Raw genomic sequence first — 47,148 nt, 5'->3', positions numbered from 1 at the left:
GGCAGCGCAGCCCCTGCCGGCGCGTCCTGAATCGCCATATCCTCCGGGACGGCTCCCGCCGGGGTGACCGGCGGGGCGAGGTCGGTGGCCGATTCCTGCGCCGTCCCGTCAACCGGCTGGGGGCCGGCGTCTACCGTCGAGCGGCCGATCTCCTCGATGGAAAGACCGAGATCTTCGATGGAGAGCCCCACGTTTTCGATTGCCAGCCCCATATCCTCGCCGTCTGCGTTTTCCCGCTGATCGTCCATGGTTGTCTTTCTGACCGTCCCCTCAAGTTTAAGGTGCACATTTGTTTCATTCGGGATAGCGGCAAAAACATGCCACGGGGCCCGTGCGGGACTTTCACCGAGGCCTTCCGCAAACCGGTCGGCGCGTCCAACGCCGCCCATGGTCACCGAGGATCGGCTGGCCGCCGCATCATTTCGGGCCGCGCTTCCTGACCCCGAATAGCGCAATCACAGGGCTTCTTATCGGTTTTGGCTCGGGTCAACTTTAAGACCGAGGAAACAAAATTATACAGGTCCACACCTGCGGCCGAACCAGCGGCGGCACGCCCCGGCAGCGATGGCGGCCGCCAGCTTCAATGTCTGCCGCAAACCCCGAAAATGCCACCGACAAAGGCCCGCGCCTTATTATCGGCGAGGATTTTATGTTCGACCGCGGTCAGAATGCGTGTCACGTCCTGCTGCAGGCGCTGCACTTCGGAAACGGGGTGGTCGGCAACATCAGCGGCCTGCAGCCGTTGGCGGATATCGGCCATCAGGGCCCGGGTGGGGGATGCGCCCACGATGCGGGGCATTTCGCCAAGGGTATTGAGCACAAACTCGTTCAAGCTGCTGGTCAGAAAATCGTGGCCGGCCTCGAAGGTCTGAAAGCGCTTGAGGGTTTCCTTGACGGCCTGGATGTTGATCCCGGCCGGCTGATCGGGGTGGAAATTGCGAATCAGGCTCTTTTGCAGGGGCTGAAAACCGCGCTTCAAGTTTTCCATCACGGCCGCGACCCACTGCAGCCGCTCGGACCGATAGCGGTCCTGAACGCGACGCCAGTCCGGGTGCACCAGATGCCCGTTGAACTGCTCCAGCGCAGTGAACAGCCAGCGGCCGTGGGCCCCAAGCAGGCAGCGCTGAAAGCCGCCAAGGATGTCATTGTAGACCGCGATGACCCTTTCCTGGGCTGCCTCGCGGCGGGCGGCGCCTTCCGGCGCGCCTCCCGAGGAGAGGTCTTTTTCGATGACACCCGATGCCAGCAGCGAGTTGAGCACCTGGTAGACCACGAATTCCTCATAGCCGCTGACCGCCACCAGTTCCCGCACCGTTCGGCTGCCGTCCACCAGAGTCATGAAGCGCCATTCCAGGGTGTTGAAGGTGATCTGCCTCTGGTTGGGCGTCTTCTGGGAGATCCGGAAGACAATTCGGTCATTGGGGATCTGCTTTTTCAGGATCGACATTTCATCAATCCGCCGGGTGGCCTCCAGGATGATGGACATGATGTCCAGCGGCGTGACCATCAGCCCGTTGAGATTCAGCCGGGCATCGGTGTATTCGAAGCTGCCCTGGTCCCAGAAGAAGAGATTGAAGATGATGAACTCGGCCTGTTTGCGAATGACGGTTTTCAGCTGCTCCGATGAGATGAAGCCACGGCCCACCAGGATTTTACCCATGGCCAGTTTTTGGCTGCGCGCCTCGGACAGGCACTGTTGAAGCTGCTCGGCGGTTATCATTCCCTTGCTGATCAGAAGGTGCCCCAGGCGCTCCTCCTTCTGGGAACCCATGGCATAAATAATGGCCCCATCCTGGATGAAGATCCGGACCTCATTGTCATCGCTGACGACCCGCAGCACGCCGGTTTTCTTTTCATTGCTCAGCAGTTGAAGAATGCTGGCCAGGGACGAGGGATCGAAATCGCCTTTCAGATTCATGCAGACACAGACCTTGTTCGGTGTGGGGGGCCCTCGGCCGACGGCCGGAAGAACGGCAGGCCCCCAGCAGCGTCAACCCGGCCCGACTGGCTGCAGGCAGCCGTGCCGGAAGGCATCGATGAGATGGGCAGGTGGCGCCGGAAGGCTTTTTAAGCCACTGTAAACGCGGTACTTAAATCGACAGGGGGTGGGGATTTCTGAAGCGCTTTGCACGACTCACGGGGGGCCGCCCCTGAAAAGCCCCGGCCGCATCGCCTGCCTGCCGACTGAGGGGCCGGAACATAAAACGGGCCCGGAGGAATGATCCCTCCGGGCCCGCCGGGTTGGTACGTCGTTTGCCGCGGACAGTTAGAACAGCCCGCTGACCTTGCCGGTCGCCGGATCCACATCGACGCGGCGGAAGGCCGGGTTGGAGCCCGTGCCGGGCATCAGGCTGATGGTCCCGGCGCAGGGGCAGAGGAACTTGGCACCGGAGTAGATCAGCACGTCGCGGATAGGCAGCCTCCAGCCCTTGGGCACGCCCTTGACCACCGGGTCATGGGAGAGGCTCAGGTGGGTCTTGACCATCATGGTAGCGAAGTCCGCGTATTTGGGGTCGTTTTCGAGCATCTTGGCCTTGGCCTCGGCTTCGGGCGACCAGTCGACGCCGTCGGCGCCGTAGACTTCTTTGGCGATGGTCGCCACGCGGTCGCGCAGCTTCATCTCCAGGGGATAGAGGAAATCGAAGTTGTTGCCTTCCTCACAGGCATCGACGACCGCATCGGCAAATTCCAGCGCCCCTTCGCCGCCCTTTTCCCAGTGCTTGGACTCGGCGCAGCGGGCGCCGGCAGCCTCGGCGGCCTTGCGCACGATGGCGCATTCGGCATCCGTATCGGTGTAAAAGCGGTTGATGCAGACCACGGGGTTGATGCCGGCCTTGCGGATCACGCCGATCATGTGCACCATGTTCTCGACACCCTTTTCCACCAGCTCCAAATTTTCCTTGGTGTATTCTTCGGGCATGGCCTTGCCCGGGACGACCTTGGGCCCGCCGCCGTGCATCTTGAGGGCCCGGATGGTGCTGGTCAGAACCGAAACGTGCGGTTTGAGACCGGAGAAGCGGCACTTAACGTTCCAGAACTTCTCGAAGCCGATGTCGGCGGCAAAGCCGGACTCGGTCACGTGGTAGTCGAAGAGCTTCAGGCCGACGCGGTCGGCAATGATCGAGGACTGCCCGACGGCGATGTTGGCGAACGGGCCGGCGTGCACGAAGCAGGGCTGGTACTCGGCGGTGCACATCAGGGTGGGGTTGATGGTGTTGCGCATGAAGGCGGCCATGGCGTTGCCGACTTCCAGGTCGCCGGTGGTAACCGGTTTGCCGCTCTTGTCGAAGGCCACGGTGATGTTGTTGAGGCGCTCTTTGAGGTCGGCCAGATCCTTGGCGACGGCCAGAATGGCCATACACTCGGAGCCCACGGCGATGCCGAACTTGGACTGCATGGTGTATCCGTCGAACCGGCCGCCGAGGCCGATGACGATATTTCTCAGGGCCTGGGCGCAGAAGTCGATGATCCAGCCCATCTCCACCCGGGTGGGGTCGATGTCCAGGCGGCGCATGCCGGTCAGCCGGGCCAGCTGCTCGTCGTTGTAGTTGCGCTCGTGCTGCATGCGGGAGGTCAGGGCCACCATCGCCAGGTTGTGGGCGTTCATGATGTCGTTGATGTCGCCGGTGAGCCCCAGGGAAAACTCGGTCATGGGGATCAGCAGTGAGTTGCCGCCGCCGGCGGCCGTGCCCTTGACGTTCATCGTGGGACCGCCGGAGGGCTGACGCAGGGCACCGCCGACATTTTTGCCGCGCATGCCGAGGCCTTCCATCAGGCCGACGGAGGTGGTGCTCTTGCCTTCACCCAGCGGGGTCGGGGTAATGGCGGTGACCTCGATGTACTTGCCATCCGGTTTGGCTTTGAGGCGCTCGATGACCTTCAAAAAGTCGATTTTCGCCAGCCGTCCCATGGGCAGCATCTCGCTTTTGTCGAGACCGAGCTTTTCCTGCCAATCTTCCGGCGTCGGCATATTTTGTTCCGCTGCCTCAGAAATCTGCCAGTCAGCCATTTCTACCGCGTTATAAGCCATTGATCCATTCCTCCTTATGGTGAGTTAGGTGAGTCCGACGCCCCAAAGGGCACACGCCACTGGGCTTGCCCAAAGCCCAAAAACCGCGATTGTCACCGGGCGGGCGGCCTGCCGGCAAAAGCCGCCGGCTTACTGCCGGTATATGGGTTGGGCCGTGAAAACCGGCGTTAAAAAGAATCATCAGCAGGGTTCGGAAATTCCCGGATGGCTCAATGAACGGTTTGGGAATAATTAACCAAAGGCTCATATCATTAGCGGTGAGTTTTGGCAAGTCCTGAATTGAGGGGCCAACACTTGACTAGGCGGGTCCGCCAGCCCCGGCCATCCGCAGCCACGAGCCCTTCAGCCGAGGGCGCTTTCGGCCTGATTGAGCTGGAAGTAAAAGCCGGCCCGTCCCATAAGCTCCCGGTGGCTGCCGGACTCGATGATCCGGCCGTCCCGCAGAACGAGGATCCGGTCGGCGCTGCGGGCCGTGGTCAGCCGGTGGGCCACGACAATGGCGGTGCGGTTTTGCATCAGGTTGGCGAGAGCGCTCTGGATCTTCTCTTCGGTCTCGGAGTCCACGTACGAGGTGGCCTCATCCAGGATGATCAGCGACGGGTCGCGGGCCAAGGCTCTGGCGATGGAAATCAGCTGGCGCTGGCCGCTTGAAAGCGAGGCGCCGCCCTCAGAAAGGACGGTGTCAAGCCCCTGGGGCAGCCGCGCGACGATGCTGTCGCAGTGGGCCGCGGCGAGCACCGCGCGCACCTCTGCGGGGTTCAGGTCGCGGCGGTCCTGGAAAATATTGTAGCCCACGCTTTCGGAAAAAAGAAACGGGTCCTGCATGACCAGCGCCATGGCAGCCCGCAGCGACCCCGGCGGCAGATCGCGCACATCCGCGCCGTTGACCAGAATTCTGCCGGCAGTCGGGGTGTAGAAGCGCACGATCAGGTTGATCAGGGTGGTTTTGCCCGAACCGGTGGGCCCCACCACCGCCAGGGTTTGACCGGCCTCGAGGGCAAAAGAAATCTCCCGCAGAACCGGTTCGTTGGGTACGTAGCCGAAACTGACCCCCTCCATGGCCAGGGACCGGATCTGCAGCCGCGATGCCCGCGCCTTGGCCGGAGGGTCGGATCCGGCCGGGGCCTTAGCCGGGGGCACCTCGCCCTCGGGGTTGTCCAGAATCAGGAAGATGCGCTCCGCCGAGGCCATGGCATTTTGCAGGATGTTGAACTTGTCGGCGATATCGCGCATCGGCCGGAAAAACATCCGCAGGTAGTAAATGAAGGCCACCAGCGCCCCCAGGCTGACCTGCCCGCCCAGCACCCCCCTGCCCCCGTAGTAGATGACGGTCGCCACGGTCACCACCCCCAGAAACTCCACCAGCGGCAAAAAGACCGCCAAAACCTGGATCTGGCGCATGCCGGCGAGGTAATTTTCGTGGTTGAGGCGGGCGAAGCGTTCGAAATTGCGCCCCTGCTGGCCATAGAGCTGCACCACCTTGACGCCGCCGATGGTCTCGGCGAAGCGGGTGTTGATCTCCGCCACCTGGATTCGCAGGGTGCGAAAAACTTCCCGCGCCTGGCGCGCAAAGCGCCCGCCGGCGACCACCACCACGGGCAGGACCGCGAAGGTTGCCAGGGCCAGCTGCCAGTCGGTGGCCACCAGAACCGCCGCAATGCCCAGCAGCAGAAAGAGGTCTTTGAAGAAGAAGGCAACCACCGATGTGAAGAGCTCGTGCATGTTCTGCACGTCGTTGGTCACCCGGGTCACCAGACGCCCCACCGGGTTGCGGTTGAAAAATGCCACCGGCAGCCGCTGGATGTGGCGGAAAAGGCGCACCCGCAGACCGTGCATGGTCATCTGACCGGTATACTCCATGATGGTCTGCTGGAGAAAATCCAAGGCGAAGTTGAGGAGCACGATGGTCAGGAAAACCAGGCTCATCCAGCCCACCCCGCGCAGGTCGCCACGGCGCAGCGCCAGGCGCTCGGCCTGGTCCAGACGGGGCAGATCGCTGTAAGCGATCAGCACCGTGGGGCCTTCGGTCCTGAAAAAATCCGGATGGCGGGCCACCACGGCCGCCGCAGCAGCCTCCCGGGTGTCAACCGGCAGGTAACGTCCCATCATCCCGTCGGCCCCGGCAACTTCGACCGTGGGCACGATGTAGCGGTCGATGGTCATCTTGGTGATGTAGGGCAGGGACAACTCCATCAGGGTGATCAGGATTACCAGCCCGATCACGCCCGAGAGAAACAGCCGGTAGGGGCGGACAAAGGGGTAGAGCCGCCGCAGCAGCCGCAGGTCGTAGACCTTGTCGAGGCGGTCTTCCTCGAAATGGCCGAATTCGGATGGCATCTGCACCTCGCTTGCGTGTGGGCTGTGGGACTCAGGAACGGATCGGGTTGCCGGCGGCCCAGGCGTCCGGCGGGGCCTCTTTCGCCTGCGCCGGGGCGTATTCCTGCAGGCGGTAGGTGCGCGCATAGTACCCGCCCTGGTGCACCAGGGCGGCATGGCTGCCGCGGGCGGCAATGCGGCCGTCGGCCATGACGATGATCTGGTCGGCAAAACGCACCGCCGTCAGCCGGTGGGAAACCACCACCAGCGTGCGGCCACCGGCCAGCTGGCGCAGGGTATCCACGATCATTGCCCCGGTTTGCATGTCCACCTGGCTGATGGGGTCGTCCAGGATCATCACCGGCGCGGGCTTGAGCAGCGCCCGGGCCAGCGCGATGCGCTGTTTCTGACCCCCGGAGAGGATCACCCCGCGCTCCCCGACGCGGGTCTCCAGCCCGTTGGGCAGCCCGGCCACCGTTTCCGTCAGGGCGGCCGCCGCGAGCACCTGCTTAAGGCGCCGGTCGTCCACCGACGGATCGCCGAAGGTGATGTTCTCCCGCACGCTGCCGGCAAAAATGAAGGGTTCCTGGGCCATGAAGGAGACGTGGGCACGCAGCTCGGAAAGGCGCAGGTCGCGCACGTCGCGGCCATCCAGCCGCACTTGGCCGCTGCCGGCGTCATAGATCCGCGGGATCAGGCTGACCAGACTGGTCTTGCCGCTGCCCTGGGGCCCCACCACGCCCAGCACCTGGCCGGGGCGGATCCGCAGACCGATCTCCGTCAGAACCCGCTCCCCGGTTGGGCCATAGCCGAAGCCCACCTTTTCAAAGACGATCTCCCCCCGCACTTTGGGAAGCGGGCGGGGGTGCGGGTGCTCCCGGATGTCGGGGCGGGTTTCCAGGATCCTGGCGATTCGACCCAGAGAGGCGGCGCCGCGCTGGATCAGGTTGGTGACCCAGCCCATGGCCATCATCGGCCAGGTGAGCAGCCAGAGATAGCTGATGAAGGCCACGAAATCCCCAGGGGTGATGGTGCCGAGAATGGTCTGGCGCCCGCCCAGCACCAGCACGATCGCCAGACTGAGGTTGGTGAAAAGCGCCATCATGGGGAAAAAGGCACCGGTGATCCTCACCAGACGGATATTTTTGCGAATGTAGTCGCTGGAAATGGCCTCCAGCCGCAGCGCCTCGCTCTCCTCGCGGTTGCCGGCCTTGATGACCCGGATTCCAGCCAGGCGCTCGCGCACCGCCTCGGTCAGCTCGGAGAAGGCGGCCTGAACGGCCTGATAGCGGCGGTGCATCTTGCGGCTGAAGATGCGGGTGCCGAAAACGATGAAAGGTGCCGGGATCAAGACGAAAAGGGTCAGCCGCAGGTTGATGAAGGCCATGAAGCCGATGGCCGCAGTCCCCATCACTAGGGCGTCGTTGAGGGCCACCATGCCCATCCCGGTGGCCATTCGGACCTGCATGATGTCGTTGGTGGCATGGGCCATCAGATCGCCGGTGCGCACCCGGTCGAAGTACGCCGGCGAGAGGGTCTGCAGGTGGCCGAAGAGGGCGTTGCGCAGGCCCTCCTCCACCCGCCGCGAGGCGCCCAGCAGGCACTGCCGCCAGCCGTAACGGAAAACCCCGATGAGCAGCCCCATCGCCGCGATCAGGAGCGCATCGCTTAGCAGGCCGGAGGCGTCGATGCCCGCCAGGGTCAGGCCGTCCACCGCCCGTTTGACGATTCGGGGTATGAAAAGCTGCAGGAAATCGACGATGATCAGACACACGATCCCCAGCAGGATGACCAGACGGCGCTCGCGAAAGTAAGGCCGGATGAACTGCAGGGATTTCACGAAAAGCAAACCTTTCGCCCGTCATGCGGGACTTGGGGGTTTTACGGCACAAAGCCGAAAGCGCCTTCAAGGTAAGAACCCGGCAGCGGGGAATCAAGCCGCCGCGATGGCCCGGCGCCCTCCACCCGCCCCCACCACCCCTGCGGCCGGGGAGGCCGGGGGCCGTTTGCCGGGTAAGCTTGCGCGTTGACTTTGAACGGGCCCATTGCTATGATTCAAAACTATGGAACCATCGAATGTGGTTGAATATATTGACCGCCAGAAAATCATGTGCGCCGTCATTCTGGAGGTCAAAAACGAGCGACTGCGCCTGCTGACCGAAAACAACCGCGAGATCAAACTCTCCGCCAGCCGGCTGTCGCACAGCTGCGGCCAGCGGGTTGATCTCGCCATGGGCCGCGATCACGTGATCCAGACTTTGAAGGAAATCGGCAGCCGACGCAGGTCGCTGATGCATCGGGTCAATATCCGCGAACTCTGGGAAATCCTCAACAGCGAGGAAGAGTGGATCGACCTGGAAACCATGGCCGCGTTCTGCTTCAACGGCGACACCACCGGTGACCACGAGTCCGCCGTGATACGGGCCTTCTTCGAGAACCGGATCTACTTCAAGTTCAGTCACGACCGCTTCTACCCCAACTCCGAGGACCAGGTGGCACGCCTCCAGGCCCAGGCCGCGGAGGCCGGCCGCCGCAACCGGCTGATCGATCGGGGCGGTGGCTGGCTGCGCCAGGCGCTGGCCTCCGGCACCGGCCGTGAGGCGATGGAGGACCCGGTGGTGGCCGAAACCCTGGGCATCCTGCAGTCCTTCACCCTTTTCGGAAAAGACAGCGACCAGTATGAACTCGCCAAGGCGATCGTGCAGCGGGCGGAGGCCAACCTGGAAAAATCCCTTTTCCCGCTTTTCGTCCAGCTGGGAATATGGGAGGAAAACGAAAACCTCGATCTCCTGCGCCTGGATGTGCCGCTGGAATTCTCCGCGGAATGCCTGCGCTGGAGCGAGCGGCTGCGCTCCGCTCCGCCGCCGTTTACAGGCGCCCCCGTGCGCCGCGACCTGACCCACCTGCCGCTGCTGACCATCGACGGGCAGGCCACCCTGGACTACGACGACGCCCTGAGCCTCGAAGATTTGGGGGACCGTTACCGCCTCGGGATTCACATTGCCGACGTGGGCCACTATGTCAAACGCGACGACCCCATCGACCGCGAAGCCGCAGCCCGCGGCAGCTCGATTTACACCGCCGACCGCAAGATCCCCATGATCCCGCCGGATCTGGCGGAAGGACTGTGCAGCCTGCGGGCCGGTGAACTGCGCCCGGCAATCAGCGTGATGGCCACCCTCAGCCGCAGCGGCGACCTGCTGGATTACGAAATTTTCGCCAGCACAGTGGCCGTCAGCCGACAGCTTTCCTATTACGAAGCCAACCTGATGGTCGATGCCGATCCCGCCATCGGCACCCTGGTGTTCCTGGCCGAGGCCTTCCGCCGCAAACGGCTGGAAAACGGGGCGCTGCAGATTACCCTGCCGGAGATCAACATCTGGTTGGACGAAAGTGGTGAGATCACCCTCAGCCGGATCAACCGCGAAAGCCCCTCGCGCATGATGGTGGCCGAGCTGATGATCATGGGCAACTGGCTGATGGCCGATTTTTTGCGGCGCCACAAATGCCCCGCGGTCTTCCGCGCCCAGGCCGAGCCCCGGGAGCGGCTCTACCGCCAGAACGAGGGCACCCTCTTTCAGAATTGGATGCAGCGCAAGCAGATCAGCCGCTTCATGCTGGGCTGCGAGCCGGAGAGCCACAGCGGCCTCGGGCTGGACGCTTACGTCACCGCCACCTCCCCGATCCGCAAGTATTTCGACATGATCACCCAGCGCCAGCTCAGGGCCCTGCTGGGGCTGGACAGCGCCTACGACCGCGATCAGGTGGCCACTATCCTGGCCCACCTGGAAACCCCGATGCGCACCGTATCCCGCGTCCAGTACCAGCGCCAGCGCTACTGGACGTTGAAGTACCTCGAGAAGAAAATCGGCCAGAAAACCGAGGCCATCGTCCTGCAGAAACGCCGCAACGGCTATCTGGCGCTGATCACCGAATACATGCTGGAGTGCCAGCTACCGCTGTCGATCGGGATTGACCTCAAACCGGAGGATCTGGTACAGGTGACCATCCAGTACGTCAATGCCCGCAGCGATGTGCTGTCGGTTTTTATCGGATAGCCCCGCCCGCAGGGCGTCACCCGGCGCGCCCCGACCTGAAGCAAGCGATCTTACGGAAAGGAATGGAATTGGCAGGCCTTAAGATCCGCACCTGGCGGCTTGTCCCGCTGGCAGCCGCGGCGGTTTTGCTGTGGGCGTGCGTTCCGTATGCCCGGCAGACCCAACTGGAGGAGCAGCTTCTGGAACAGCGGCGCAACCAGGCCCGGGTCGAGCAACGCCTGGAGGCAGAGAACGCCAGACGACGGCAGGCGGAGCAGGAGCTGGCCGCCGCCCAGGCGGCGGCCGCCGAATGCCGCAGCCGGATCACGACCCTCGCCGCGCGCAGCAGCGCCGCCGAGGAGAGAACGCTTCAGCTCACCGAGCAGGTCACCGCCCTGCAACTGGAGATCCAAAAACGCAACACCGCCATCGGCCTGCAAAACCGGGTAATCCGGCTCCTGGACGACACCAAGGAAACCATCGAGACCAGCCTCAGGGAGCAGCTCAGCGCCCAAAAGATCAAGCTGGAGGAGATCGACGGCCGCCTCAAGATGATCTTCGTGGACCGGATCCTGTTTGATTCCGGCAGCGCCGAGATCCAGGAGGAAGGCAAGCAGCTCCTGCTGAGGATCGCCGAAATCCTGAACCGCCAGCACGAGACGCTGATCGTCATCGAGGGCCACACCGACAGCCTGCCCATTGCGCCGGCCGCCCGGGAGAGATTTCCCAGCAACTGGGAACTCTCCGCCGCCCGGGCCAGCGCCGTGGCCCGTTTTCTGGCCGAAACCGCCGGCCTCGACCCCCATCGTTTAGTGGCCAGCGGGTTCAGCCGCTATCGACCGCTGACCTCCAACGACACCGCCAAAGACCGTCAGCAGAACCGCCGCATCGAAATTTTTTTTGACGTCCTGCGCTAGCCCCCACCCCCTGGATCACGCATCCAGGATTTCGCGGATCTTGCGCGAGAGCCCCACCATATCGAAGGGTTTCTGGATAAACCCGCTGCCCCCCCGCCGGATCACCTCCTGGGCTTGACGGTTGAGGCTGTAGCCGCTGGCCAGGAGCACGCGCAGATCCGGGCGCACGGCCCGCAGGCGGTCAAAGGCCGCGCCGCCGGCCATCTCCGGCATGACCATATCCAGGATCACCAGGTCCACCCCCTGCGGGTCGACCTCCAGGATGGCCACGGCGTCCCTGCCGCTGCAGGCCAGGAGCACCTGATAGCCCAGCTCCTTTAGCATCAGGCTGCCCACGTGCAGAATCTCCTCTTCGTCGTCCACCAGGAGGATGCTTTCCTGGCCGCGGGCCAGTTCATAGTGTCCCCCGGCCTCGGCGACCACCCGCTTGTCGGAGGCCGGCAGGTAGATAAAAAAACTCGTGCCCTGCCCCACCCGGCTGCTGACCCGCACGATGCCCTTGTGGTTCTGAATGATCCCGTAAACCGACGCCAGCCCGAGGCCGCTGCCCTTGCCGATCTCCTTGGTGGTGAAAAAGGGCTCGAAGATGCGCGCCATGGTCTCCTCGTCCATGCCCACCCCGGTATCGCGCACGGTCAATTTGACGTACTCACCGGCTTCCACGCCGTAGGAGCGGCAGAAACTCGCCCGCAGCGTGACGTTCTCGGTTTCCAGAAAGAGCTCCCCGCCGTCGGGCATCGCCTGGCCGGCGTTGACGTAGAGGTTCAGCAGGACCTGCTCCATCTGGCCCTGGTCGGCATCCACGCTCCAGAGGCCCGGCCGCAGGTCGCGATGGATGGAAACCTCTTTCTTGGTCCGGCTGAACATGTCGCACGTTTTTTCCACCAGTTCGTTGAGGCAGGTGGGTTTGACCTCGTACTTGCCCCCACGCGCAAAGCCCAGCAGCTGTTTGGTCAGGGCGGCGGCGCTCTTGATGGTCTTGCCGATGGCGTGGATATGCTCGCTGTGGGGGTGCTCGTCGGAGAGGTTGAGCTGCATGACCGAAATCCGCCCCTGGATGCCCATCAGCAGGTTGTTGAAGTCGTGGGCGATGCCGCCGGCCAGGGTCCCGATGGCCTCCATTTTCTGGGCGTGGAAGAGTTTGTCTTCCAACTCCTTGCGTTCGGCCTCCTGCCGGATCCGCTCGGTAATGTCCAGGACTTGGGCCACCACCTGCTGCCTGCCGGTGAGGTCACGGATGATCGTCGTGCTGACGTTGACGCGTCGGGTGTCGCCGTCCCTGCACAAGACATCAAATTCGTAATGGGTCGGCACCCTGTCCCCCCGCAGGCTGTCGAAGAAGTTTTGCTTGGCCCGCTGCAGACTCTCCTCGGTCAGCAGCTTGGCAACATCGCCCCCCCTGAGGCCTTCGGGCGGGTAGCCCACCACCCGGCAGAATTCGGGATTGGCATACACGACGCGGAATGCGTCGTCGATGATCAAAAACCCCTCATGCGAGTTTTCGACCACCGAGCGAAAGCGCTCCTCACTTTCCCGCAGGGCCAGTTCAGCCTCCTTGCGTGCGCTCACGTCGCGAGCCACGCTGAGCACGACCTTTTCGCCCCGGTAGTCGATGGGGCGCACCTTGATTTCCACCGGCAGAAAGCTGCCGTCGGCTTTCAGATGCCGGGTCTCCAACGTCCGGCGGCCCTGCCGCCCGCCGGCGGCGTCCAGGGCCCCCAGGACCCGCTCGGCATCCGCCGGGGCCATCAGCGCCGGGAGGGAGAGGGCCAAAAATTGCGCCTGGGAATAGCCCAACCGGCTGTAGCTGGCTTCGTTGGCGTCCAGGATGCGGCCCCGGCCGTCCACCAGATAGACCGCATCGTCGACGTTCTCCAGAAGCTCCTTGTAGCGCGACTTTTCCTCGGCCGCCTTGAGGTTGCGCAGCATGCTGTCGAAAGCCTTGGAAAGCTCAACGATCTCCCAGTAATCGCCGGGACGGGTCTCAAAGGCCAGATTTTTCTCGCCCCTGGAGATGTGAATGGCTTTTTGGGCCATTTTCCGCAGGGGGGTCGCCATCTGCCGACCCAGAAAAATGGCCAGTCCCGCCGAAAAGGTCAGCACGGCCAGTGTAAAAAGCCCGATGAACAGCGCTATCCTGAGCTTTTCGCGGACCAGATCCTCGCTGGAGAAGAGAAAATAGAGGTCGGCGTAGCCGTCGAGCTTGAGAATCCGGCGGTCCCCTGACCCGAGGGGCAGGGCCGCAGTGCCCGAGGCCTGGGCCAGGATCTTGTCATCCAGGTCCAACGCGCCGTTCCCCATCAGGCTGCTCAGCCCCCCGGGTCTGCGCACCAGGATGTCGCCGACGACCAGCTGTTGAAGCCGGTCGATCAGTTCCCGGTCAGCGCTGAGCTCGTAGCGTACATAGGCCGTCCCAAGGCGCGCCTCGCTGCTGGTGATGGGGGTCTCAAACCACCACACCAGGGGGGTTGTCTCACCTTCCGGGGCCGGCAATTCACCGGGGGGGGTGTTCAGCAGGGCGTCGACAAACTCCTCGGAGTGGGCCGGGCTGAGAAGCGGCGCGGCTGCCTTGCGGACATAGAAACTCAGCCCGTTATCCGGCGCGTAGAAGCGCGCCAGGCGATCCTGGAGCTGGGCGGGCGCATCCAGCAGGAGGGTCACGCGGATGGCGTTGTCGCTGCTGAGGTCCTGAAGCTTGCGCTTGATCTGCACGAAACGGCGGCTGAGAATCAGCTCGGCCTGCCCCTTGCGGGCCGCGATCTGGCTGCGAAACTCCTGGTCCAGGCGTTTGCCGAAATAGATGTAGAGCACAGCGGAGATCAACAGGACGGAGACGGTCACCAGGATGCCGATGGTCAGCATCAGTTGGATCGAAAACCTCTTGCGTCGCTCGGTTTTCAACGGGTCTCCTCCAATCCGGCGGCGGGGCGAGGGTCAGTGTTTGAAACTGCGCTGGCCGGTGAAGACCATGGTGGCCCCGACCTCGTTGCAGGCCTCGATGGCCTGGTGATCGTTGGCGGACCCGCCCGGCTGGATGACCGCGCGCACCCCTTCGCGCAGCCCCACGTCGACCCCGTCGCGGAAGGGGAAAAAGGCATCGCTGATCATGGCCGCGCCCACCAGGCCGCCTTTCTCGGCGGCAACCCGGGCATCGATGGCCTGTCGGATGTCAGCGTCCCGCAGGCTGTTGTAGGCGACCCCCTGCTGCTCGAAACAGTAGCGGTCGGAGAGTTTGCGATAGGCCTTGTCGCGGGCGATCTCGGCCACCCCCACCCGGTCCTGCTCGCCGGTGCCGATCCCCACCGTCACGCGATCCTTGACGTAGATCACCGAGTTGGAGGACACCCCGGTTTCCACCAGCCAGCCGAAAAGCATGTCGTCATATTCCTTATCGGTGGGCTCCCGTTGAATGCGAAAGGTCCGCCCCTGGTGGTCGCAAACCGCCGGTTTGAGGTCCGCCCGGGTGCGCACCTGGGAGACGAACGACCACTGGGCGATGAGGCCGCCGTCGATCAGGCTCTTGAACTCCACGCAGCGCTGGCCGACGAAGGTCTGCAGGCGCTGAATGTTGCCGATCTGGATCACCCGCAGGTTCTTGCGCCGGGCGAGAATCTCCAGGGCGCCCTCCTCGAAATCGGGGGCCACCACCACCTCGGCGTACTGGTTGCTGATGGCCTCGGCGGTGGCCCGGTCCAGGCTGCGGTTGACCGCGATGCAGCCGCCGAAGGCAGCCACGCGGTCGGCCATGTAGGCCCGCAGATAGGCGTTCTCCAAGCTCTCGGCCTGGGCCACGCCGCAGGGGTTGTTGTGTTTGACAATGACCGCGGTGGGCGCCTGGTGCAGGTAGCGCAGGATGTTGAGGGCATTGTCGGCATCGGTCAGGTTGGTCTTGCCCGGGTGCTTGCCCGACTGCAGCAGACGGATGTCCGAGGCCAGATGCTGTCCGGGCTGCAGCGTGCGGGTTTCGCCGAGCACCAGGTTGCCGTTGACCAGTTTGTAGAGGGCGGCCTCCTGGCCGGGGTTTTCGCCGTAGCGCAGGCCCTTGCGGACCCCCTCGATGACCCACGACACCTTCTCGTAGAAGAGGGTCTGGCGCCCGTTGTCCGCGACGAAGCTGATCTCCATGCGCGGTGGGAAATTATCATCCATGATGGTGCGGTACATCTGTTTGAGGTCCTCAGCCATGTTGCCTCCTTTTGGGTTTGCGGCAAACCGCGGGCTTGTCCGCAGCGGCAGGGGAAACCGGGCCCTACGGGCTGGAGCGTTGTTTAAAACCCGCTGTAGCAGCCTTCCACCGCTTCGGGTGAGCGGCTCTTGAGGAAATCGGCAATGGCGCGGTCATAGCCGGCGGTATGGGCGAACGCCTTCTGGGACAGTTCGAAGCGCAGGGCCAGGGGCAGCCTCCCGTCATAGCCCTCCAGACGGACGAGCAGCCCGGGGTAGTCGCCTGGGTCCACCACCGAGGCGACCCGCAGGTAGTTTTTGGCCGCCGCCCGGATCATGCAGGGCCCGCCGATATCGATGTTGGCGCGGGCCTCTTCCACGCTGACCCCCGGCCGCGCAATGGTCTGTTGAAAAGGATAGAGGTTGACGACCACCATGTCGATGGGCACCGCGGCGGTGCGCGCCAGGTCCTGCTGGTGGGCATCGTTGTAGGTTTCGGTGAGCAGCCCGAGGTAAATTTTGAAGTCCAGGGTTTTTACCAGCCCCCCCTGGGTTTCGGGCTGGCCGGTGTAGGCGGAAACCTGGGTGAGGCATTTTTCGGCGCGTCCCCCCAGGATTTCGGCCAGACGCTGGAACGTGCCACCGGTCGAAAAAATCCGGATCTCGGGATTGATCTCCAACAAACCCGGCACGAAGCGCTCAAGGCCGCTTTTGTCCGAAACACTGATCAGCACATGGCGCACGGCCACCAGATCGTCGATCCGCTCAACTATGTTGACACCCATCTGCGCTACCCCCTTCCTTCGTATTCCAGCAAAAAACGGTCGAAAAAGGCTTCCATGAAACGGTGGCGCTCCTCGGCCAGCTGCCGACCGGCGGCGGTCAGCATCCGCTCCCGAATCCGGCAGAGCTTCAGCCGGTACTCCCGGTAGCCGGTATCCTCGCGCGAGTAGGCGCGCGTCCGGGCGATATCGGCCGCCCCGTTGTGCAGCCGGGCGCCGATTTCACCGGCAAACAGGTAGGCGCGCGCAATTCCCACCGCGCCGATGGCATCCAGCTTGTCGGCGTCGAAAAGCACCCGTGCCTCCAGGGTTCGGGGCCGGCAATCGCCCCTGAAACGGTGCGCGCGGATGCTGTGCAGGATATTCGTCCGCCGCACGGCGCTCAGCGGCAGACGCGCCACAAGGGGCGCCGCCAGCTCCGCGCCCAAAAGGGCGTGGCAGAGCCTGCCGCAGGAGGCGTCCTGGCGCCCCCGGCCGATGTCGTGCAGATAGGCGGCGGCCGTCACCACCAGCAGGTCAGCGCCCTCCAGGCGCGCAATCCGCGCGCCCAGCCGGCAGACCCGCAGGGTGTGGTCCCAGGCGTGGCTGCCGCGGGTGCCCCGCAAATGCCCCTCGGCAAACCGCCGCACCACTGCGCTCAGTTCATCGGCCGGCTCCCGGCAGGCTTCGCAACCCCCCTCGGGTCCCTGCGCGCCCGGATCTCCGGCCACAGCAGGGACGTCTTCCCGGTCGCAGGCCGGAGGGTTTCGATGCTCGGAGGCGGTGGGGGCCACGGCAACCTCCTCAACGGGACGCAGGTTCAGGCCACCCCAGGGGGTCCAGCAGGCCGGCCAGGCTGTCGCCCACGAAGGTGGGCAGCATGAAAGCCGCCCGGTGGACGCCGGGGTTGTAATAGCGGGTCTTGAGACCGGCGGCGGCCACCCGCCGGGGGTTGAAATCGGCCAGCGGACAGGGTCCCTTGGAGGCGAACCCGAAACTCCAGAGGCCGCCCGGGTAGGTCAGGGTGCTGAAGAGGTAGAGGTGCAGCCGCGCAAAGAAGGGCCGCTGGTTGCGAAGCATCGGTTCCTGGAGTTCGGGATCGTAGAAGGGGCTTTCGGCCTGGGAGACCAGGATGCCGTCGGGACCCAGCAGGGCGGCGGCTTTTTCGTAAAACTCGCGGTTGAACAGGGGCCTGGCGGGTCCGATCGGGTCGGTGGAGTCCACGATCACCAGATCGAAGTTTTCACGGCACTGCGCCACGTATTCGACCCCGTCGGCGATGCGCAGCTCCAGCCGCGGATCCTCCAGGGCGCAGCTGACTGACGGCAGGTGGGTGCGGCAAGCCCGCACCACGGCTTCGTCGATCTCCACCATCACCACCCGCTGGATTGTGCTGTGTTTCAGGATTTCGCGCACACTGCCGCCGTCGCCGCCCCCGATCACCAACACCCGCCGGGGGTTGGGGTGCACGAAAAGCGGCACGTGCGCGATCATTTCATGATAGACGAATTCGTCGCGCTCGGAAAGCATCACGATGCCGTCGTTGAGCAGCATTCTGCCCAGTCCGGCGGTTTCAACCACATCGATCTGCTGAAAGGGGCTTTTTTCCGAAAAAAGGGTTTTTTCGACCCGGTAGTGGGTCTCCAGGATCCCTTTGTGCTCCTCGCGGACCCAGAGATTCAAATGGCGCTGGTCGGTCATGTCGGAAAACCTCGAAAAAAGGGTGGGGGATTACGGCGCCTGCGAAAAATCAGTTTAGCAGATCCCAGCCGCTTGCCAAACCGAAAAATGCGGCAATCCGGTGACCGCCCGCCGGCCGGCGGGCGGGCGGGTTTCAGGCGCAGGCGTGGTTGCTGATGCTGACCGTCGCACCGCAATCGAAATCGTGACGGCCGCTGCGGGTCAGCCGATAGCCCGGCAGGGTGAGGTTTGCGAACGGCAGGGGCTGGGGGCCGGGGGTTTTGCTGGCGGTGGTCAAGAGCACCATCAGGCGGCGGGGCTTGAAGATCGACACCACCTGGCGAATCGTTCCGCTGTAGTCCGGCTCGTAGCGGTTGGTTTCGAAGCTGGCGTATGAATTCTGGGGCTGGGGGGTGACGTGCACTGTGTGATAGCTCGTGCCGGCGACCGCGTTGACGGAATAGCCGTGGGGCGAAAAGAGATGGCTGTCGCGGGCCATGTCGGGATAGAGGCGATCCAACCCGCAGAGGGCTTCCGCCCGCGCGGCGGACCCGGCCCGGCGGACGGAGAAAAGGGACTGCACCGCGGGGGCCAGGTCATGCATCAGCACCTGGAGCGTCGCCTGCCGTGACGCCTTGGGGGCGCCGGCACCGGCGGAATAAAGATGAACGTGATCTTCGGATACCGACCCGAGAAGGTGCACCCTGCCGCTGAAAAAGGCCGCCATGCGGGCGACGTCATCCTCGAACCGGGTGGACTGCTGATCCGGGTAGAGCATGTTCTTGCGTTCGTAAAATACCCGCGCCACATTGCCCCTGCCGGTCAGGCGCAGTATTTCCGGAACGGCGTTCACCAGGGTGGTTTTGCCGCAGGTGATCATCAAAACCCGGTCCTCCCAGACAAACAAGCTGGATTCGGAGAGCAGGTAGGCGTCCAGACCTTCGGTGGAAATGCTGCTGATGATGTAGCTGCGACTGGCGTTGACGACCCGTTCCCAGCGGCCGTCCGGGTTGGCACGAAGGTTCGGACAAGGGGAATTCAAAATGATTTCCAGCTTTTTTTCAGGTCCCTCGAAATGTTCTATGGCTGCTGTCAATTATCATAAACTCCTCTACCTTGGTCGGGTTCATGCCACAGCGGCCGTTCGGGGAGGCCCCCGCCTGCGGGGATCAGCGACGCGCCAGGGGTCTGCGCCATTGCGCGGCCGACCCTAAAAGCCGCCCCCCACCGGAATCGGAAGGCCGTTTTCGAGCCCGTTTGGCCTTGAAGGCTCCGCCCCCAGGCGATGTGGGAGGCTAAATATTTTATTCGGTAGCGGGGCGCAATAAAAAAATGAAGGTGCGACTTCCCATGACGCTGAATTTTTGGCGCCCCCAACCAATGACCGCACCGGAGCCTTTGCGCATCCCCGCCCACAGCAGGGTTTTCTGCCGCACATCTGTCGGTCGCAAAATAAAAGGTTTTGTATAGCACCAAATCCACCCAATGGGGAAAAAATCTGCCGCGCGCTCTTTTTTGGGCGGTGGCCTAAAGGTTTCCCTGGCCCGTCCGATTTAATTTTCATCCCACTTTTTACCACCACCCCGGGATCGGTTTTTAAAATTTTTAAATAATACTAATTACTATCAAAATATAAAAAGCAGCGGGCACTTTTTCCTTGACTCTTATTCAGAAATGGCTTTTATTCGACGAAAAGTGTCAAATAGTGTCAGATCCTTAATCGACCGGCCCCAGCGAGACCGGCGACAGGTTTCAAGACCACGTAATGGCCCTGGGCGCCCGGGCCCTCGAACGGAAAAACATGTTTCGGGGAATCAATTTCCACAACATCGATCCCAAGGGGCGCGTCAGCGTGCCGGCCAAGTTCCGTGAAATCGCCCGTGCCGACGGCAGCAACGGTTTCATGGTGACCCGCATGGACGGCTGCCTCCTGGGCTATTCCTTCTCCGAGTGGCTGAAGCTGGAACAACGGGTCCTGGAAACCCCCATCAAAGATGATTTTTTCCGGCGCTTCCGGCGCACCTTTGTCGGCGGGGCCTCGGAATGCCCCTTTGACCGCCAGGGGCGCATCCTGCTGCCGCCCCCCCAAAGAATCTACGCCGCAATCGAAAAAGAGGTCGTCTTCGTCGGGGTGACCGACCACTTTGAAATCTGGTCGCGGGAAAAATGGGATGAGGAAAACGAAAAGATGGAGAAGGATCTGAAAAGGGAGGGTGCCCGCGACCAGATTGCCGCGCTGGGAATATAGGGCCATGCCGTATCACCACGTCCCCGCCATGCTCGCCGAGGTTGTCGCGCTCCTTGATCCCGCACCCGGGGAAATTTTTGTGGACGGCACCCTCGGCGGTGCGGGGCACGCCCGCGCGATTCTCGATAAAATCACACCCGGCGGGGTCTTGATCGGCGTCGACCAGGACCCCGAGGCGGTGATCAACGCCAGGGTCGTGCTGCAGCCCTATGAGGGCAGCTATCACCTGTTTCACGACAATTTTGCCAATCTGCCGGCGATTCTCGCCGAACTGGGCATCTGCGCGGTGGACGGCATCCTGCTCGACCTGGGCATCGCCTGTCATCACCTGACGGCCAGCGGCCGAGGGTTCAGCTTCCAGCGGGATGAACCGCTGGACATGCGCATGAACCCTGCCGCCGGCGGCAGCGCCGCGGATCTGCTGAATTCGGCGGATGAAAAAACCCTCGTCCGGCTCTTCAGGGAGTATGGCGAAGAGCGCTACGCCCCGGCGGTGGCCCGCAGGATCGTGGCAGAGCGCCGCAACGCCCGCATCGCTACAAGCGGCCAACTGGCGCGCATCGTGGCCGCCGCGATTCCCCGCAAGAGCGCCGCAAGCCAGAAAATCCACCCGGCCACGCGGGTTTTCATGGCGCTGCGGATCGCCGTCAACCGTGAGCTGGAACGGCTGGAGACCTTTTTGGCAGCCGCCGCCGGGCTGCTCAAGCCGGGGGGGCGCCTGTGCATCCTGTCCTTTCATTCCCTGGAGGACCGGATCGTCAAACACCATTTTCGGCAACTGGCCCGGCCCTGCATCTGCCCGCCGGACCTGCCGCGCTGCGTTTGCGGGCGCACACCGGCAGTCCGGATCGTGACCCCCAGGGCGCGGCGCCCGACGGCGGCCGAAATCGCAGACAACCCCATGGCCCGTAGCACCCGCCTGCGGGTTGTGGAAAAGCTGTAAGCACTCCCCCCTGCAAAACGGAGAAAACCAATTGGCCCCAGCCCCCCCAGCCCCCCGAAACCGGCGCACCGCCGGAACCCTGAGCCTCTGGGCGCTGATGATGGTTTTCTTCATGGGGGAGGTATATTTCTATACCTGGTGCCGGGTGCAGTGCACCCAGATCGGCTATGAAATTACCCGGGCGGCCGATCACTACCAGCGCCTGCAAGGGATCCAGAGCAGCCTGAAAATCGAGCTGGAGCGGCTGAAGTCACCCCAGCGCATCGCCCGCTACGCCCGTGAAAAACTCGGGCTGGAAATGCCCAACCGCAACCAGGTCATCATTATGCCATGAAAATTCCCCAAGCTCACCCCAAAATTCGACGCAGAGCCGCGGGCATGGCCGTTTTCTTTACGCTCTTGCTGACCGTCATCGCCGCCAAGGCCGCCTATCTCCAGATTTACCAAGGGGCCTGGCTGGCCCGCAAGGCCGCCGACCAGTACGAAAAATCGCTGGTCATCGAGGGGCGCCGGGGCGCCATCGTGGACGCCCGCCACCGTGAAATGGCGGTCAGCATCGATGTGACCTCGATTGCCGCCTACCCGCGTCAGCTGGCGGACGCGCCTGCCGCCGCCAAGGCTCTGGCACGCGCCCTGAGTCTCGACTACCGCCAGCTGCAGCGCAAACTCGCGTCCAAACGGACCTTTGTCTGGATCAAGCGCCAGGTGACCCCCAAGGAAGCCGGGGCGGTACGCGCGCTGGACCTTGTGGGGGTCGATTTCATCCCCGAGCGCAGCCGCTTCTACCCCAGCAAAACCCTGGCAGCCCAGGCGCTGGGCTTCACCGGGACCGACGGCCACGGCCTGGAGGGGGTGGAGTTTTTCCTGGACCACGAACTGCGTGGCGCCGCGGAGAGCTACACCCTGCTGAGAGATGCCCGCGGCAAGAGTTTCAGCGGCGTCAGCCAGTGGATCGACAGCCACGGCGGCCGCAACGTCGTGCTCACCATCGACCGCACCGTCCAGTATCTGACGGAGCGCGCCCTGCAGCAGGCCGTCGACGAGTTCGAGGGCCGCTCGGGGATTGCGATCGTGATGGTGCCCCAAACGGGGGCCGTGCTGGCGCTGGCGCATTACCCCTTTTTCAACCCGAATGTCTTCAGCGCCTTCGACCGCGACAAGTGGCGCAACCGGGCGATCACCGATCCCTTCGAACCGGGCTCGAGCATGAAGATGTTCCTGGCGGCGGCGGCGATCGAATCCGGCCGGCTGACCCCCAACGCGATCTTTTTCTGCGAAAACGGCAAGTACCGCATCGGGGGCAACGTGGTGCACGACACCCATCCCCACGGCTGGCTCTCCCTGCAGCAGATCATCAAGTATTCCAGCAATATCGGGGCGGTCAAGATCATTGAGAGCCTGGGCCAGAAGACTCTTTACGAGACGATGCGCAATTTCGGCTTCGGCACCCCGACGGGCATCGGTTGTCCCGGCGAGACCGCCGGTCTGCTGGCGCCCTACCAGCGCTGGACCCGGATCGATACCGCCGCCATCGCCTTTGGTCAGGGCCTCTCGGTTTCGGCCGTGCAGTTGATCACCGCGGCCTGCGCCATCGCAAACGACGGCGTGCTGATGAAGCCTTTTCTGGTTCAAGCCGTGACCGACCGGGACGGCCGCCTGGTCAAAAGTTTTGCACCCACCGAGGTGCGCCGGGTGATTTCGACCCAGAGCGCGCGGCAGGTCCGCAAGATCCTTCAAACCGTCACCACCAAAGGCGGAACCGGTGAAAGCGCCGCCCTGGAGGGGTTTGAAGTGGCCGGCAAAACCGGCACGGCCCAGAAGGTCGACGAACGCGGCCGCTACGCCCAGGGGCGCTATGTGGCGTCGTTTTTGGGCTTCGCCCCGGCCGACGACCCCAAGGTGGCCATCCTCGTGCTGGTTGACGAACCCCGCAAGGCCCACTACGGCGGTACGGTGGCAGCACCGGCCTTCCGTAAAATCGCTCACGGCACCCTGAACTACCTCAACGTCACCCCCGGCAGCGGCGCGGGGCGCCTGACCGCGCTGCGGGGAACCGAGGCCGAAGGATGAAACTCTCCCGACTGCTGGCCGCCGTTGCCCTCCAGGCCCCGCTTTCGGAGACCGCAAGGCCTTCCGACCCGGAGATCAGCGCCATTTGCTACCGCTCACAGGCGGTAACCCCCGGCGGGCTTTTCGTGGCGATTGCAGGGACGCGCGCCGACGGCCACGCCTATATCGCCGATGCGGTTGCCCGCGGCGCGGCGGCCGTTGTGGCCGAGCGGCCCGCCGCGGTACCGGTCCCGGTGGCCCTTGTGGCCGACAGCCGTCGGGCGCTGGCGGACCTGGCCGCCCGCTTTCACGGCTACCCGGCCGAGCGCCTGGTGATCGTCGGCATCACCGGCACCAACGGCAAGACCACCACCGCCTACCTCCTGGAGCGCATCCTGCAGCAGGCCGGCTTCAGCGTCGGGGTGATCGGCACCATCGCCTACCGTTTCGGCGGCCAGGTCCGCAAGGCGCCTGTGACCACCCCGGAGTCGCTGGACCTTCAGGCCCTGCTGGCGGAGATGGTGCGCTCCGGTGTGACCCACGTGGTCATGGAGGTCTCCTCCCACGCCATCGCCATGCAGAGAATCGCCGGCTGCTGGCTGGATGTCGGGGTTTTCACCAACCTCAGTCAGGACCACCTGGATTTTCACCGCGACATGCAAACGTACTGGGAGGTCAAGAAAACCCTGTTCACCCAGCATCTGAACACCGGCCCCAAGCGCGACCGCGCCGTGGCCGTCATCAACGCCAACGACCCCCGTGGGGCCGCGCTGCTGCGGGAACTCAACGGCCACGGCCTGTCGGTGGGCAGCGCCGCCACTAACCGCGTCCACCCGCGCGCCGTCGTGCACGACCCCGCCGGGCTGCACGGCGAAGTGCTGACGCCGGAGGGCGCGATCCCCTTTGCCGCACGCCTCGTGGGCCACCACAACCTGGAAAACATCCTCTGCGCGGTTGGCACCGCCGTGGCGCTTGGCATCCCGGGCGGCAGGATCCGGGCCGGCATCGAAGCCCTGGATAGCGTGCCGGGACGGCTGGAGCCGGTGCCCGACCCGTCGGGCCGGTTCGTCTACGTGGACTATGCCCACACCCCGGCCGCCCTGGAAAACGTTCTGCAGTGCCTTCAGCCGCTGGCCCGCGGCCGCATCATCTGCGTCTTCGGCTGCGGCGGCGACCGGGACCCCGGCAAACGGCCTCAGATGGGGGAGATCGCCGCCCGGATGAGCGATCTGACCATCGTCACCTCGGACAACCCGCGTAGCGAAAACCCGGCGCGGATCATCGATCAGGTGCTGGAAGGCATCCGCCGCGCGGACGTCCAGGCATACAGCCCCGAGGAGTTGGCGCGCGGTTTGGGCGCCCGCGGCTACGCGGTGGAGCCCGACCGGCGGCGCGCCATCCGTCTGGCGGTTGCGGCCGCGCGCCCCGGCGACACGATCCTGATCGCCGGCAAAGGCCACGAAACCTATCAGCTCCTGGGCGCGCGCAGCATCGATTTCGACGACCGCGCCGAAGCCCGCCGGGCGCTGGCCGATGCGGCCAGCTCGGCCCGTGAGGACCGCAATTGAACCCCATCGCCCCCCCTCCATGGACTGTCAGCGAGATCCTGGCCGCCACCGGCGGGGAGCTTCTGGGAGGTCCCGCGGCCAGCCGCTTCGCGGCCATCGGCATCGACTCGCGCAGGCTGCAGCCGTCCGATTTTTTTATCGCCATCAAGGGCGACACCCATGACGGCCACAGCTTTGCCGCCGCCGTGGTCGCCGCCGGCGGCCGCGGCCTGCTGCTGGCGGCCGAATCGGCCCGCAAGCTTCCCTGGCCGCAGTGGGCAGCAGCCGGCGTGACCTGCATCGCGGTGACCGACACCACCCGGGCGCTGGGAGACCTGGGGGCCTTTCAGCGCCGCCGCCTGAATGTGCCGGTGGTGGCCATCACCGGCTCCAACGGCAAGACCACCACCCGCGGCATGACCGCTGAAGTGGTCTCGCGGCGGTTTCACACCCTGGCCACCATCGGCAACTTCAACAACCAAATCGGCCTGCCGCTGACCCTTCTGCGGCTGACGGCGGCCCACCAGTGGGCCGTGCTGGAAATGGGCATGAACCACCCGGGTGAAATCCGGCGTCTGGCCGCCCTCTGCAACCCCCGGATCGGGGTCATCACCAACGTCGCGGCGGCCCATCTGGCAGGTCTGGGGTCCCTGGAGGCGGTTAAGCGCGCCAAGGGCGAACTGCTGGCGGAGCTGGCCGCCGACGGCACTGCGGTCCTCAACGCCGACGATCCCCGGGTCATGGAGCTGGCCGCCGAAACCCGCCAGCGGGTGGTGCGCTTCGCGACTGCGGCGGCGGCGGAGGTCCAGGGCCGGAATCTCCAGCCGGCCGCCCTGGGGACCACTTTCGATCTGGTCTTGCCCGGCGCACGGGCCACCGTGACCCTGGCGGTGCCGGGGCGCTTCATGGTGGCCAATGCCCTGGCCGCCGCTGCGGTGGGCTGGACCCTGGGGGTGGACATCGCGGAAATCAAGGCCGGGCTGGAGGCGTTTCGACCGATCACAGGCCGCATGGTCCACCGGGAACTGACCGGCGGGATCCACCTGATCGACGACACCTACAACGCCAACCCGGGTTCCATGGCCGCCGCGATCCAAACCCTGGCCGATCTGGGCCGCAATGCGCGCCGCATGCTGGTGATGGGCGACATGCTGGAGCTCGGCGAGCAGAGCGCGGCGCTGCACGCCGCCAGCGGCGAACTGGCGGCCCGCAGCGAACCATTTCGACTTTTGGTCGCCGGCCGCTTCCGAGAGGCGGTGGCCCGGGGCGCACGGGCGGGCGGCCTGCCCCGCGACAGGATCTTCGAGGGCGGCCGCGACGAGATCCTGGCGGCCTTGAAGAAAAGCCTGCGGCCGGGGGACTGGGTCCTGGTCAAAGGCTCGCGCGGCATGGGCATGGAAACCATCGTCCAGGGCTTGATGGCCTGGGCGGGCCCCTGAGGGGCGGCCAGCCGGAATCCCGCATCCGGCCGGATCGACAATGAAAACCGAAATGGCAAAAGTTGACAGTTTCGTAAAAAAGCCAAGTTACGGCGCGCAAATCTCGAGAAGTGAGGCGTAATTATTTACGCCGCAGCGAGCTCGAGATGCGGCGCAACGCAGAAATTGGGTTTTTTACGGAACTGGCGAGGTTGGTTATGCTGTATCACCTTCTCTACCCTCTGCACACAAGCCTGACGGTTTTCAACGTCTTCCGCTACATCACCTTCCGGACGATCTATGCCGGGCTGACGGCGCTGTTCATCTGTTTCATCCTGGGGCCGTGGGTGATCCGGCGGCTGAGCCTGATGCAGGTCGGCCAGTACATCCGCGAAGAGGGGCCCGCCAGCCATCGCCAGAAAGCCGGCACCCCCACCATGGGGGGGGTCCTGATGCTCTTTGCGATCGTGGCCGCGACCCTGCTGTGGGCCAACCTGACGAACGCCTATGTCTGGATCGCCCTGATGGTGACGGCCGGGTATGCCGTCATCGGCACCATCGACGACTATCTGATGCAGGTCAAAAAACAGAGCAAGGGCCTCGGCGCCCGGGACAAATTTCTGCTCCAGACCCTCCTGGCGCTGATCGCCGGCATCCTGCTCTACCGCCTGCCCAATTTCAGCACGGTGCTGACGGTCCCGTTTTTCAAAAATCTCTCGCCGGATCTCGGCTGGGGCTACGTTTTCTTCGCCGCCCTGGTGATCGTCGGCACCAGCAACGCCGTCAACCTGACCGACGGGCTGGACGGTCTGGCCATCGGGCCGGTGATCATCGCGGCGGTCACCTACATGATTTTCGCCTATGTCGCCGGCCACGCCAGGATCGCCGCCTACCTGCAGATCAACCCGGTGGCGGGCTGCGGCGAGGTCACGGTCTTTTGCGGCGCCCTGGCCGGGGCGGGGCTGGGGTTCCTGTGGTTCAACGCCTATCCGGCCCAGGTCTTCATGGGCGATGTGGGGTCCCTCTCACTGGGGGGCGCCCTGGGCATCGTGGCGGTGATCACCAAACAGGAGATCCTCCTGATCCTGGTGGGCGGACTTTTCGTGATCGAGGCGCTCTCGGTGATCTTCCAGGTGGGCTTTTTCAAAATGACCAAGGGGCGGCGGATCTTCAAAATGGCCCCCCTGCACCACCACTTCGAACTCAAGGGGTGGGCGGAGCCCAAGGTGATCGTGCGCTTTTGGATCATTGCGATCATCCTGGCGCTGATCTCCATGAGCACTCTGAAACTGCGCTGAAGCAGGCGCTCCTCTGCGGTGAAACGGAGCTGACGGACCAATGCCGATCGAATTGTTCCAGAAAGCCGTGCTGGTGGTCGGGCTGGGGAAATCCGGCGAGGCGGCCGCCCGTTTCCTGGTGCGCCGCGGCGCATGGGTGACCGTGACCGACCAGGCCCCCGCGCATCAGATCGGGGAGCGCGCCGCGGCCCTGGAGCGGCTGGGGGTTCGGCTGGAACTCGGCGGCCACAGCCCGGCCACCTTCGCGGCCGCCGATCTGATCGTCCTCAGCCCGGGGGTGCCCCACACCCTGGAGCCCCTGGCCCGGGCGCGCCGGCGGGGGGTGGGGGTCATCGGTGAAATCGAGCTCGCTGCCCGCTTCTTGCAAACCCCGCTGCTGGCGGTCACCGGGACCAACGGCAAGACCACCACCACCGCGCTCCTGGGGGAGATGCTGACCTGCTCGGGGATGGAGGTTTTCGTGGGCGGCAATATCGGCAGCCCCCTGATCGGGCACGTGGACAGCGGCCGCAGCGTGGATCGCGTGGTGGCGGAGGTCAGCAGTTTCCAGCTGGACACCATCGCAACCTTCAGACCCGCGGTGGGGGTCTGGCTCAACATCAGCGACGACCATTTGGACCGCTACTCCGACCCGGCGGCTTACGCGGCGTCCAAGGCCAGGCTCTTTGAAAACCAGCAGGCCGGCGACACGGCGATTTTAAACGGCGAGGCCGAAACCATCCGCCGTCTGACCGCCGCCTGCCCCGCCCGGCGGCTTTATTTCACCGGCCGCCGGCCGGGGGAATGGGGGGCCAGCCTGACGGCCGAGTCGCTTGTTGTCGAAGACGGGCGGGAGCCGGCCCGCCGCATCGATCTCCGGCCCATGCAGCTGCAAGGCGTACACAACCGCGAAAACGCCGCGGCCGCGGCCCTGGCGGCCCTGGCGGCGGGGGGCACGGCAGCGGGGGTCGCGCGCGCCCTGGCGCGCTTCCGCGGGCTGCCCCACCGGGTGGAAACCGTGGCGGAGGTGGGGGGCGTGCGTTATGTGGACGACTCCAAGGCCACCAACGTCGATGCCGTGGTGCGGGCGTTGGAGGGCTTCCGTGAACCGGTGGTGCTGATCATGGGCGGCCGCGACAAACTGGGCAGCTACGAGGCCCTCAAGGTGCCGGTGCGCCGCGGGGTGCGCCGGCTGATCCTGATCGGCGAGGCCCGCGAGAGAATCCAGGCCGCCCTGGGGCCGGAATGTCCCGGCGGCTGCCTCAGCGCGGCCTCCATGGACCAGGCGGTGGCCCTGGCGCGGGCCGCCGCCCGGCCCGGGGATGTGGTTCTGCTGTCGCCGGCCTGCGCAAGCTTCGATATGTTCGACAGCTACGCCCACCGGGGGGATTGTTTTCGGCGGGCGGTGGCCGCCCTGCAGGAGGACCGATGAGCCGCCAGCCCCCGCCCGAGAGCCGGTCTCCGCAGACGCGCTCAGCCTACGACGTGCAGCTTCTTTTTCCGGTGCTTTTCCTGGTGGGCATCGGGATCGCCATGGTCTACAGCGCCAGCTCGACGCTGGCCATGGGCAAGTTCGGCAGCGACTATTTCTTCGTCAAAAAACAGGCGATTTTCGCCGTGCTGGGCGTCGTGGGGTTGGTCATCACCAGCCACATCCCCTACCGGGTCTACCGCCCGCTGGCCTACCCCCTGCTGGCAGCAGCGCTCGCCATGCTGATCGCGGTGCGCTTCAGCCCCTTGGGCAGCGCCGCCGGCGGGGCGCTGCGCTGGTTGAACATCGCCGGTCTGAGCTTTCAGCCGTCGGAGTTCGCGCGCCTGGCGCTGGTCGTCTACCTGGCCTACTCCCTAAGCAAAAAGGGGGCAAAGCTGAACGAATTCGCCGTGGGGTTTCTGCCGCACGTGATTGTGTTCGTCGTCCTGGCCGGCCTGCTGATGCTGCAGCCGGATTTCGGCTCCTCGGTGATCCTGGGGGCCATCACCTGGATCATGATGTTCATCGGCGGGGTCCCGCTGCGTCACCTGGCCAGCGGCCTTCTGGCGCTGGGGCCGATTGCCTACTACATGATGGTCAGCACCGACTACCGCCTGCGGCGCTTCACCAGCTTTCTGGACCCCTGGCAGTACCCCCAGCACGAAGGCTATCAGATCACCCACTCGCTGATGGCCTTCGGCAGCGGCGGGCTGTGGGGATCGGGGATCGGGAAGAGCTACCAGAAACTCTTCTACCTGCCGGAGCCCCACACCGATTTCATCTTTTCGGTGATCGGCGAGGAACTGGGCCTCTGGGGGGTGCTGGTCATCGTGGCGCTTTTTCTCCTGATCCTGTGGCGCGGCACCCGCATCGCCCGCCAGGCGGCCGATCCCTTCGGCACCCTGCTGGCCATGGGCCTGACCGCTGCGCTGACATTGCAGGTGAGCATCAACATGGCCGTCACCCTGGGGCTGTTGCCGACCAAAGGGCTGACCCTGCCCTTCCTGAGCTACGGCGGCACCTCGCTGTTCTTCAACCTGGCGGCGGTGGGCATTTTGATCAATATCAGCGCCGCCAGCCCCCGGCGCGCCAACCGCATCGCCGGCGGAGCACCGCGCCCGGGAAAGGACGAGGGGCATGCCGAAGCCTGACCAGTCACAGGCTCCCTTCCGTCAGGCGACGAGGCCCCTGCGCCTGGTGGTCGCCGGCGGCGGTACCGGCGGCCATCTCTTTGCGGGCATCGCCGTGGCCGAGGTCTTCATGGCGCGCCAGCCGGGCAACCGGGTGCTGTTCGTGAGCACCGGCAACCGCTTTGAGCGCCGCGTGCTGGCGCGCTGCGGGTTTCCCCTGGCGTCCGTGCCAATCGAGGGCATCAAGGGGCGCGGCCGCCGCCAACAGCTTTCGGCCGCCCTCAAAATACCAGGGGCGCTGTTGCAGTCGCTGCGCATTCTGCGCGCCTTCCGGCCGGACCTGGTGCTGGGGGTCGGCAGCTACGCCGCCGGCCCGGTGGTCCTGGCCGCCCGGCTGCTGGGCTGCAAGATCGCGCTGCACGAGCAGAACCTCCTGCCCGGGATCACCAACCGCCTGCTGGTGCCCCTGGCCGACCGTTTTTATGTCTCGTTTGCCGACACTCGGCGCGCCGCGGGCAGAACGCCGGTTCGGGTCACCGGCAACCCCGTTCGCAGGGCCATCCGCGAACTGGCGGCCCGGCCGGCGGCGGCCGTGGCCCCTCCTGACCGCCCGCTGCGCGTGCTGGTGGCCGGCGGCAGCCAGGGCGCCCACAGCATCAACCAGGCCGTGTTGGCGGCCCTCGACAGTCTCCCGGACCCGTCCGGGATCACCTGGGTGCACCAGACCGGGGCGCAGGACGCCCAGGCGGTCGCCCGGGCGTTTGCCGCACGGGGCCTGAGCGCCCGGGTGCAGGCCTTTTTCGAAGACATCGCGGCCCAGTACGGCGCTGCCGACCTGCTGATCTGCCGGGCCGGCGCCACCACGGTGGCCGAGATCACCGCCATCGGCAAGGCGGCCGTGTTTGTCCCGTTTCCCTTCGCGGCCGACAACCACCAGCAGTTCAACGCCCAGGCGCTGGTGGCGGCCGGCGCGGCCGAGATGATCCTGGAGCGCGACCTGACCGGAGCGCTGCTGGCCCGCAAGCTTCAATTTTACCGCCGCCACCGGGAGGCCCTGGCGGCCATGGCGGCACGGGCGCGGGAGCTGGGCCGGGCGGATGCCGCCCAGGCGATCGTCGCCGACTGCTGCCATCTGATTGGCGCCCATACGGCACCCCACAGCAAAGGCTGAAAGCATGTACCGCAAAAAATATCAGATCCACTTCGTGGGCATCGGCGGCATCGGCATGAGCGGGATTGCCGAACTGCTGCTCAACCTGGGCTACCGCGTGAGCGGCTCGGACCTCAAATCATCGGAGATCACCGAGCGGCTGGAGCGCCTGGGGGGCACCATCTACCGGGGCCACCACGGCGACCAGATCCAGGGGGCCGACGTCGTGGTGGCCTCCTCGGCCGTCAACCGCCGCAACCCGGAGCTGACCGCCGCCGAAAAAGCGGGCATCCCGGTGATCCCGCGCGCCGAAATGCTGGCGGAGCTGATGCGCCTCAAATACAGCGTGGCCGTTGCCGGCGCCCACGGCAAAACATCCACCACCTCGATCATCGCCTCGGTCCTGGCCCGCGGCGGGCTGGACCCGACGGTGGTCATCGGCGGCAAGCTCAAAAGCATCAACACCAACGCCCTTTTGGGCCAGGGGGATTTCATCGTTGCGGAGGCGGACGAAAGCGACGGATCGTTTTTGAAGTTCTCCCCGACTGTGGCGGTGATCACCAACATCGATCTGGAGCACCTCGATTTCTACCGCGACCTGGAGGCGATCAAATCGGTTTTTCTGGATTTCATCGACCGCATCCCCTTTTACGGGCTGGCGGTCCTGTGCCTGGACAACGAGGCCATCCAGGACCTGCTGCCGCATGTCAAGAAGCGCTACACGACCTACGGCCTGACCCCCCAGGCCGATCTCCAGGCCCGCGCGGTGACCTTCGAGGGTCTGCACAGCCGCTACAGCGTTTACCGCCAGGGGGAGCGGCTGGGGGAGATCGCCCTGAGCCTCCCCGGCCTCCACAACGTCTACAACTCGCTGGCCAGCATCGCGGTGGGGCTGGAGCTGGACATCCCCTTTGCAACCATCGCCGCGGCGCTCAGGGAGATCGAGGGCGTCCAACGGCGCCTGGAAATCAAGGGCGAAAGCGGCGGCGTCACGGTGGTGGACGACTACGGCCATCATCCCACCGAGATCAAGGCGACCCTTGATGCGGTGCGTGAAAGCTGGCCGGGCCGGCGGGTGGTGGCGGTCTTTCAGCCCCACCGCTACAGCCGCACGCGGGCCCTCTTCGGCGAGTTCACCCGGGCCTTTTACCAGACCGACCTGTTGGTGGTGCTGCCGATCTACTCGGCCGGCGAAGAGCCGCTGCCGGGGGTCGCGGCAGAGCAGCTGGCCGAAGCCATTGCCGCCCACGGCCACCGCGAGGTGGTCTACCAGGAGGGCCCCGAGGCGGCCGTGACCTTTCTCGGCGGCCAGCTGCAGGCCGGAGACCTGCTCCTGACCCTGGGGGCCGGCGACGTTTGGAAATTGGGCGAGCGCCTGCTGGCGGTTCTGGCCAAGCGGGACGCCGCGCCAAGCCCCCCCCGCAGTGCGAGCGAGCACTGACCGCTGTGGGCGCCCGACCCGCTTGCCCGGGCCGACTCGAAGCGCGGAAGTCCAGGCGACAATACACAACATTTTGTGGTTGACAAATTTTTCTAACACTATAAGAAGATAGCGAACCAACGAATGGTCGTTCAGAAGCGCACCCGCAAAAACACTTACCGGCGCCCACCGGCCGGCCCACGCCCCGCAGCGCGGCGCCTGCTGGGGCGCGCCGCGGCCGCAGCCGGGCTCCTGGGTGCCCTGACCCTGACCAGTTTGCTGCTGGTCTTCGTCCACGACCTCCTGACCCAGTGCGACTATTTCCGGGGCAGCCGCATCGCGGTGGAGGGCACCGTTCGCTTGGACGCCGGGGAGGTCCTGGCCCAGAGCGGGATTCATCCCGGTGTCAACATCCTGTCGGTCAACCTCCACCTGGCGCGCCGCAAACTGCTGGCCCACCCATGGATCTCCGATGCCCGGGTGAGCCGCGAACTGCCTGACGGGATCCAGATCCGCATCCAGGAACAACAACCCCTGGCGATCCTCGATGCGGGCCGCAAGTTCCTGCTCAACGACGTCGGCGAAATATTCAAGGCCTGGGAACCCCGCGACCCGGCCGACCTGCCCGTGATCACCGGCCTGGCCCTTTCGGATGTCAGCGTCGGCGGCGCCCCGCGCAGCCTGCCGTTCGCCGCGGTCATGGAAATTCTGCAGATTCAGCGGGATGCCGAAGTCCCCCAGCTGGGGTCTTTGATCCGCCAGATCCGGGTGGACCGCGAAATGGGCCTGACCCTGGTGGGAAACGACCGGGTGCAATCGGTCTGCCTGGGCTACAGCGACTACCGGGCCAAGTACCGCCGCCTGGAGCGGGTCCTCAACCAACTGCCGGTTGCCGCCGACTTTGGCGAGATCGACATGATCGACCTCAAGAACCTCGACCGTGTGGTGATCAGACCGCTGGCACCCGACCCCCCGGAGGGGTCCCAAAAGGAGGAAACCTGAAATTGCAGGCAAAAGGGGACATAATCGTCGGTCTGGACATCGGAACCACCAAGATCTGCGCCGTGGTCGGGGAAGTGACCGGGCGTGAGGTCAACATCATCGGCATCGGCACCTATCCCTCCATCGGCCTGCGCAAGGGGGTGGTGGTCAACATCGAATCGACGGTGGACTCCATCAAAAAGGCCGTCGAGGAAGCGGAGCTGATGGCCGGCTGCGAAATTTCCTCGGTCTATGCCGGCATCGCCGGGGGCCACATCACCGGGTTCAACAGCCGGGGGATCGTGGCCATCAAGGGCCCCGAGATCACCCAGCAGGACGTCGACCGAGTTATCGACGCGGCCCGCGCGGTGGCGATCCCCATGGACCGCGAGGTGATCCACGTGCTGCCCCAGGAATACATCGTCGACGATCAGCCGGGCATTCAGAACCCCATCGGGATGGCCGGGGTGCGGCTGGAGGCCAAGATCCACATCGTCACCGGCGCGGTGACCTCGGCCCACAACATCGTCAAGTGCGCCAACCGGGCGGGCCTGGACGTCTGCGACATCGTCCTGGAGTCGCTCGCCTCGGGCGAGGCGGTTCTGACCGAGGAGGAAAAGCAGCTCGGCACGGCGTTGATCGATCTCGGCGGCGGCACCACCGATCTGGCGGTCTTTTCGGAAAAGAACATCAAGCACACCTTCGTGCTGGCCCTGGGGGGCAACAACCTGACCAACGACATCGCCATCGGGCTGCGGGCACCGCTAAACGAAGTCGAGGGCATCAAGAAGAAGTACGGCACCTGCCTGCCGTCCAACCTCCAGGCCGACGAGATGATCGAGGTGCCGGGCATGGGGGGTCGCAAACCCCGCAAGCTGCCGCGCCAGATCCTGAGCGAGATCCTGGAGCCGCGCATGGAGGAGATGTTCACCCTGCTCAACCGCGAGATCTACCGCGCCGGCATGGAGAACATGATCGCCTCCGGGGTGGTCCTGACCGGCGGCACGTCCCTGCTGGACGGGGTGACCGAAGTGGCCGAATCGATTTTCGGCCTGCCCACGCGTCTGGGCAGACCCCAGCACATCACCGGACTGGTGGACGTGGTCAACAACCCCATGTACGCCACCGGGGTCGGGCTGGTGCTCTACGGCGCCAAGAATCAGCGCTCCCGAAACCAGGCCGCCAAGAAATTCCGCATCCGCGACAGCAACATCTTCAACCGCGTCATGACCCGGATGCGCAGGTGGTTCAAGGAGGTCCTCTGAGGCCTCGGCAAAATAACGGACAACCCGTCTATCTCACTACGCAATCACAACGATCGGGATAACAAACCAAACAGGAGGAGGGGGGAATGACATTTACATTCGTGGAGAATGACAATTCGGCCAAAATCAAGGTGATCGGGGTTGGCGGTGCCGGCAACAACGCCATCAACAACATGATCGACGCCCAGCTGCACGGGGTGAAATTCATTGCGGCCAACACCGACGCCCAGGCCCTGGAGATCTCCAAGGCGGCGCTCAAGATTCAGATCGGCGAAAAGCTGACCGAGGGTCTGGGGGCGGGCGCCAACCCCGAAAAAGGGCGTGAGGCCGCCCTTGAGACCAGCGACACCATCCGCAGTGCCCTGGAGGGCAGCCACATGGTCTTCATCACCGCCGGCTTCGGCGGCGGCACCGGCACCGGGGCGGCGCCCGTGATTGCCGAGATCTGCAAGGAGATCGGGGCGTTGACCGTGGCCGTGGTGACCAAACCGTTTTCCTTCGAGGGCCGCAAGCGCACCCGCCAGGCCGAGGAGGGCATCGAGACCCTCAGAGAGGTCGCCGACACCGTCATCACCATCCCCAACGACCGCCTGCGGGGAATTGCACCCAAAAACGCCAAGATGATCGACATGTTCCGCAAAGCCGACGAGATCCTGCTGCACTCGGTCAAGGGCATCACCGATCTCATCATGATGCCGGGGCTGGTCAACCTCGATTTCGCCGACGTGCGCACCACCATGTCCAAGGCGGGCATGGCGATCATGGGCATCGGCATCGGCACCGGCCAGAACCGGGCCATCGAAGCCGCCGAACGCGCGATCTCCCACCCGCTGCTGGAGGACATCTCGATTGCCGGGGCCAAAGCGGTGCTGATGAACATCACCTCCACCAGCGATCTCACCCTGGAGGAAATGACCGAGGCCTCCGACCGCATCTACGAGGAGGTCGGCGAGGACGCGGAGATCATCTGGGGCCAGGCCATCGACGAGAGTCTCGGCGACGAGATGCGGGTAACCGTGATCGCCACCGGCATCGGCGGCGGGCCGCAAACCACCCTGCGCGAGGCCTCCCGGGTCAGCAGCGCCCGGGGCAACATCGCCCGCGGCAAAATCCGCGACGTCACCCCGGCGGATTTGAAGCGCGCCATCAACTTCGACGAGCCGACCTTCATCCGCCAACAGGAAGCGGTGGGCGAAGGCTCCGGTGCCACCTACCGGGGGGGCTACCGGGGGCTGGTGATCGACAACAACGACCTGGACATCCCGACCTTCCTGCGCCGCAAGGCCGACTGAGCGCTGCGGCCGCCGAGGGGTGGCTTGACATTGCGTTTCGCGGGCAAACCTTAATCCGGTATGCGGCCGGCCGCGTTCAAGGCCGGCCGCAGGATCGGACAGGGGACCCGACGCATGCCACCCAAACCACCTCCGCCGCACCAGACGCTGCTCGCCAGCGAACACGGCACCCTGCGCAAGCCCTGGGCCGGCCGCATCCGGGTGGCCCTGGTGTATCCCAACCGCTATTCAGTGGGGATGTCCAACCTCGGCTTCCAGACGGTCTACCGCCTGCTGAATGCGCTGGAGGGGGTCGTCTGCGAGCGGGCCTTTGCGCCCGATGCCGCCCCGTCCCAGAATCCGCCCGTGGTCACCCTGGAGTCCGGGCGGCCGTTGAACGCTTTCGATGTCGTGGCGTTTTCGCTCTCCTTTGAAAACGACACCCCCACCGTCCTTTCACTGCTTCGCCGGACGGGCCTGCCCCTTTACAGCGAAGATCGCGGAAGCGCCCACCCCCTGGTCATGGCCGGCGGGGTCGCCTGCTTTTTAAACCCCGAGCCGCTGGCGCCCTTTATCGATCTTTTCATGCTGGGCGAGGCCGAGGAGATGCTGCCGGCCTTTTTCGACGCCTTCGACCCCGGCGCCGACCGCCGCGAGCTGCTGCTGCGCCTGGCGCGCAACCAGCCGGGGCTCTACGTGCCGGCCTTCTACCGCGCGCGCTACCACAGCGACGGCAGCCTTGAGGCCTTCACCCCCCTGGCGGACGTACCGCCCCGCATCCGGCGCGTGTTTCTGCCGGACCTGTCACAAACCGCCACCTGCAGCGCGGTGGTCACCCCGCACGCCACCTTCGCGCGCACCTACCTGATCGAAACCGGCCGGGGCTGCCCCCACGGCTGCCGTTTCTGCAGCGCCGGCTACATCTACCGCCCGCCGCGTTTCCGCCCCCTGGCGCTGTTGGAGGAAAGCCTGCGCCAGGGCGCCGCCATCACCGACCGCATCGGGCTGGTGGGGGCGGCGGTTTCAGACCTGCCGGAGATCACAGCCCTCTGCAGCGGGCTGCGCGAGACGGGGGTGCGCATCTCGTTTAGCTCGCTTCGGGCCGACGCCCTCACGCCGGAGCTGATCGCCATTTTGCAGCAAAGCAAGGTCAAGACGGCCACCATCGCGCCGGATGCCGGTTCCGAGCGTATGCGGCGGGTGATCAACAAGGGCATCGATGAGGCCAGCATCCTGGCGGCCGCCGAAACCCTGGTGGCCGCCGGGATCCCCAACCTCAAACTCTACTTCATGGTGGGCCTGCCCACCGAGACCGACGCCGATGTGGCCGCCATCGTAACGCTGTGCAAGCGGATCAAGCACCATTTCCTCGCCTCCAGCCGCTCCCGCGGGCGCATCGGCGAGCTGACCGTGAGCCTCAACAGCTTCGTGCCCAAGCCGGCGACCCCCTTTCAATGGGCCGCCATGGACGAGGTCAAAACGCTGAAGGCCAAAATCCGACAGGTCACCGCGGGGTTGCAAAAGGTGCCCAACGTGCGGGTCCATGCGGACCTGCCGCGCTGGGGGTTTCTGCAGGCGCTGCTGTCGCGGGGAGATCGGCGGGTGGCGCAGCTGCTGGCGGCGGCGGCCGAAAGCGGGTGGAACTGGCCGCAGACCTTCAAACAGTCGGTCCTCAACCCGGGCTTTTACGTCACCCGTGAACGGCCGCTGGAGGAGCTGCTGCCCTGGGACTTCATCGACCACGGGGTACGCAAGGAATTTCTAAAGGCGGAATACCAGCGGGCCCTGGCGGCCCGCACCAGCCCCGACTGCCCCATGGACGAGGCCTGCAGCCGCTGCGGGGCCTGCAGCCGGGCGCCGGCGGTATAGGCGCGGCCCAGGGCCGCAGAGCGGCTGTGGGGGAATCTCAGCCCGTTTGGGCGCCGGGCGCCCGCAGGATGTGGTGCAGCTTTTGCGACAGCTGCCGGATGTCGAAGGGTTTTTGGATGAAGCCGTCGACCCCGGCGGGGATCCCTTCGCCGCCCGCATCCGCCAGGTTGTAACCGCTGGAGAGCAGCACCCGCACGCCGGGTTCGATGGACTTGATCGCCTGGCAGGTTTTGGCACCATCCATGGCGGGCATCACCAGATCCAGGATGACGATGTCGATCCGCCCGCGGTGCTCCCCGAGGGCTGCCACGGCCTCCTCTCCGCTGCGGGCGGTCAGCACGTGGTAGCCCAAACGCCGCAGCATCCCCGCGGTGGCCGCGATGACGCTCTCTTCGTCGTCCACCAGCAGAACGGTCTCCCGGCCGCCGGGCACCCCGGGGGGAGCGGCCGGCTCAAGGTTCAGGGGTTTGCGCGTTGCCGGCAGAAAAACCACGAAGGTGCTGCCGGCGCCCGGTTGGCTGAGCACCTCGATAGTGCCCCCATGGTTGACCACGATACCGTAGGAGGACGCCAGGCCCAGACCGGTGCCACGGCCGCGCTCCTTGGTGGTGAAAAACGGCTCGAAGATCCGCTGGCGCAACTCTTCGGACATGCCCAGGCCGGTGTCGGTGACCGAGATCTCGATATAGGGCCCGGGCTTCAGGCGCTTGCCTTCGGCCGCGTCGCCCATCAGGGTGACATTTCGGGTTTGAAGAAAAATTTCCCCGCCCCCGGGCATCGACTGCCAGGCGTTGACCAGCAGGTTGAGCAGCACCTGCTGAATCTGGCCCGCGTCGGCCTCCACCGGCCAGGTGTCCGGCTGGATCTGCGTGCGCAGCCGGAGCTCCTTTTTGGTGCGCGCAAACATGCCGGCCGATTTTTCCAGCAGCGCCCGCAGGTCCACCACGCGCACCTCGAACTTGCCTTCCCGGGCGAATCCCAGCAGCTGACGGGTTAACTGCGAGCCGCTTTGGACGTGATCCTCGATGCTCTGGAGTTTCGCATAATGGGGGTGATTCGGCTCTAAACCGGCCAGCATCAGCGACGTGTAGCCCTGGATGCCCATCAGAAGGTTGTTGAAGTCGTGGGCGATGCCGCCGGCCAAGGTCCCGATGGCCTCCATTTTCTGGGCCTGCCGCAGCTGGTATTCCAAATATTTACGGTAGCTCACGTCGCGGGCGACGCCGTGGGTGCCGAGAAACCGGCCGTAAGGTGTCGCTGCGGCGCGACTGTAAACACCGGTGGCCTTGAGCTCGATGGTCAGGTGCTGGACCTCGCATTGCCGGAATTTGGCCGCATCCTGTGCAAACGCCAGGCGCAGCTCGGCGCCGTGGGTGGCCCGCTCCTTGGTGCGGCGCTCATTGAAAAGCCAGCGCGCCTTTTCGCGGTCCTCCTGGAAAACGATGGTCTCGTAAGTTTTGCCGATAAGCTCGCGGCAAGGGTAGCCCAACAGCTTCTCGAAGCCGCTGTTGACGAAGGTGAAGCGTCCCCGGTGGTCGAGGGTATAGATCAGGTCCGGGGAGTTCTGGACAAGAAAGCGGAATTTGCGCTCGGAGGCCTCCAGGCGCTCCTGGATGTTGCGATTTTCGCGCATCAGGGCCCGCTTTTCCAGGGCATGTCCCAAGGTTCGCAACAGCTCGCGCGGTTCCACCGGTTTGATCAGGTAATCGTAGGCGCCGGATTTGAGGGCCTTGACCGCCGTTTCAACCGAGGCGCTGCCGGTTATCATGACCACCGGCGCCCCGGGGTCCTGGCGATGGATGTGGTCCAGGATCCCAAAGCCGTCCATGACGGGCATGAAAAGGTCCAGCAGAAAAACGTCGAAGCGGCGGCTGTCGATCAGGCGCAGGGCCTCGGGCGCACGGGTGCTGGTTTCCACCCGGTAGCCTTCGGGAACCAGCAGGCGTTTGATGCTGGTGCACATCCGGGCTTCGTCATCCACCACCAGGATGCGGGGGCTGATGTCGATTTCTTCCATGAAGCGATACCGTCCCCTCAGGCGAGCGGCAGCCTGACGGTAAAGCAGGTGCCGCGGCCTTCCCGGCTCTGGCAGCTGATCCGCCCGCCCAGGGACCTGACGATCCCGTGAACGATGGAAAGGCCAAGCCCCGCGTGACCGCCGCCCTTGGCGCTGTTGAAAGGCTCGAAGATCCGCGCCTGGACTTCGGCCGGCAGACCCGGGCCGTCGTCGCGGACCGAGATTTCGACCTCGCCGGTGGGACCGTGGGCGTTTTTGGCCGGCCCCAGCCGGCGGGTCCCAAGGAACAGGTTGCCCCCCTGGGCCATCGCCTCGGCGGCGTTTTTGATCAGGTTGATGAGCACCTGTTTCAGCCCGTTGCGTTCGGCCGCCACCGGCCCCAGGGACTCTGCCAAATCCAGATGGACCGCGATCTTAAGCGGCGCCAGGAGCGAGGGTTCGATGACTTTGATCAGGTCCAGGATCAGTTTGTTGACGTCCACGCGGTCGCTCGGCCGGTTGATGGGGATGGCAAAATCGGAGAGCTGCCGGACAATCTGGGCCACCCGGTCGATCTCTTCACGGATGATGCCCAGTTCCTCGACCGCCGGATGATTTTCGCCCAGTTTGGGCATCAGAATGGCGAGGTAATTCTTGATGATCCCCAGGGGGTTGTTGGCCTCGTGGGCCACCCGGCGGGCCAGGACGGCCGCCGCCTCGATCCGCTGGGCCTGAATCATTTCGCTCTGGCGCCTCTTGAGCCCATCGAGGTGCAGGCAGGTCGCCGCCTGGCGGGCGAACATGCCCAGCAGCTTGATCCGGCCGGTGAGGCGGCGGAAGTGGGCCTCGGAAAGCCCCAGGGCCATCACCCCCACCGGCTGCTGGCCCACCGCCAGCGGCAGGCAGAGCATACCCTCGGTGCCCAGGGCGCGCATCACCTGCTCGTCGGCAATGCTCGGCTGTGCGCTGCCAAGATAGCCGAAGGAATCCAACATGAGGTTGCGTGTCAGGGCCCGGATCAGCAGTCCCTTCCCGTTGGCCAGGGAGAGAACCTGCTGGTGCAGGCCCTGCTGCAGGGGGTCTTCCGCGCCGCTGCGGCCCACCAGGCAGTTGTCCGCCGGCTCGTAGAGAAAAATCGCGGACTGGTGGACATCAAAGAGGATTTTCAGCGCCCGTTCGACGGTCAGCAGGATCGCGCGGGTGTCCTCGGCCCGCAGCAGGTTGTCCAAGGTGCCAAAGAGCAGCGAGGCGTCGCGCACCTCGTAGGAGAGCACTTCCTGGGGCGCGCCCTCCGGGGAAGGCTCGGCGATCCAGCTCGCAGACGGGGCCTCCACCGCCATCCCCAGGGCGCGGGCTGTCTCCTGAACCTCTTCGGCGCTCTCACCGACGAGGGCCTCGCAGCGCTCAGGCGCCAGGCCGAAGAGACGCTCGCAGGCGGCGCGGCCGGCCGCCGGGTCGGCCTGCGGCCCTTGGCTGAGGGCGTTGGCGACGTAAACGATTTTGACCAGCGGCAGGGCGTCGCCAACCCGGTCGATGCCCTCGTGGTGGTAGTAAACCGCGTCGGCCATCAGCGAGTCCAGCCCCCACTGCCGGATGGCCCAGGCACCGACCTCGCAATGGGTGGCCCCCAGCTGGGCCTCGCCTGCCAGCAGGCTCTGGCCCCCGGTGTCGGTGGCTTGCAGGAGCGCGCTGTAGTCGGACCCGAAATTGACCCACAGCAGCAGCTTGCCGATATCGTGCAGCAAGCCCGCAAGGAAAGCCTCCTCGGGAGGCACCACGGCGTTGCAGCGGGCCAGGCGCCGGGCGGTGGCGGCGCACATCAGGGAATGCCACCAGAAGCGCGCCAGGTTAAAGCCCGGGTCGCCCTTGACCCGCCGGAAAACCAGCACCACGGCAGCACACAAGGCGATATTCTTGACGGTCCCGGCCCCCAGATAGACCACCGCCTGCTCGAGGCTGCCGGGTTTGTTCAGCAGCCCGATGTGGGCGGAGCTCACCAACTGCATGACCTTGGCGCTGATGGCGGGGTCGCTGCGGATGACCTCGGCAAGCTCCCCGGGGGTGGCATCTTCGCGGTTGCAGAGCTCGATGAGTTTAAGCAGTACCTGGGGAAGACTGGGAAGGCTTTTGGAGTTCCTGATCCTGTCGAAAATTTTGGCTTCTCGGCTCACGCGTCATCAATCAACTTTTTTAGATTTTACAGCACTTTATTTGCCGGTTCGGCACCTGTCAAGAAAATAGTGGGGCCCTTTGCCGGGGCCCGCCGGGAGGACGGCCCGGGGCTTGGGCCGATACCATTTTTTTCTTGACAAGCAACGGTTCCGAAATTAAAAATAGACTTTTGAGTATATTCTCACAATGGAGGATGTATGGTTCGCCCGCAGAAAAATCGCATCGTGGCCTTTAACCCCAGCATCAGCTACTTCAAGCCGCGCGGGATTCCGATGATCGAGCTGGAAGAGGTCCGGCTGACCGTGGATGAACGCGAGGCCATCCGGCTGGCCGATCTCCTGGGGATGTCCCATGAAGAGGCCGGCCGCCGCATGGGGGTATCGCGGGCCACCTTCGGCCGCATCGTCCAGAATGCCCGCCGGGCCGTTGCCGACGCCCTGATCAACGGCAAGGCCATCAATGTGGCCGGAGGCAATTACACCATCGTGGCCGATGCGGAGCGCGTCTTCGTCTGCCGCAATTGCCAGCATTCCTGGCATGAACCCATGGGAACCGGCCGCCCCGGACGTTGCCCGGCGTGCAGCCAGACCGATTTTTACCGAATTCGGGGCTGAAGCGCGGCATCCGCCCAGCCCCCGCAAACAACAGAAAGGTGAGCACCCCATGAAAATCGCCATTACCGCCACCGGCCCGCAACTTTCCGCGGAGTTGGACCCGAGGTTCGGGCGGGCCGCCTATTTTATCCTGGTGGATCCCGACGCCATGACCTTTGAGGTTGTGGAAAACACGCAGAATTTGGAGCTGCCCCAAGGTGCCGGCATCCAGGCCGGCAAAACCATCGCCGAACACCAGGTGGACGTCCTGATCACCGGCAACTGCGGCCCCAAGGCCTTCAAGGTCCTCGAGCGCGCCGGGGTCAAAATTGTGGTGGGGGCCAGCGGCACCGTAGCCGATGCCGTCGCACAGTTCAAGCGCAACCAACTCACACCCGTGGATTCCCCCAACGTGGAGGGCCACTGGGTCTAACATCGGCGGCGCCCAGCCGGCACCGCCGGCCGCCAGAGGAGATGACAGATGCAACAGTGCACCCCCGGATCCAGCACCCCGGGCGATCCCAAAGCCGCCCAGGCCCAAAAGGACACGGCGGTCAAGGACGCCCTTGCCAAGATAAAACACAAGTTCCTGGTCATGAGCGGTAAAGGGGGGGTCGGCAAAACCAGTGTCGCCGTCAACCTCGCCATGGCCCTGGCCAACCGCGGCTTCAAGGTCGGCATCCTCGACGTGGATATCCACGGACCCGACGTGCCCCGCATGCTGGGCCTGAAGGGCATGCTGGACCTCAACGCCAGCCAGAAGCTCGTGCCGCTGCAATACTCGGCCAATCTGAGCGCCGTCTCCATCGAGGCCCTGACGGCGAGCAAAGACGACGCCATCATCTGGCGCGGCCCCCTGAAACACTCGGTGATCCGGCAGTTCATCGGCGATGTGGCCTGGGGGGAACTGGACTACCTGGTGATCGACTCCCCCCCGGGAACCGGTGATGAGCCCCTTTCCATCGCCCAGTCGATCCCCGACGCCCAAGCCCTGGTGGTCACCACCCCCCAGGAGGTTTCCCTGGCCGATGTGCGCAAATCGATCAATTTCTGCAAAACCGTCAAAATGCCCATTTTCGGTCTGATCGAAAACATGAGCGGGTTTGCCTGTCCCCACTGCGGCTGCGAGATCGATCTTTTCGGCAGCGGCGGCGGCGAGCGCACCTGCCGGCAACTCGGGCTGCGCTTTCTCGGCAAGATTCCCTTCGATCCCCACATGGTTTCCTGCGGCGACGAGGGCACCTGCTTCCAGGATCGCTACGCTGAAACGCCCGTGGCCAGAGCCTTTGCCCAGTTGGCGCGCGCCATCGCCCCTTAGGGGCGCCGTGCGGAACCCGGGCCGAACACCGCGTTTGAGGTTAATTCGAAGCACAAAGGAGGAATAGTTAAAATGAAAATCGCAATTCCCATTGCCGAGGGTAAATTGGCCGCCCATTTCGGGCACTGCCAGGAGTTTGCCCTGATCGAAGTCGAAAACAACGAGATCAAGAAAACGGAAATGCTGCAGCCCCCCCCGCACGAACCGGGCGTTCTGCCCCGCTGGCTGAAAGAGATGGGCGCCGATGTGATCATCGCCGGCGGCATGGGCCAGAAAGCCCTCAACCTCTTCGCCCAGAACGGCATCAACGTCGTCATCGGCGCCGAACGCGAAGAACCCCAAAAACTGGTCCGGGGCTACCTTGAAGACTCCCTGGTGACCGGTGTCAACCTTTGCGACCACTGATGGCCCTGCGCGGCCGCCCGAACCCCCAGCAGCTGGGATCAGCCACGGCGGCCGCCGCCTGCCACCCCCCTTTTTTGCCCCTCACGCGTCTCGGCCCGGCCCCGACGCCCCGTAATCCATGAAACCCGATGGAGCAATTGGCGCCCCTTTCTTGCCGGTCGGCAATGGGGGCCGGCCCCCCGTGCGGCGTCCGACAAGTCCCCACAATTTCTCCCTATTTTCGTTTTTTGGCAGCGCGGACTTTAAAAAAATGACTTGAAAGCTTGAGACCAGTGTGATAGGCGAAATCTGGTTTCAAATCCCTCTCCAACCTTCAGTGTTTACCCCTTGCTCGAAAGGAATGTAAGCAAATGACTGCCAAGAAAGAACTGCAGACAGCTTATTGCCTTGCCGCGATTTTACTTGTTCTGGGGCTCTTAAGCTATGCAGCCTTTCCGGCCAAGACTCCGGACCCGCCCGTCAGAATGATGTTCCAAGGGGTCGCCGGAAAGGTCCTCTTCGACCACAAGCTGCATTTCACGGGCACCGAAATTGGTCTGGACTGCATCGATTGCCACCACCACTACGAGGAGGATGCGGACCGGTTCCGACCCTGCGGGGATTGCCACCTGAGACCAGACGCCGAAATGCCCCCCCAAGCCTGCCTGGACTGCCATGACGAAAGTGAAATCGATGCCGAAGAGATTCCCAAGCGCACTGACGCCTTTCACCAGCAGTGCGGCGGCTGCCATGAGGATTATGGCGCAGGTCCGGGCACATCCGATTGCTCGTCGTGCCACGTCATGTAAAACCGGCCGCAATTCATCACCCGGCATAAACGGCTTTTCACCCCATTCCGGCTAACTCGAGAAGGTTTTACCATGATAAAAAGATCTTTTTTGGGCTACGCGCTTCCGCAGCTCCAGTACGACAGCGATGTCAAAAGCCTGCCGGCGCCGAAACCGATCCGTCCCGCAGCCTCCGTCACCCTTTTGCTCCCCCTGGCACCCCGGCAGACGCCGACTTTGGACCGCAAAGTGGGCGACCGGGTTAAAACTGGCCAGAAAATCTCCCTGGCGGATAACCCCGGTATCTACGTGATCTCCTCGGTTACCGGCACCATCAGCGCCGTCGCCCCCTTTCCGGGCGATTTTGGCCAGCAATTTCTCGGCATCACGGTGACGCCGGTAACCGCCGAGGAAGTCGACGCGGGATTCGGCGAGGCCGGCACGGAACCGAGCCTCACCCGGGCCGCGGCCTATCTGGCCCAGGCACCGGGATTGCCGCCGTTAAGCGCCCTGAACGACCCCCAATACCCCATCTCCACGATCGTGGTCTGCGGGGTGGACGACGATCTGCTGGTGGCCACCCAGCAGCACATTCTGCAGGCAGACATCCAGGCGCTGCGAAACGGCATCACCGTCCTGAGGCAGATTACGGGGGAGGCGCGCATCGTCCTGGTCGCCCCGGCGCATCTCATGCAGGATGCCGTGGCCTCGGGCGCGGAGGTCAAGATCACCGCCGCCCGCTACCCGGCGACGCTGCCCCACATGATCATGAAGGACTGCCTTGGCCAGGTGCTGCCCGCCGGCAAACGCTTCGAAGAGCTCGGGGTCTGTTTTATGACCGCCGAGGCCGTCGCAGCCCTGGGCAGAGCCTTTGCCGAGGGGCGGGTACCGGTTGTCAAGCGCATCACCCTGATCAACAAGGAGGGGGCCAAATCCCTGGTGGCGGCCCCCATCGGCACTCCCCTGAAGGACGTTTTCCAGAAAACCGGCATCACCCTCCAGGACCGTGACCGGATCGTCATGGGCGGCCCCTTCCGCGGCCACGCCGTTTTCAGCGACACCTACCCCGTGCGCCCCGACACCGACGCGGTCATGGTCCAGGACAGCGCCAGCGTGCCGCTGGTCTCCGATTACCCCTGCATCAACTGCGGCGATTGCGTCCGCGTCTGCCCTGCGCAGATGCCGGTCAACATGCTCGTGCGCTTTCTGGAAGCGGGTCAGTACGAGGCCGGCGCGGAGGAGTACGACCTCTTTTCGTGCATCGAATGCGGCCTCTGCAGCTATGTCTGCGTGGCGAAGATCCCCATCTTCCAGTACATCCGGTTAGCCAAATACGAACTTGCCCGGACCAACCCGGTGGAGGCAGAACATGTCGAAACAGAATAAGTACATCGTTTCCCACGCACCTTTCTGGCATGATGGCAGCGGGATCCGTGAGCGCAACTACCACACCATGCTGGCCGCCCTGCCGGCGGTTCTGATGGGGTTCTTGCAATACGGGGTGCCCGCGGTGGGCGTGGTATCGGTGGCGGTGGGAACGGCCATGGTCTGGGAGTGGGCCTTGAACAAGGCCATGAAACGGCCGCTGACCATCGGCGACGGCAATGCCGCCCTGATCGGGTTGATTTTCGCCATGCTCATCCCGGCCACGACCCCCTGGTGGGTGGTGGCGACCGGCACCCTGATCGCCATCGGCATCGGCAAGCAGATCTTCGGCGGCATCGGCGGCAATCCCTTCAACCCGGCGGTGGTCGCCCTCTCCATTCTGATCGTTTCCTGGGGCCATCTGGTGGACTTCGACACGGCCCTGGTGGGCTATGACTTCGCCTTCAATCCCGCCTACCCGCTGGGTCTCTTGAAGTATTTCGGGGTCGCGGCGATCGAGGATTTCAGCCTCCTGGGCCTGCTTCTTGGCCAGCAGTCCGGGGGCATCGGCGCCACCTTCGGCCTGGG

General features: G+C 64.7%; 37 protein-coding genes. 24 read left to right on the top strand and 13 right to left on the bottom strand.

The features are described 5' to 3' along the window. From LJE63_09145 to LJE63_09125, 5 genes are all read right to left on the bottom strand, one after another. Positions 1–248, bottom strand: a 248-nt coding sequence (locus LJE63_09145; GenBank protein MCG6906780.1) for a hypothetical protein, incomplete at its 3' end; no start/stop codon positions are given. 332 nt (positions 249–580) lie between these two features. After that, entirely contained in the window at positions 581–1,918 is a 1,338-nt protein-coding gene (locus LJE63_09140) for a DUF4388 domain-containing protein (GenBank protein MCG6906779.1), read from the bottom strand. Positions 1,919–2,266: 348 nt separating this feature from the next. Continuing rightward, on the bottom strand, positions 2,267–4,030 hold the full coding sequence (locus LJE63_09135; protein MCG6906778.1) for a formate--tetrahydrofolate ligase: 1,764 nt from the start codon (positions 4,028–4,030) through the stop codon (positions 2,267–2,269). A gap of 342 nt (positions 4,031–4,372) precedes the next feature. Further along, complete coding sequence (locus tag LJE63_09130; GenBank protein MCG6906777.1) at positions 4,373–6,367, bottom strand: ABC transporter ATP-binding protein/permease; 1,995 nt, start codon at positions 6,365–6,367, stop codon at positions 4,373–4,375. 31 nt (positions 6,368–6,398) lie between these two features. Next, positions 6,399–8,186, bottom strand: coding sequence for an ABC transporter ATP-binding protein/permease (locus LJE63_09125; protein MCG6906776.1), 1,788 nt, complete (start codon positions 8,184–8,186; stop codon positions 6,399–6,401). Between the two features lie 238 nt (positions 8,187–8,424). On the opposite strand from LJE63_09125, the gene LJE63_09120 reads away from it, so the two are divergent. Further along, positions 8,425–10,404, top strand: a complete 1,980-nt coding sequence (locus tag LJE63_09120) for an RNB domain-containing ribonuclease (protein MCG6906775.1) — start codon at positions 8,425–8,427, stop codon at positions 10,402–10,404. Positions 10,405–10,472: 68 nt separating this feature from the next. Next, the gene (locus LJE63_09115) at positions 10,473–11,300 is read left to right on the top strand and encodes an OmpA family protein (protein MCG6906774.1); all 828 of its coding nucleotides are present in this window, start codon (positions 10,473–10,475) and stop codon (positions 11,298–11,300) included. A 15-nt stretch (positions 11,301–11,315) separates the two neighbouring features. Here the strand turns inward: LJE63_09115 and LJE63_09110 are convergent, their stop codons facing one another. The 6 genes from LJE63_09110 to LJE63_09085 form a co-directional block, all read right to left on the bottom strand. Further along, the gene (locus LJE63_09110; GenBank protein ID MCG6906773.1) at positions 11,316–14,201 is read right to left on the bottom strand and encodes a PAS domain S-box protein; all 2,886 of its coding nucleotides are present in this window, start codon (positions 14,199–14,201) and stop codon (positions 11,316–11,318) included. 33 nt (positions 14,202–14,234) lie between these two features. Beyond that, entirely contained in the window at positions 14,235–15,485 is a 1,251-nt protein-coding gene (locus LJE63_09105) for an IMP cyclohydrolase (protein ID MCG6906772.1), read from the bottom strand. A gap of 83 nt (positions 15,486–15,568) precedes the next feature. Continuing rightward, positions 15,569–16,249 carry a hypothetical protein gene (locus LJE63_09100; protein MCG6906771.1) on the bottom strand — a complete coding sequence of 227 codons (681 nt, stop codon included), beginning with the start codon at positions 16,247–16,249 and terminating at the stop codon, positions 15,569–15,571. 5 nt (positions 16,250–16,254) lie between these two features. Beyond that, positions 16,255–17,019: an HD domain-containing protein gene (locus LJE63_09095; GenBank protein MCG6906770.1), complete on the bottom strand. Its 765-nt coding sequence runs from the start codon at positions 17,017–17,019 to the stop codon at positions 16,255–16,257. Positions 17,020–17,029: 10 nt separating this feature from the next. After that, complete coding sequence (speE, locus tag LJE63_09090) at positions 17,030–17,926, bottom strand: polyamine aminopropyltransferase (protein MCG6906769.1); 897 nt, start codon at positions 17,924–17,926, stop codon at positions 17,030–17,032. 133 nt (positions 17,927–18,059) lie between these two features. Continuing rightward, a complete protein-coding gene (locus LJE63_09085) occupies positions 18,060–19,001 on the bottom strand; it encodes an S-adenosylmethionine decarboxylase proenzyme (GenBank protein MCG6906768.1) in 942 nt (313 codons plus the stop codon). A 705-nt stretch (positions 19,002–19,706) separates the two neighbouring features. Here LJE63_09085 and mraZ point away from each other — a divergent pair. The 15 genes from mraZ to LJE63_09010 all read left to right on the top strand — a co-directional run bounded on the left by mraZ (position 19,707) and on the right by LJE63_09010 (position 37,944). Beyond that, on the top strand, positions 19,707–20,153 hold the full coding sequence (mraZ, locus tag LJE63_09080; GenBank protein MCG6906767.1) for a division/cell wall cluster transcriptional repressor MraZ: 447 nt from the start codon (positions 19,707–19,709) through the stop codon (positions 20,151–20,153). Positions 20,154–20,157: 4 nt separating this feature from the next. Continuing rightward, a complete protein-coding gene (gene rsmH / locus LJE63_09075; GenBank protein ID MCG6906766.1) occupies positions 20,158–21,096 on the top strand; it encodes a 16S rRNA (cytosine(1402)-N(4))-methyltransferase RsmH in 939 nt (312 codons plus the stop codon). 31 nt (positions 21,097–21,127) lie between these two features. After that, on the top strand, positions 21,128–21,430 hold the full coding sequence (locus LJE63_09070; protein MCG6906765.1) for a septum formation initiator family protein: 303 nt from the start codon (positions 21,128–21,130) through the stop codon (positions 21,428–21,430). A gap of 44 nt (positions 21,431–21,474) precedes the next feature. Then, complete coding sequence (locus LJE63_09065) at positions 21,475–23,166, top strand: penicillin-binding protein 2 (protein MCG6906764.1); 1,692 nt, start codon at positions 21,475–21,477, stop codon at positions 23,164–23,166. Next, entirely contained in the window at positions 23,163–24,713 is a 1,551-nt protein-coding gene (locus LJE63_09060; GenBank protein ID MCG6906763.1) for a UDP-N-acetylmuramoyl-L-alanyl-D-glutamate--2,6-diaminopimelate ligase, read from the top strand. Before LJE63_09065 ends, LJE63_09060 begins: the two co-directional genes overlap by 4 nt. Continuing rightward, on the top strand, positions 24,710–26,131 hold the full coding sequence (locus tag LJE63_09055; protein ID MCG6906762.1) for a UDP-N-acetylmuramoyl-tripeptide--D-alanyl-D-alanine ligase: 1,422 nt from the start codon (positions 24,710–24,712) through the stop codon (positions 26,129–26,131). The genes LJE63_09060 and LJE63_09055 overlap by 4 nt, the downstream gene beginning before the upstream one ends. Positions 26,132–26,328: 197 nt before the next feature. Continuing rightward, complete coding sequence (mraY, locus tag LJE63_09050; protein ID MCG6906761.1) at positions 26,329–27,408, top strand: phospho-N-acetylmuramoyl-pentapeptide-transferase; 1,080 nt, start codon at positions 26,329–26,331, stop codon at positions 27,406–27,408. Positions 27,409–27,448: 40 nt separating this feature from the next. After that, positions 27,449–28,819: a UDP-N-acetylmuramoyl-L-alanine--D-glutamate ligase gene (murD, locus tag LJE63_09045; protein ID MCG6906760.1), complete on the top strand. Its 1,371-nt coding sequence runs from the start codon at positions 27,449–27,451 to the stop codon at positions 28,817–28,819. After that, a complete protein-coding gene (ftsW, locus tag LJE63_09040; protein MCG6906759.1) occupies positions 28,816–30,009 on the top strand; it encodes a putative lipid II flippase FtsW in 1,194 nt (397 codons plus the stop codon). Before murD ends, ftsW begins: the two co-directional genes overlap by 4 nt. Then, a complete protein-coding gene (gene murG, locus LJE63_09035; protein MCG6906758.1) occupies positions 29,996–31,159 on the top strand; it encodes an undecaprenyldiphospho-muramoylpentapeptide beta-N-acetylglucosaminyltransferase in 1,164 nt (387 codons plus the stop codon). Before ftsW ends, murG begins: the two co-directional genes overlap by 14 nt. Positions 31,160–31,163: 4 nt before the next feature. Further along, positions 31,164–32,579: a UDP-N-acetylmuramate--L-alanine ligase gene (gene murC / locus LJE63_09030; GenBank protein MCG6906757.1), complete on the top strand. Its 1,416-nt coding sequence runs from the start codon at positions 31,164–31,166 to the stop codon at positions 32,577–32,579. Positions 32,580–32,702: 123 nt separating this feature from the next. Beyond that, positions 32,703–33,560, top strand: a complete 858-nt coding sequence (locus tag LJE63_09025) for an FtsQ-type POTRA domain-containing protein (GenBank protein ID MCG6906756.1) — start codon at positions 32,703–32,705, stop codon at positions 33,558–33,560. Positions 33,561–33,562: 2 nt separating this feature from the next. Then, complete coding sequence (ftsA, locus tag LJE63_09020) at positions 33,563–34,804, top strand: cell division protein FtsA (protein MCG6906755.1); 1,242 nt, start codon at positions 33,563–33,565, stop codon at positions 34,802–34,804. 86 nt (positions 34,805–34,890) lie between these two features. Further along, positions 34,891–36,096, top strand: a complete 1,206-nt coding sequence (gene ftsZ / locus LJE63_09015) for a cell division protein FtsZ (GenBank protein ID MCG6906754.1) — start codon at positions 34,891–34,893, stop codon at positions 36,094–36,096. A gap of 114 nt (positions 36,097–36,210) precedes the next feature. Next, positions 36,211–37,944 carry a radical SAM protein gene (locus LJE63_09010; GenBank protein MCG6906753.1) on the top strand — a complete coding sequence of 578 codons (1,734 nt, stop codon included), beginning with the start codon at positions 36,211–36,213 and terminating at the stop codon, positions 37,942–37,944. Positions 37,945–37,981: 37 nt separating this feature from the next. Here the strand turns inward: LJE63_09010 and LJE63_09005 are convergent, their stop codons facing one another. Then, positions 37,982–39,961 carry a response regulator gene (locus LJE63_09005; GenBank protein ID MCG6906752.1) on the bottom strand — a complete coding sequence of 660 codons (1,980 nt, stop codon included), beginning with the start codon at positions 39,959–39,961 and terminating at the stop codon, positions 37,982–37,984. 17 nt (positions 39,962–39,978) lie between these two features. After that, complete coding sequence (locus LJE63_09000; GenBank protein ID MCG6906751.1) at positions 39,979–42,111, bottom strand: HDOD domain-containing protein; 2,133 nt, start codon at positions 42,109–42,111, stop codon at positions 39,979–39,981. Positions 42,112–42,309: 198 nt separating this feature from the next. Between LJE63_09000 and LJE63_08995 the strand changes: the two genes are divergently transcribed. From LJE63_08995 to LJE63_08965, 7 genes are all read left to right on the top strand, one after another. Further along, positions 42,310–42,726, top strand: a complete 417-nt coding sequence (locus LJE63_08995; GenBank protein ID MCG6906750.1) for a DUF134 domain-containing protein — start codon at positions 42,310–42,312, stop codon at positions 42,724–42,726. A 49-nt stretch (positions 42,727–42,775) separates the two neighbouring features. Next, positions 42,776–43,138, top strand: a complete 363-nt coding sequence (locus tag LJE63_08990; protein MCG6906749.1) for a NifB/NifX family molybdenum-iron cluster-binding protein — start codon at positions 42,776–42,778, stop codon at positions 43,136–43,138. A gap of 48 nt (positions 43,139–43,186) precedes the next feature. After that, entirely contained in the window at positions 43,187–44,023 is an 837-nt protein-coding gene (locus tag LJE63_08985; GenBank protein MCG6906748.1) for an Mrp/NBP35 family ATP-binding protein, read from the top strand. 72 nt (positions 44,024–44,095) lie between these two features. After that, on the top strand, positions 44,096–44,428 hold the full coding sequence (locus LJE63_08980; GenBank protein MCG6906747.1) for a NifB/NifX family molybdenum-iron cluster-binding protein: 333 nt from the start codon (positions 44,096–44,098) through the stop codon (positions 44,426–44,428). 350 nt (positions 44,429–44,778) lie between these two features. Next, a complete protein-coding gene (locus tag LJE63_08975) occupies positions 44,779–45,216 on the top strand; it encodes a cytochrome c family protein (GenBank protein ID MCG6906746.1) in 438 nt (145 codons plus the stop codon). A 72-nt stretch (positions 45,217–45,288) separates the two neighbouring features. Then, the gene (locus tag LJE63_08970; GenBank protein ID MCG6906745.1) at positions 45,289–46,581 is read left to right on the top strand and encodes a 4Fe-4S dicluster domain-containing protein; all 1,293 of its coding nucleotides are present in this window, start codon (positions 45,289–45,291) and stop codon (positions 46,579–46,581) included. Then, positions 46,565–47,148 (top strand): RnfABCDGE type electron transport complex subunit D (locus LJE63_08965; protein ID MCG6906744.1); only part of this gene is annotated, 584 nt, incomplete at its 3' end. The genes LJE63_08970 and LJE63_08965, both read left to right, overlap by 17 nt.

It is taken from the genome of Desulfobacteraceae bacterium, assembly GCA_022340425.1.
GTDB lineage: Bacteria > Desulfobacterota > Desulfobacteria > Desulfobacterales > JAABRJ01 > JAABRJ01.
The sequence above is the reverse complement of the archived record's forward strand: the minus strand, read 5'-3'. Positions and strand labels throughout refer to the sequence as shown.

Bases quoted from the DNA above. Each gene is read 5' to 3' on its own strand.
- mraY (MCG6906761.1), top strand. From the start codon at position 26,329: ATGCTGTATCACCTTCTCTACCCTCTGCACACAAGCCTGACGGTTTTC.
- ftsW (MCG6906759.1), top strand. From the start codon at position 28,816: ATGAGCCGCCAGCCCCCGCCCGAGAGCCGGTCTCCGCAGACGCGCTCA.
- murC (MCG6906757.1), top strand. From the start codon at position 31,164: ATGTACCGCAAAAAATATCAGATCCACTTCGTGGGCATCGGCGGCATC.
- speE (MCG6906769.1), bottom strand. From the start codon at position 17,926: ATGACCGACCAGCGCCATTTGAATCTCTGGGTCCGCGAGGAGCACAAA.
- LJE63_09005 (MCG6906752.1), bottom strand. From the start codon at position 39,961: ATGGAAGAAATCGACATCAGCCCCCGCATCCTGGTGGTGGATGACGAA.
- LJE63_09135 (MCG6906778.1), bottom strand. From the start codon at position 4,030: ATGGCTTATAACGCGGTAGAAATGGCTGACTGGCAGATTTCTGAGGCA.
- murG (MCG6906758.1), top strand. From the start codon at position 29,996: ATGCCGAAGCCTGACCAGTCACAGGCTCCCTTCCGTCAGGCGACGAGG.
- LJE63_09010 (MCG6906753.1), top strand. From the start codon at position 36,211: ATGCCACCCAAACCACCTCCGCCGCACCAGACGCTGCTCGCCAGCGAA.
- LJE63_08985 (MCG6906748.1), top strand. From the start codon at position 43,187: ATGCAACAGTGCACCCCCGGATCCAGCACCCCGGGCGATCCCAAAGCC.
- LJE63_09060 (MCG6906763.1), top strand. From the start codon at position 23,163: ATGAAACTCTCCCGACTGCTGGCCGCCGTTGCCCTCCAGGCCCCGCTT.
- LJE63_08995 (MCG6906750.1), top strand. From the start codon at position 42,310: ATGGTTCGCCCGCAGAAAAATCGCATCGTGGCCTTTAACCCCAGCATC.
- LJE63_09065 (MCG6906764.1), top strand. From the start codon at position 21,475: ATGGCCGTTTTCTTTACGCTCTTGCTGACCGTCATCGCCGCCAAGGCC.
- rsmH (MCG6906766.1), top strand. From the start codon at position 20,158: ATGCCGTATCACCACGTCCCCGCCATGCTCGCCGAGGTTGTCGCGCTC.
- mraZ (MCG6906767.1), top strand. From the start codon at position 19,707: ATGTTTCGGGGAATCAATTTCCACAACATCGATCCCAAGGGGCGCGTC.
- LJE63_08975 (MCG6906746.1), top strand. From the start codon at position 44,779: ATGACTGCCAAGAAAGAACTGCAGACAGCTTATTGCCTTGCCGCGATT.
- ftsZ (MCG6906754.1), top strand. From the start codon at position 34,891: ATGACATTTACATTCGTGGAGAATGACAATTCGGCCAAAATCAAGGTG.
- LJE63_09140 (MCG6906779.1), bottom strand. From the start codon at position 1,918: ATGAATCTGAAAGGCGATTTCGATCCCTCGTCCCTGGCCAGCATTCTT.
- murD (MCG6906760.1), top strand. From the start codon at position 27,449: ATGCCGATCGAATTGTTCCAGAAAGCCGTGCTGGTGGTCGGGCTGGGG.
- LJE63_08990 (MCG6906749.1), top strand. From the start codon at position 42,776: ATGAAAATCGCCATTACCGCCACCGGCCCGCAACTTTCCGCGGAGTTG.
- LJE63_09100 (MCG6906771.1), bottom strand. From the start codon at position 16,249: ATGGGTGTCAACATAGTTGAGCGGATCGACGATCTGGTGGCCGTGCGC.
- LJE63_08980 (MCG6906747.1), top strand. From the start codon at position 44,096: ATGAAAATCGCAATTCCCATTGCCGAGGGTAAATTGGCCGCCCATTTC.
- LJE63_09105 (MCG6906772.1), bottom strand. From the start codon at position 15,485: ATGGCTGAGGACCTCAAACAGATGTACCGCACCATCATGGATGATAAT.
- LJE63_09130 (MCG6906777.1), bottom strand. From the start codon at position 6,367: ATGCCATCCGAATTCGGCCATTTCGAGGAAGACCGCCTCGACAAGGTC.
- LJE63_08970 (MCG6906745.1), top strand. From the start codon at position 45,289: ATGATAAAAAGATCTTTTTTGGGCTACGCGCTTCCGCAGCTCCAGTAC.
- LJE63_09025 (MCG6906756.1), top strand. From the start codon at position 32,703: ATGGTCGTTCAGAAGCGCACCCGCAAAAACACTTACCGGCGCCCACCG.